Origin of the sequence: Epibacterium ulvae, assembly GCF_900102795.1 — a bacterium.
GTDB classification, from domain to species: Bacteria; Pseudomonadota; Alphaproteobacteria; order Rhodobacterales; family Rhodobacteraceae; genus Epibacterium; species Epibacterium ulvae.
Map to the genome: position 1 here is coordinate 55605 of NZ_FMWG01000001.1, position 56982 is coordinate 112586.

52 protein-coding genes, 1 tRNA gene, 1 other RNA gene and 3 pseudogenes (2 of these 57 running past the window's edge) are annotated in these 56982 nt (G+C 50.9%); 36 read left to right on the top strand and 21 right to left on the bottom strand.

The window, feature by feature from the left end:
* The 7 genes from modA to queF all read left to right on the top strand — a co-directional run.
* Window positions 1-94, top strand: the 3' end of a protein-coding gene (gene modA / locus BLP79_RS00315) for a molybdate ABC transporter substrate-binding protein (RefSeq protein WP_232716351.1). 713 nt of this gene lie to the left of the window's left edge; only the last 94 of its 807 coding nucleotides appear in the window; its start codon lies off the left edge, out of view; the stop codon is at window positions 92-94.
* Window positions 91-783 (top strand): molybdate ABC transporter permease subunit, encoded by a 693-nt coding sequence (modB, locus tag BLP79_RS00320; RefSeq protein WP_170830432.1) that lies wholly within the window; start codon window positions 91-93, stop codon window positions 781-783. Before modA ends, modB begins: the two co-directional genes overlap by 4 nt.
* Window positions 784-786: 3 nt before the next feature.
* Complete coding sequence (modC, locus tag BLP79_RS00325; protein ID WP_090214560.1) at window positions 787-1860, top strand: molybdenum ABC transporter ATP-binding protein; 1074 nt, start codon at window positions 787-789, stop codon at window positions 1858-1860.
* Window positions 1861-1951: 91 nt separating this feature from the next.
* On the top strand, window positions 1952-2662 hold the full coding sequence (gene queC, locus BLP79_RS00330; protein WP_090214562.1) for a 7-cyano-7-deazaguanine synthase QueC: 711 nt from the start codon (window positions 1952-1954) through the stop codon (window positions 2660-2662).
* Window positions 2662-3012 (top strand): 6-carboxytetrahydropterin synthase QueD, encoded by a 351-nt coding sequence (gene queD, locus BLP79_RS00335; RefSeq protein ID WP_090214566.1) that lies wholly within the window; start codon window positions 2662-2664, stop codon window positions 3010-3012. The genes queC and queD overlap by 1 nt, the downstream gene beginning before the upstream one ends.
* Window positions 3009-3716 carry a 7-carboxy-7-deazaguanine synthase QueE gene (gene queE / locus BLP79_RS00340; protein WP_090214569.1) on the top strand — a complete coding sequence of 236 codons (708 nt, stop codon included), beginning with the start codon at window positions 3009-3011 and terminating at the stop codon, window positions 3714-3716. Before queD ends, queE begins: the two co-directional genes overlap by 4 nt.
* Window positions 3717-3742: 26 nt before the next feature.
* Window positions 3743-4207 (top strand): preQ(1) synthase, encoded by a 465-nt coding sequence (queF, locus tag BLP79_RS00345; protein ID WP_090214572.1) that lies wholly within the window; start codon window positions 3743-3745, stop codon window positions 4205-4207.
* Window positions 4208-4243: 36 nt separating this feature from the next.
* Here queF and BLP79_RS00350 read toward each other — a convergent pair whose 3' ends face one another.
* From BLP79_RS00350 to BLP79_RS00360, 3 genes are all read right to left on the bottom strand, one after another.
* Window positions 4244-4636, bottom strand: a complete 393-nt coding sequence (locus BLP79_RS00350) for a response regulator (protein ID WP_139163148.1) — start codon at window positions 4634-4636, stop codon at window positions 4244-4246.
* 172 nt (window positions 4637-4808) lie between these two features.
* Entirely contained in the window at window positions 4809-6110 is a 1302-nt protein-coding gene (locus BLP79_RS00355; RefSeq protein ID WP_090214577.1) for an NAD(P)/FAD-dependent oxidoreductase, read from the bottom strand.
* A gap of 119 nt (window positions 6111-6229) precedes the next feature.
* A complete protein-coding gene (locus BLP79_RS00360; RefSeq protein ID WP_090214580.1) occupies window positions 6230-7360 on the bottom strand; it encodes a zinc ABC transporter substrate-binding protein in 1131 nt (376 codons plus the stop codon).
* Between the two features lie 100 nt (window positions 7361-7460).
* On the opposite strand from BLP79_RS00360, the gene BLP79_RS00365 reads away from it, so the two are divergent.
* Genes BLP79_RS00365 through BLP79_RS00375 form a run of 3 tightly spaced genes read left to right on the top strand, consistent with a single transcriptional unit; the run spans window position 7461 to window position 9495 of the window.
* Window positions 7461-7943 carry a Fur family transcriptional regulator gene (locus BLP79_RS00365; protein WP_090214584.1) on the top strand — a complete coding sequence of 161 codons (483 nt, stop codon included), beginning with the start codon at window positions 7461-7463 and terminating at the stop codon, window positions 7941-7943.
* Window positions 7940-8695, top strand: a complete 756-nt coding sequence (locus BLP79_RS00370) for an ATP-binding cassette domain-containing protein (RefSeq protein ID WP_090214588.1) — start codon at window positions 7940-7942, stop codon at window positions 8693-8695. The genes BLP79_RS00365 and BLP79_RS00370 overlap by 4 nt, the downstream gene beginning before the upstream one ends.
* Window positions 8692-9495, top strand: a complete 804-nt coding sequence (locus tag BLP79_RS00375; protein ID WP_090214591.1) for a metal ABC transporter permease — start codon at window positions 8692-8694, stop codon at window positions 9493-9495. Before BLP79_RS00370 ends, BLP79_RS00375 begins: the two co-directional genes overlap by 4 nt.
* Here BLP79_RS00375 and BLP79_RS00380 read toward each other — a convergent pair whose 3' ends face one another.
* Together BLP79_RS00380 and BLP79_RS00385 are read right to left on the bottom strand one after the other, a co-directional pair.
* Entirely contained in the window at window positions 9496-11775 is a 2280-nt protein-coding gene (locus BLP79_RS00380; RefSeq protein ID WP_090214594.1) for a response regulator, read from the bottom strand.
* A 17-nt stretch (window positions 11776-11792) separates the two neighbouring features.
* Entirely contained in the window at window positions 11793-12665 is an 873-nt protein-coding gene (locus tag BLP79_RS00385; RefSeq protein WP_090214597.1) for a PhnD/SsuA/transferrin family substrate-binding protein, read from the bottom strand.
* Window positions 12666-12871: 206 nt separating this feature from the next.
* Between BLP79_RS00385 and BLP79_RS00390 the strand changes: the two genes are divergently transcribed.
* The gene (locus tag BLP79_RS00390; protein WP_332835861.1) at window positions 12872-16888 is read left to right on the top strand and encodes a PEP/pyruvate-binding domain-containing protein; all 4017 of its coding nucleotides are present in this window, start codon (window positions 12872-12874) and stop codon (window positions 16886-16888) included.
* Window positions 16889-17115: 227 nt separating this feature from the next.
* On the opposite strand, the gene BLP79_RS00395 is transcribed toward BLP79_RS00390, so the two are convergent.
* Window positions 17116-18813: a methyl-accepting chemotaxis protein gene (locus tag BLP79_RS00395; RefSeq protein ID WP_090215612.1), complete on the bottom strand. Its 1698-nt coding sequence runs from the start codon at window positions 18811-18813 to the stop codon at window positions 17116-17118.
* A gap of 365 nt (window positions 18814-19178) precedes the next feature.
* Here BLP79_RS00395 and rplB point away from each other — a divergent pair, with 365 nt between their 5' ends.
* The 5 genes from rplB to rplP are packed head-to-tail and all read left to right on the top strand — an operon-like array spanning window position 19179 to window position 21832.
* On the top strand, window positions 19179-20021 hold the full coding sequence (gene rplB, locus BLP79_RS00400; RefSeq protein ID WP_090214599.1) for a 50S ribosomal protein L2: 843 nt from the start codon (window positions 19179-19181) through the stop codon (window positions 20019-20021).
* Between the two features lie 3 nt (window positions 20022-20024).
* The gene (gene rpsS / locus BLP79_RS00405) at window positions 20025-20303 is read left to right on the top strand and encodes a 30S ribosomal protein S19 (protein ID WP_068348022.1); all 279 of its coding nucleotides are present in this window, start codon (window positions 20025-20027) and stop codon (window positions 20301-20303) included.
* Between the two features lie 3 nt (window positions 20304-20306).
* Window positions 20307-20687 (top strand): 50S ribosomal protein L22, encoded by a 381-nt coding sequence (gene rplV / locus BLP79_RS00410; protein ID WP_090214600.1) that lies wholly within the window; start codon window positions 20307-20309, stop codon window positions 20685-20687.
* Window positions 20687-21406, top strand: coding sequence for a 30S ribosomal protein S3 (gene rpsC / locus BLP79_RS00415; protein WP_090214603.1), 720 nt, complete (start codon window positions 20687-20689; stop codon window positions 21404-21406). Before rplV ends, rpsC begins: the two co-directional genes overlap by 1 nt.
* 12 nt (window positions 21407-21418) lie before the next feature.
* Window positions 21419-21832 (top strand): 50S ribosomal protein L16, encoded by a 414-nt coding sequence (gene rplP / locus BLP79_RS00420; RefSeq protein ID WP_090214605.1) that lies wholly within the window; start codon window positions 21419-21421, stop codon window positions 21830-21832.
* Window positions 21833-21925: 93 nt separating this feature from the next.
* Here the strand turns inward: rplP and BLP79_RS00425 are convergent, their stop codons facing one another.
* Window positions 21926-22702, bottom strand: coding sequence for a DUF2189 domain-containing protein (locus BLP79_RS00425; RefSeq protein WP_090214608.1), 777 nt, complete (start codon window positions 22700-22702; stop codon window positions 21926-21928).
* A 123-nt stretch (window positions 22703-22825) separates the two neighbouring features.
* Here BLP79_RS00425 and BLP79_RS00430 point away from each other — a divergent pair, with 123 nt between their 5' ends.
* Entirely contained in the window at window positions 22826-23446 is a 621-nt protein-coding gene (locus BLP79_RS00430) for a 2OG-Fe(II) oxygenase family protein (RefSeq protein WP_090214610.1), read from the top strand.
* A gap of 562 nt (window positions 23447-24008) precedes the next feature.
* Window positions 24009-25107: pseudogene (locus BLP79_RS19410) on the top strand (IS3 family transposase).
* Window positions 25108-25263: 156 nt separating this feature from the next.
* Here the strand turns inward: BLP79_RS19410 and BLP79_RS00440 are convergent.
* Window positions 25264-28047, bottom strand: coding sequence for a Hint domain-containing protein (locus tag BLP79_RS00440; RefSeq protein ID WP_090214616.1), 2784 nt, complete (start codon window positions 28045-28047; stop codon window positions 25264-25266).
* 200 nt (window positions 28048-28247) lie between these two features.
* Here BLP79_RS00440 and BLP79_RS19890 point away from each other — a divergent pair.
* A pseudogene (locus BLP79_RS19890) lies at window positions 28248-29154 on the top strand (IS3 family transposase); the annotation flags it as partial.
* A 71-nt stretch (window positions 29155-29225) separates the two neighbouring features.
* On the opposite strand, the pseudogene BLP79_RS19895 reads toward BLP79_RS19890, so the two are convergent.
* The 5 genes and pseudogenes from BLP79_RS19895 to BLP79_RS00460 all read right to left on the bottom strand — a co-directional run.
* Window positions 29226-29597, bottom strand: a pseudogene (locus BLP79_RS19895) (hypothetical protein); the annotation flags it as partial.
* Window positions 29598-30095: 498 nt separating this feature from the next.
* Entirely contained in the window at window positions 30096-31139 is a 1044-nt protein-coding gene (locus BLP79_RS00450; protein WP_157843958.1) for a GIY-YIG nuclease family protein, read from the bottom strand.
* Window positions 31132-33294 (bottom strand): DEAD/DEAH box helicase, encoded by a 2163-nt coding sequence (locus BLP79_RS19420; RefSeq protein WP_139163149.1) that lies wholly within the window; start codon window positions 33292-33294, stop codon window positions 31132-31134. The genes BLP79_RS00450 and BLP79_RS19420 overlap by 8 nt, the downstream gene beginning before the upstream one ends.
* Window positions 33291-35978, bottom strand: coding sequence for a class I SAM-dependent DNA methyltransferase (locus BLP79_RS00455; protein WP_090214625.1), 2688 nt, complete (start codon window positions 35976-35978; stop codon window positions 33291-33293). Before BLP79_RS00455 ends, BLP79_RS19420 begins: the two co-directional genes overlap by 4 nt.
* Window positions 35979-35981: 3 nt before the next feature.
* Window positions 35982-36311 (bottom strand): helix-turn-helix domain-containing protein, encoded by a 330-nt coding sequence (locus BLP79_RS00460; protein ID WP_090214627.1) that lies wholly within the window; start codon window positions 36309-36311, stop codon window positions 35982-35984.
* A 551-nt stretch (window positions 36312-36862) separates the two neighbouring features.
* On the opposite strand from BLP79_RS00460, the gene BLP79_RS00465 reads away from it, so the two are divergent.
* The 5 genes from BLP79_RS00465 (at window position 36863) to BLP79_RS00485 (ending at window position 38437) form a co-directional block, all read left to right on the top strand.
* On the top strand, window positions 36863-37066 hold the full coding sequence (locus BLP79_RS00465; RefSeq protein ID WP_090214629.1) for a hypothetical protein: 204 nt from the start codon (window positions 36863-36865) through the stop codon (window positions 37064-37066).
* A 75-nt stretch (window positions 37067-37141) separates the two neighbouring features.
* Window positions 37142-37456, top strand: a complete 315-nt coding sequence (locus BLP79_RS00470) for a hypothetical protein (RefSeq protein WP_090214631.1) — start codon at window positions 37142-37144, stop codon at window positions 37454-37456.
* Window positions 37457-37559: 103 nt separating this feature from the next.
* A complete protein-coding gene (locus BLP79_RS00475) occupies window positions 37560-37778 on the top strand; it encodes a helix-turn-helix transcriptional regulator (RefSeq protein WP_090214634.1) in 219 nt (72 codons plus the stop codon).
* Window positions 37771-38259: a non-homologous end-joining DNA ligase LigD gene (gene ligD / locus BLP79_RS00480; RefSeq protein ID WP_090214638.1), complete on the top strand. Its 489-nt coding sequence runs from the start codon at window positions 37771-37773 to the stop codon at window positions 38257-38259. The genes BLP79_RS00475 and ligD overlap by 8 nt, the downstream gene beginning before the upstream one ends.
* Window positions 38243-38437, top strand: coding sequence for a hypothetical protein (locus tag BLP79_RS00485; protein WP_090214640.1), 195 nt, complete (start codon window positions 38243-38245; stop codon window positions 38435-38437). Before ligD ends, BLP79_RS00485 begins: the two co-directional genes overlap by 17 nt.
* On the opposite strand, the gene BLP79_RS00490 is transcribed toward BLP79_RS00485, so the two are convergent.
* Window positions 38419-39138 carry a hypothetical protein gene (locus tag BLP79_RS00490; protein WP_139163150.1) on the bottom strand — a complete coding sequence of 240 codons (720 nt, stop codon included), beginning with the start codon at window positions 39136-39138 and terminating at the stop codon, window positions 38419-38421. The two genes, BLP79_RS00485 and BLP79_RS00490, sit on opposite strands and share 19 nt — an antisense overlap.
* A 266-nt stretch (window positions 39139-39404) precedes the next feature.
* Between BLP79_RS00490 and BLP79_RS00495 the strand changes: the two genes are divergently transcribed.
* Both BLP79_RS00495 and BLP79_RS00500 read left to right on the top strand, forming a co-directional pair.
* Entirely contained in the window at window positions 39405-39752 is a 348-nt protein-coding gene (locus BLP79_RS00495; RefSeq protein WP_139163151.1) for a hypothetical protein, read from the top strand.
* Window positions 39752-41287 (top strand): recombinase family protein, encoded by a 1536-nt coding sequence (locus tag BLP79_RS00500; RefSeq protein ID WP_090214649.1) that lies wholly within the window; start codon window positions 39752-39754, stop codon window positions 41285-41287. Before BLP79_RS00495 ends, BLP79_RS00500 begins: the two co-directional genes overlap by 1 nt.
* Here BLP79_RS00500 and BLP79_RS00505 read toward each other — a convergent pair.
* Window positions 41266-41340 (bottom strand) — tRNA-Thr (locus tag BLP79_RS00505). The genes BLP79_RS00500 and BLP79_RS00505 overlap by 22 nt on opposite strands.
* A gap of 247 nt (window positions 41341-41587) precedes the next feature.
* Here BLP79_RS00505 and murA point away from each other — a divergent pair.
* Genes murA through BLP79_RS00520 form a run of 3 tightly spaced genes read left to right on the top strand, consistent with a single transcriptional unit; the run spans window position 41588 to window position 43845 of the window.
* On the top strand, window positions 41588-42859 hold the full coding sequence (murA, locus tag BLP79_RS00510) for a UDP-N-acetylglucosamine 1-carboxyvinyltransferase (protein WP_090214652.1): 1272 nt from the start codon (window positions 41588-41590) through the stop codon (window positions 42857-42859).
* Window positions 42859-43344, top strand: coding sequence for a DUF2948 family protein (locus BLP79_RS00515; protein ID WP_090214656.1), 486 nt, complete (start codon window positions 42859-42861; stop codon window positions 43342-43344). The genes murA and BLP79_RS00515 overlap by 1 nt, the downstream gene beginning before the upstream one ends.
* 15 nt (window positions 43345-43359) lie before the next feature.
* Window positions 43360-43845, top strand: coding sequence for a GNAT family N-acetyltransferase (locus BLP79_RS00520; protein ID WP_090214658.1), 486 nt, complete (start codon window positions 43360-43362; stop codon window positions 43843-43845).
* A 14-nt stretch (window positions 43846-43859) separates the two neighbouring features.
* Here BLP79_RS00520 and recR read toward each other — a convergent pair whose 3' ends face one another.
* From recR to ffs, 5 genes are all read right to left on the bottom strand, one after another.
* On the bottom strand, window positions 43860-44459 hold the full coding sequence (gene recR, locus BLP79_RS00525; protein ID WP_090214661.1) for a recombination mediator RecR: 600 nt from the start codon (window positions 44457-44459) through the stop codon (window positions 43860-43862).
* A gap of 117 nt (window positions 44460-44576) precedes the next feature.
* Complete coding sequence (locus BLP79_RS00530; protein ID WP_090214664.1) at window positions 44577-44921, bottom strand: YbaB/EbfC family nucleoid-associated protein; 345 nt, start codon at window positions 44919-44921, stop codon at window positions 44577-44579.
* A 102-nt stretch (window positions 44922-45023) separates the two neighbouring features.
* Window positions 45024-46817 carry a DNA polymerase III subunit gamma/tau gene (locus BLP79_RS00535; protein WP_090214665.1) on the bottom strand — a complete coding sequence of 598 codons (1794 nt, stop codon included), beginning with the start codon at window positions 46815-46817 and terminating at the stop codon, window positions 45024-45026.
* Between the two features lie 98 nt (window positions 46818-46915).
* Complete coding sequence (rsgA, locus tag BLP79_RS00540) at window positions 46916-47944, bottom strand: ribosome small subunit-dependent GTPase A (protein ID WP_090214668.1); 1029 nt, start codon at window positions 47942-47944, stop codon at window positions 46916-46918.
* A gap of 110 nt (window positions 47945-48054) precedes the next feature.
* Window positions 48055-48153, bottom strand: an RNA gene (ffs, locus tag BLP79_RS00545) — signal recognition particle sRNA small type.
* A gap of 257 nt (window positions 48154-48410) precedes the next feature.
* On the opposite strand from ffs, the gene nudC reads away from it, so the two are divergent.
* Both nudC and BLP79_RS00555 read left to right on the top strand, forming a co-directional pair.
* Complete coding sequence (gene nudC, locus BLP79_RS00550) at window positions 48411-49391, top strand: NAD(+) diphosphatase (protein ID WP_090214670.1); 981 nt, start codon at window positions 48411-48413, stop codon at window positions 49389-49391.
* 49 nt (window positions 49392-49440) lie between these two features.
* Window positions 49441-49908, top strand: coding sequence for an SRPBCC family protein (locus BLP79_RS00555; protein ID WP_090214673.1), 468 nt, complete (start codon window positions 49441-49443; stop codon window positions 49906-49908).
* Between the two features lie 42 nt (window positions 49909-49950).
* Here BLP79_RS00555 and BLP79_RS00560 read toward each other — a convergent pair whose 3' ends face one another.
* A complete protein-coding gene (locus tag BLP79_RS00560) occupies window positions 49951-50781 on the bottom strand; it encodes a prephenate dehydratase (protein WP_090214675.1) in 831 nt (276 codons plus the stop codon).
* Window positions 50782-50900: 119 nt separating this feature from the next.
* Here BLP79_RS00560 and BLP79_RS00565 point away from each other — a divergent pair, with 119 nt between their 5' ends.
* The 5 genes from BLP79_RS00565 to BLP79_RS00585 form a co-directional block, all read left to right on the top strand.
* Window positions 50901-51398, top strand: a complete 498-nt coding sequence (locus BLP79_RS00565; protein ID WP_090214677.1) for a c-type cytochrome — start codon at window positions 50901-50903, stop codon at window positions 51396-51398.
* Window positions 51399-51584: 186 nt separating this feature from the next.
* Complete coding sequence (locus BLP79_RS00570; protein WP_232716349.1) at window positions 51585-53501, top strand: extracellular solute-binding protein; 1917 nt, start codon at window positions 51585-51587, stop codon at window positions 53499-53501.
* A 1-nt stretch (window position 53502) separates the two neighbouring features.
* Window positions 53503-54606, top strand: coding sequence for a microcin C ABC transporter permease YejB (locus BLP79_RS00575; protein WP_090214679.1), 1104 nt, complete (start codon window positions 53503-53505; stop codon window positions 54604-54606).
* Window positions 54560-55711 (top strand): ABC transporter permease, encoded by a 1152-nt coding sequence (locus BLP79_RS00580; protein WP_090214682.1) that lies wholly within the window; start codon window positions 54560-54562, stop codon window positions 55709-55711. Before BLP79_RS00575 ends, BLP79_RS00580 begins: the two co-directional genes overlap by 47 nt.
* On the top strand, window positions 55708-56982 hold the 5' portion of the coding sequence (locus BLP79_RS00585; protein WP_090214685.1) for an ABC transporter ATP-binding protein. The gene runs 312 nt beyond the window's last position; the window shows 1275 of its 1587 coding nt (coding positions 1-1275); its start codon is at window positions 55708-55710; the stop codon falls past the right edge of the window. Before BLP79_RS00580 ends, BLP79_RS00585 begins: the two co-directional genes overlap by 4 nt.

Sequence of the window (56982 nt, forward strand, 5' to 3'; positions counted from 1 at the left end):
GCTTGAATTTTTGCACTACCTTCAATCTAAACCTGCCCAATCGATTTTTAAGGCACATGGGTTTGTTGACTTAAAATCGGTCACAAAGCCATGATAGACGTTCTGGGGCCATTGGAATGGCAGGCCGTTTTTTTGTCGCTCAAGGTTGCATGCTGGGCAACAGTGGCAATCTTGCCAGTTGGTCTGTTGACGGCTTTTGCCCTTGCCCGTTGGGAGTTTCGTGGCAAAACGATATTAAATGGGGTCGTACATCTGCCCCTTGTCCTGCCGCCGGTTGTCACTGGTTATCTGCTGCTGTTGATATTTGGTCGTCAGGGTTTTGTCGGTGCAGCTTTGCAGGAATTGGGCATTGTCTTTGTATTCCGCTGGACGGGAGCAGCGCTGGCAGCTGCTGTTATGGCCTTTCCTTTGATGGTGCGCGCCCTTCGTCTAGGGTTTGAGGCAATCGATCCAAAGCTGGAACAGGCCGCCCAGACTTTAGGGGCCTCTCCTATTTGGGTCTTTGCAACGGTGACATTGCCTTTGATGATCCCGGGTATTTTAACAGGTGCTATTCTGGCGTTTGCCAAAGCCTTGGGGGAATTTGGTGCCACAATCACATTCGCCGCCAATATTCCTGGGCAGACGCAGACCATCCCCACTGCGATTTACGCAGCGCTGCAAGTGCCGGGACAAGAAAATAAAGCCACTTGGCTGGTCATGATCTCTATTGTGCTCGCCCTGTCTGCGCTCTTGCTGTCTGAGATACTTGCGCGTCAGGCACGTCGTCGGTTGGGAGCCTGACTCATGTTGGATGTAAGGTTGCGTCATCAGCTTGCGCGCTTGCCTTTAGATGTCGAATTTTCAACGCCCAAGGGTGTGACAGCTCTATTTGGACCCTCAGGGGCGGGGAAAACATCCATTGTGAATGCGGTTGCGGGTTTGATGCGTCCGACTGGTGCTCGTATTTCGGTTTCTGGGCAGGTGCTTTGCGATACCGACCTTAAACTTTGGGTGCCGCCACACCGCAGAGAGATCGGTTATATCTTTCAAGACGCACGTCTTTTCCCGCATCTGACGGTAAAGGCGAATTTATCCTATGGGCGTTGGTTTTCCCGTCACAGAAACCAGCCAAACTTTGACCGTATCGTCGAGATGCTCGGGCTTGGCACCTTGCTCGCACGGCGGGTTGCGGCTCTGTCAGGAGGAGAAAAACAGCGCGTTGCTATTGGTCGGGCACTCTTGGCGGCCCCGAAACTTATTCTTGCAGATGAACCTCTTGCAGCGTTGGATAGTGAACGAAAAGCAGAAATTTTACCTTATTTTGAAAGGCTTCGTGATGAGGTAGATACGCCGATTTTGTATGTTAGCCATTCTCTGGCTGAGATTGCCCGACTTGCGACCACGGTTGTTGTTCTCGCCGAAGGCCGTGTTGTGACCTGTGCCCCGACGAAGGATGTGCTGCAAAACCCGGCACTTTTGCAATACGGCGATAAGCATGCGGGCGCGGTTCTGCAAATGCGGGTGGAAACGCATCATGCGGATGGATTGACTGAGCTTGGAAGTGCGGGTGAAAGCCTCTTGCTTCCGCGTTTGGGTATTGCCGTCGGGAGCCCTGTTTGTGTCAGAATCGCTGCACAGGATGTGATCCTGTCGACTGAGCACCCGACTGGTCTATCGGCGTTGAATATCATTGCCGGGACCATCAAGCAGGTTCACCAAGACATAAATTGTGGCGCGACGGTTGCGGTGCAAACTGCAGCGGGTGTTATTCTTGCACGGCTTACATTGCGCTCTTTACAGGCGTTGAACTTACAAGAAGGTTCTCCGTGTTATGCGATTGTTAAATCTGTGGCATTGGCAGATACGGATCAGCTGTAAGTAACGCAGCTCTTGATTTTTACCCAGAGAGAGCGGTATAGGCCACCGAACCGGTCGCAGCCTACCCGGTCATCAAAACAAGGGTAAAATGATGAAAACAATTGTAATCTGCTCGGGCGGGATGGATTCGGTCTCTCTCGCTTATATGGTCGCTGAACAGCATGAGCTGACGCGGCTGGTCTCTTTCGACTATGGTCAACGACATCGCAAAGAGCTGGATTTTGCTGCTTTGGCTGCAAAACGTTTAGGTGTGCCCCATGACATCATTGACATGCGCGGCATTGGCGCTTCGCTGACGGGGTCAGCTTTGACTGACGATATCGACGTGCCTGATGGGCATTATGCCGAAGAGACGATGAAAGTCACAGTTGTTCCCAATCGGAATGCGATCATGTTGTCTGTGGCGTTTGGGGTTGCTGCTGCAAACGGCGATGATGCTGTTGCAACGGCTGTGCATGGCGGCGATCATTTCATTTACCCCGATTGTCGCCCGGCCTTTACCGAAGCTTTCAATACGATGCAGCAGGCAGCACTTGATGGGTACGCTGAGGTGAAACTTTATACACCTTTCGTGCACCGCTCTAAGGCTGACATCGCTGTTGAGGGCGCAAAAGTGAACACACCGTTTGCGGAGACCTGGTCTTGCTACAAAGGTGGGGAAGATCACTGTGGTCGTTGTGGCACTTGTGTTGAACGCAGAGAGGCCTTTCATCTGGCGGGTTTAACAGACCCAACAATCTACGAAGACCCGGATTTCTGGCGAAATGCAACGGGCGTCACAGCCACTGAGGAGACCATATAATGTATCGGATCACCAAAGAGTTCCAATTCTCGGCCTCCCATCGTTTGACCACGCTACAAGATGGTCACCCTTGTACACGGGTGCATGGGCACAACTATGTTGTTGTTGTTGAATTGGCTTCTGCAACTTTGGATGAGCATGGTTTTGTGCGGGAATATCGTGATTTAGATCTTTTAAAGGCCTATATCGATGAAAATTTCGACCATCGTCATCTGAATGATGTTCTGGAAATGCCTACCTCAGAGGTATTAGCTAAGCATTTTTACGATTGGTGCCGTGAGCGTTGGGAAGAGGTGACATCTGTACGGATTTCTGAAACACCCAAAATCTGGGCTGAATATCGTCCATGACGCTCCGCATTGCCGAGATCTTTGGGCCAACGATTCAAGGCGAAGGTGCTTTGATCGGAGAGCCGACAGTTTTTGTACGCGCGGGCGGGTGTGATTATCGCTGCAGCTGGTGCGACAGTTTGCACGCTGTTGATAGTGCCTTTCGGCACACCTGGACCCCAATGCAGGCCGCAGACGTCTGGCAACAGGTTCTAGATCTGTCCGGTGATCGACCGCTGACTGTTTCAATTAGCGGGGGCAATCCGGCCATTCAGGATTTTGCGCCTGTTATTGCGTTGGGGCAAACGGCTGGATACCGGTTTGCCTGCGAGACCCAAGGATCAATTGCAAAGCCGTGGTTTGCAGAGTTGAACACACTTGTTCTGTCTCCCAAACCTCCCTCAAGCGGTGAAACCGTTGATTGGGATGCATTTGATGCCTGTCTTGCAGCTGCTGGAGAGGCGCCAGAGGTCGTTTTGAAAATCGTCATCTTTGACGAAACTGATTATGATTGGGCAAAAGAGGTTGCAGACCGTTATGCGCAGCTGCCGCTTTACCTTCAGCCGGGTAACCCCGAGGTTGACCCCGAAATACCGGTCGAAACCCAAGACACGCTTGATAGGCTGCTTTGGCTGGTGGATAAAACAACGGCGGAAGGGTGGTTCACGCCGCGTATTTTGCCACAACTTCATGTGCTCCTTTGGGGCAATAAACGGGGTGTTTAACCCCAGTTTCTTTCCGTGAGGACAAGATGACAGACAGTATCTATAGCGACTTGAAGCAATTGGGCGGCGCAACCGTTATGCCGACCTCTCCTGAAGAGGCGGAGCTGGAGCGGGTGCCAAACCCGCAAGCGGATGTAAATTACAACGTGCGCTTTACCGCGCCCGAGTTTACGTCTTTGTGCCCGATGACAAGCCAGCCCGATTTTGCACATCTTGTGATCGATTATGTTCCGGGCGACTGGCTGATTGAAAGCAAAGCGTTGAAGCTTTATTTGGGCTCTTTCCGCAATCACGGCGCGTTTCACGAAGACTGCACCATTTCGATTGCCCGCCGGTTGGTCGGATTTCTGGAACCACGTTGGTTGCGGATTGGCGGCTATTGGTATCCACGTGGCGGCATCCCAATTGATGTTTTCTGGCAAACGGGCGAGATGCCAAAAGACGTTTGGATCCCTGATCAAGGTGTTCCGCCGTACCGTGGTCGGGGTTGAGACCGGACAGGAAAGCGCATAGCTGCGCTTTCCTTGTTATGCAGATTTTCCAACAGCTCCAAGCTGGTATCGATCAACCAGATGTAACATTTGCACGGGCGTGACTGGTTTTTTGATACAATCCTGAAGATCATGATTTCCCCAGAAATGAATGTCGTGAGTGTGGTCTTCTGTGGTTAACGCGATGACCGGTGGGGCTATTTCTGTATTTTGTGTCCTGCGGAAAGCATTGCGGTCTGCGCTGAGCAAAATATCAAGGCTAAGCAATATCATTCCGTAATGACCGGGACGTGCTTGATAGAGGGCATAGCCCTCCGCAAATTCCGTGGCAATGTCGATATCGATATCCAGAGCATCCGCAATTTTGCGCATCATGAATTGCTCCGATATATCCTCTTCTATCAAGAGTACCGATTTATTTTGTTTCATTTGTGCTCCCACTGCGATTGATTGCGGGAATACCACTGCGATTTGTTTGCCCAACTTTAGCGAATACAAACCCAATGCGTCACATGCAAATTCGTGCAGTGATGCATCAACCTTAGATTGTTTTCACCAGAAATCAATCATCTTATTTCGCACGCATTATAAGCGTTTACTTCTAGATTTTGTCTCTAAGGCTATACCAGAGCATTGCTAGAACCATCAAAGGGCTGCGCAGAGCGGTGCCACCTGGAAAGCGCGGGGACGGTAGGTTAGCCATAATGTCAAAGCGTTCCGCCTGACCGGCGATGGTTTCTGCAGCAATTTGTCCAGCCAAAGTTGCTATCGCGAGTCCATGACCTGAAAAGCCAGACAGGCTGAGCACATTACCCGAAAGTCTGGCAAAATGTGGCATTCGATTCATGGTGATCCCCAAGGTGCCCCCCCACGCATAATCGATACGGGTGCCTTTGAGCTGTGGGAAAGTTTCGAGCATAGGTTTTTGCACCGCAGCGGAAATATCAGTTGGGAATTTATAGCCGTAACTCTCGGTTCCACCAAATAGCAGTCGATGGTCGTCAGAAAATCGGAAATAGTTTACAACGAACTTACTGTCCGCGACAGCATAGTTGTTTCGCAAGATATTTTCCTGTTGTTCGGGCGAAAGAGGTTCGGTCGCGATAATGTAATTGTTGAGTGGCATCACATGGTTGGCGACATCGGGTTGTAAATGCCCCAAATATCCATTGCAGCCAAGGACGATATGAGAGGCGATGATGTCTGCCTCAGCTGTACGGGCAATGGCTGGTGTTTTATATTCAAGCTCTGTGACTTGTGACTGTTCGTAAATTCTGACGCCTGCAGCCTTGGCCATGCGTGCGAGCCCAAAAGCGAAAGCGAGGGGGTGAATATGCCCCGCCCCCGTATCCAGTGTGCCGCTACAATAGGCTGGAGAGTTCACCAAATAGCGTAGTTCTTCCTGATCAAGATAGCGGATAAGATCATAGCCATATGAGTCATTCAGCTTTGCAGCATAATCTCGGCTATGTTTGCAGTATCGATGCTTGTGATCTGCGTGAATGATCCCGGGATGTACTTTTGCCTCTACCAGATCTGACCGGGCCAGATCTCGAACCAGATCAACAGCTTGCCGACCAATATCCCAGAGTGCGCGCGCTGTAAGGGCACCTGCGAGTGTTTCTAGCTCATCCTGATCAAGCCTTTGCCCTTGTCCGATTTGGCCACCATTGCGGCCAGACGCACCAAAGCCCACACGTTGCGCGTCCAGCAGCACCACATCGTAACCGCGCTGAGCAAGATGGAGCGCCGTAGACAGGCCCATGTAGCCACCACCTATCACGCAGACATCACATGTAATCCTGCCTTTCGCGGCTGCAAAGGGGGCTAAATGACGTGTTGTTGCCGCATAATAAGAGTTTGGATAAGCTCCCTGCTGGTCGTTCACAGTCAGCAGATCCATAGTATGCCCCTTCTCCACAAGCTGATATAGGCTTGCCAAATTATGTCGGGGCTCGCCATAGAAATTTGGTTAAACCTCTATGGCGCTAGGATTTAAATGTTAGGCGGTTTGTGAACCGCTTATTTTAAACATGCAATCAGCGTTTTGCCCATTTCCTGTAGAAGTTCGGGATAGAAATTAGAACCCAGTTCAAGATTTGTTCCGAGCGGGTCCAAAATTAACGCTCTTGCCTCCGTTCCTTCCAGCACGGTATCAACCAGACCGCTGTTGTACTGCGGTTCTCTGAAGGCGCAGGCAACATTCAGATCACGGACTGTATCGCGCACCTCTGCAATGCGGGCAGGGCTAGGGTCTGATGCATCCCCCAAAGAGATTGCACCTGCTGCGGTGACACCAAAGCTGACTTCAAAATACTGGTAAGCATCGTGAAAGACGACAAAACTCTTGTCTGCAATATTGCTAAGTTGTGGCGCCAAATCCGCTTTTGTCTGTTGGATTTTTGCGATCCCCTCTTGGGCATTCTTCTGGTATTTTGATGCGTTTTCCGGATCCAGTTCGGATAGTTCTTCTGCGATTACGCTAAGCCACGTGATTGCATTTTCGGGCGAGAGCCAGACATGCGGATCGCCAGCGCTATGGTCATGACCGTGATGATCGTCATGCTTTTTATCATGATCTGCGTGTTCATCCTGATGATGCTCATCATGCGCGTGCTCGTCATGTTCGGGATGCGCATCATGACTTTCATGCTCTTCATTATGTTTCGCGTGCTCATCGTGGTTATGTTCATCATGTGCGTGTTCGCTATGCTCGTCATGACCTTCGTGATCTTTATGATCATCGTCATGCCCATGATCATCGTGCGCATCATGTTCGTCATGGTCATGAGCTTCAAACGTTGCGCCTTCGCGGTATGGAAGTATGGTCGTGCTGGGCTGTGCAAGCAACTCTAAGACATGCGCATTTGTGGCAAGTTGTTCGATCGAAGGCTCTAACCAAGGAGCCAGACCTTCGCCAATCCAGACGACAAGATCCGCTTGTGAAAGCGCACGTGCTTCAGAGGGGCGCAGCGCATAAGAATGGGGAGAAGCACCAGGGCGAATAATCAAATCTGGCTCTCCTAGATCTTTCATCACCTGTGAGACAAGCCCGTGTATTGGTGCGATATCTGTAGCAACGCGCGGCACATCGGCCCAACTGATCGTTGCAATCCAAGTGGCGGCAAAGGCTGTTCCCAAAAGCTGTCTCATGTCAGTCCTTCGTTACTTTATAACATTGCCCGACTTGATATGCGGGAAAGTATAACATATCAAGACAGAAACCTTCCTGCTCTTTTCAGAAAGCCCTCTTATGCGTACCGTCAGCTTTGAGCCGCATGATCACAGTCGTTGCATTGCAACGACGCTTGAAACTGTCGCAGTGCTGTGCATCGACAAGGGGTTGCAGTTTACACCTGTGCGACGCAGAGTTTTGGAAATTTTATTGGAAGAACATCGCGCTTGGGGCGCCTATGAGATCTTAGATCGCCTGCGCGAAGACGGCTTGGGATCACAGCCTCCTGTTGCGTATCGTGCTCTGGATTTTTTGGTCAAGCATTCCTTTGCGCATCGGATAGAACGCCTGAATGCCTTTATCGCCTGCTCTCATCCAGGGACAGATCATGCACCCTTATTCATGATCTGCCGAAAGTGTGAGACCGTTGCTGAAGCTTCAGCAGAACTCCATCGGGGGCAGCTGAATGATACAGCACGTGCTGCCGGTTTTCAAATCGAAGGATCGATCATTGAGGCCGAGGGTGTGTGCCCAAAGTGCCAAGGTCCAGTTTCGCAATGAGCTTAATTTCTTTGACGGATCTTAGCGTCAAGTTTGGCGGATCAACAGTCTTGTCGCGGATCAATCTTGTAATCAACAAAGGTGAAATTGTTACGATTGTCGGACCAAATGGCTCTGGTAAATCGACCTTGTTACGCAATGTGATTGGGGCTTTGCAGCCAACTACGGGGTTTGTGGAACGCGCGCCGGGACTTCGTATCGGCTATGTGCCGCAAAAATTGCATATTGACCCGACATTGCCATTGACGGTTCGCCGTTTCCTAAGCCTCCCAAAACGTGTGAGCAATACACGCGCGCTGCATGCATTGGAAAAGGCTGGCGTCAGTGCGTTAGAGCAGCGACAGATGTCAGCATTATCTGGTGGGCAATTCCAAAGAGTATTATTGGCGCGTGCCTTGTTGAATGATCCGCAGCTGTTGATTTTGGATGAGGCTACACAGGGATTGGATCAACCGGGGTCTGCACGGTTTTATCAACATATCGAAGCTGTTCGCCAAGATCTGGGCTGCGCTGTTTTGATGGTGAGCCATGAATTACATGTGGTGATGGCCGCGTCAGATCGCGTGATTTGTTTGAATGGTCATATCTGCTGCGAAGGCGCGCCCGAGCACGTGGCAACCGCGCCTGAATACCGGGCTTTGTTTGGAACCGGAACACAAGGCGCGCTGGCGCTCTATCGCCACGAACACAATCACAGCCATGACGATTCGGTCAGTGATCATAATTGCGCGCCAGATGAGACTGCCACATGAGTTTTCTGGACGATTTTTTAGTACGTGCCGCGCTTGCCGGTCTTGGTTTGGCGTTGGCAGCGGCACCATTGGGATGTTTTGTTGTCTGGCGTCGGATGTCTTATTTTGGTGACGCAACTGCGCATGCCTCGATCTTGGGTGTGGCGCTTGCGTTGGGGTTTGACGTATCGGTGTTTGCGGGCGTCTTAACCACTGCTTTGATCATGGCAACAACCGTATCCACCCTTGCAGGACGCGGTTATGCGATGGACACGTTATTGGGTGTTCTAGCGCATTCCGCCCTTGCGTTGGGGTTGGTCGCTGTTTCCTTTCTGGATGGAATACGTATCGACCTGATGTCATATTTATTTGGCGATATTCTTGCGGTAAGCCGGATAGATCTATTGCTGATCTGGGGCGGCGGCTTATCGGTGCTAGGACTATTGTGCTGGCGTTGGTCGGCTTTGTTGACAACAACGCTTAATCCAGACCTTGCCTATGCCGCCGGGTTAAATCCGAAGCGAGAGCAGCTTGTGCTGACATTGACACTGGCAGTTGTTGTAGCTGTTGCGATCAAGGTCGTTGGTGTATTGTTGATCGCTGCGATGTTGATTGTTCCAGCAGCGACAGCGCGCAATTTCGCAAATACACCGGAGCGTATGGCAATTGCTGCTGCGTTAACGGGATCTTTTGCGGTTTTATCTGGTCTGCATGTTTCGTTTGTGACGGACAGCCCTACAGGCCCAACAATTGTTAGCATTGCGGCCTGTCTGTTTGTTGTAGCAAGTGCTGTCGGTGCCGGTCTGAGAAAGACTCGGTGACTAGGTACCTGTCTGGCGGGTAATCGTATCAGTATGAGGGGCCCATTTTGCACAAGCTCCCAAAAGATCAGCTTTCTTAATAGGTTTTGTAAGAAAATCATCCATCCCAGCGGCGAGACATTTATCCCTATGGGCATCTAACGCATTTGCGGTGAGCGCGATAATTGGAATCGCTTTCAGCTGTTGTGATGTTTCATATTTTCGGATCACTTCTGTTGCTTCCAACCCATCAATATCCGGCATCATCATATCCATCAGGATCAGGTCTGGTTTGTCTTTATGATAACGTGCGATTGCATCTGCGCCATTGCCTGCAACAGTTAGCGTGATGGGGGTATCTTTGAGCATACGAGATACCACCAATTGATTGGTTCGGTTGTCTTCGGCCAAAAGTACCTTCAGCGGATTATCTAAACTGTGCGAGGCTTGCGTTTGTTCTGGCGCCATGTCCTGTGCATCAGGGGCCGAAAGCAGCGTAGTTATGACACGCTGCAGCTGGCTGGAGCGCACCGGTTTAAGCGCAAGTTTGCAAACCCCAATCTCCTGAATATCACTTGCGGTCAAAGGGTTTTCGACAGAAGAGAGAATAATAATAGGTAGATCAGCGCAGCCTTTTGTCTGCCGTATTTGGCTCGCCAGCTCACCGCCATGCATGACGGGCATCTGGAAATCTTGTATCACCAGATCGAAAGGATGCTGCGAAGCGGTTTCGCTGCGTAGAATTTCGAGTGCTTCGATGCCTGAGGTCGCGATTTCACAGTCCATACCCCAGGATTGTAGGCGCTCATTAAGAATGACCCGATTCACCTTGAGATCATCGACAATCAAAACCCTCCGGCCTGTGAATTCAATTGTTGGCTGAGCCGAGGGAGCCATTTCGGAACTTGTACGAAGCGGCAATTGAATGGAAAATTCGCTACCTTGTCCTAAAGTGGACATTACAGAGATGTGCCCGTTCATAAGCTTCAGCAAACGTTCAGAGATTGCGAGCCCTAATCCTGTTCCCTCAAAACTGCGTGAAGCTGCACCATCGACTTGCTCGAATGCACTGAAAATCTTATCAATTTTTTCTTGCGGAATGCCGATGCCAGTGTCACGCACTTTTAAGTTCAGGGTGTACCGCTCACTCTTTTGTTCGCCTGTTACGTCAATGGAGACATAGCCGCGAGGCGTGAATTTTACCGCGTTTCCTGCGATGTTGGTGATGATTTGCCGAATACGGCCGACATCGCCTTCAAAGCATTCAGGTAGATTCGGATCGTATCGCAGAACGATTTCGACCTGTTTCTCAGCAGCTTGTGGCGACAAAAGCGTCACTACGTCCTCAAGCGTTGTCAGAAGATTGAAGGGCGCTTTTTCAAATTCCATCTTGCCTGCTTCGATCTTGGAGAAGTTCAAGATGTCGTTGATAATTGTTAATAGCGCGGATCCAGACGTTGAAATTGTCTCTGCAAACATGCGTTGGTCAGCATCAAGATCAGTTTCTAAGATCAATTCGGCCATGCCAATGACACCATTCATAGGCGTCCTGATCTCGTGTGACATATTGGCCAAAAATTCAGACTTTGCTTGATTGGCAATATCGGCGGTTTCACGTGCTGTTTCGAGCGCATATTCCCGTTCGTCTCGTTCATCAAACGTGTCTTCAAGAACGCCCACGGAATAGTTAAGTGCCCAAAATTCACGTGAAGAATACCACGGCAACGGCTTGTGGTGTCGTTTCAAGCCCGAGATGGCATCAGACATGCGCTGATGCACCATTTTGAGGGGACGCAAAGCCAATAGATGAACAAGTATCCAAATGACCATCGAAAGGATGCTGACGGCCATCGCGGTCCAAAGTAGGGTTTGGTTCACCTGCGCGCGTACCATGCTTTCCGCTTCGCGGGTTGACCATTTGACCGTCATTTCCCCAAAAGACAGGCCATCAACAATGATTGGACTTTCATAGACCACAAAAGGCTCAGAAGCCTTATGCTCAGCGTTGACTTCGGCGATGGGCGTGCTGTCAGAAGATCGGATTTCGATCGAGATGAGCTTGGGGTTGCGCGACAGGGCTTCAGCTAGCCCTGTCTGTAAGACAGGCGTATCTTCGATGATAATGGATTCCATCATCAAACCACTGAGCAGTGAAATCGTCAGATCGGCCTGCTCTGCAAGGTGATTCTTTAGATTCTCTGCTTCAGTTTTTTGCGCAATTCTCCCCACGGCAAAAGCCACAAGAACGGCAGCAATCGACATGGAAATGACAATTTGAGCTAGGATACTTGTGCGTTTCATTACTCTGGCCTCTCGGGCTAGAAGGACTGACTGTCTTCCATTGCATCACGTACCAATTGGTAGTCAGCGTCATCGCCTTCAAGAAAGCCATGTTTGGCTATTTGTTTGACTGCAGAAGCGTTGGCTTCTTCCAGCATGATGTGTCGCATCGCTTCTACAACGTGCGGTGCGAGTGTTGATGACGCGAGCCATGGTTTTGTTACATTATCAAAGGTTGTCAGCTCACGGATTGGGACACCTGATTTGACCAATTTTTTAAAGGTGCTCTCTTTAAGAGCGCCCGCTGTAAAGCGCTCACTGCCGACAGCAGTGCCCACGCGATCATGTCGTCCAAGGAATTCGTACGTTTGAAGGTCGGCGCCTGAAATACCAGCAGAAAGCAACAGCGCCTGTGACAGGTAGCGCCCAATGGTAGAGAGTTCGTCTCCAAAGGCAAAGGAGTGCCCGGCAAGTTCACTCAGGTCGTTGATCTCGCTTTCCTCATGGACAGCGATGACACCTTTGAAGCGCTTTTGTCCCTTCTGGGATTCCATTGCGATAATTTCAACATCAGGGTTCTTCTTGGTTGCTAAAACGTAAGATGCGGGACCGAACCGTGAAAAGTCGACCTCGCCATTGGCCAGCTGGTCGATGCTGTGTTCATATTCCTTCGCAATCACCATCTTGATCGAGACTGCTTCACCGAGTGCTTTGGACAGCTCTATTTCCAGAAAGGAAAGAAAAGGGCGATATTTGCGCACCGTCTCGGTGGGTTTATCGGCCGCATAAGTGCCAAAGGTGAGTGAGATATCTGCTTGCGATGGCAGGGCGAGGTAAGCCCAGCACCCAATGATGGCTAACAGACGGGGAAAACCGAATTTCGGTAGCTTGTACGTTATCAAACGTTCCATAGCAGCTTTGAACCTCACGTGAAATCAGGGCGTTTCGAAAGATGTTCATGAGAGATTAGTGCGTATTCGTTTAGAAACTCACACCGTTTTCGCAAAAGATGTAGCGTATTTTTACAATTAACGTTAACCAATTTGTAACAATTTAATTTCAATTTTGTAAAATTATGAAATTGTTAACTGTTGGACAAAAAGTATTGGAGCACCTTGTGAAAACAATTTTGACCCTTCGTGGAACGTTTTTCTATGGTGTACTGTTCTTTGTTATCCTGCAGGCAAAAGCAGCTTACGCTATTCCATCACCAGAACTAATTATAGGATCAGTTTCTTCTTTGTCACAAGTTGTTGCCGCTGGTGTCGCAATGGTTGCCGCACTTGGTGCGACTGTGGCTGCGAAGCTGGGTCTAAACAAACGTGGGCCGCGTTTGGGTAAATTTCCGACCAAGCTAGTGACTGTTTTAGTTTGCGGATTGATAGCTTTGGTTGGCGCCAATTATTGGCAGTATACTTCTAGCAAGAATAAAGAACTTGCGCGGCTGCAGGCGACCTTGTTGCGACCTGCCCAATTTGATGGGAGTACCATTAAAGATGCGGATTTAAAGGAAACCAGTTTTTCTGCGCAAAGTGGTCACCCTCAGGGTATTTCAACTGCTGATGCCTTTGTAAGGTTGGAAGCAGGCGAGACCCAGTTCTTTGATATTCGTGAAACTGGTGAACATGAGATGGGAACTCTTCCCGGAGCAACTCATATTCGGTTTCCTGACTTTCTTGAAACTATCCCGGTGCAACCAGGCGGTGAAGTTATCTTGTTTTGCCATAATGGCAACCGGAGCTCAGAAACCTGTGCAGAGCTTGCCAAGCTTGGTATCGATTGCCGGTTTATCGTCGGAGGTATCGAAAAGTGGATTACCGAAGGGTATAATTTTAGTGATGAAGAGGTCGAGACCATCGCTGACCTGCGCGCGATCCCAGAGTATCCGAATAGCGCCACTCTGCTTAGCACTGAAACCTTTTCCGATATGCTCGCGACGACAGATCTGCAGATTGTTGACACGCGTTACCCTGGTGATTTCGCAAGTGGGCATTTGCCGGGGGCGATCAATATCCCAATCCGTGCGATGACAACAAATGACCTGCAAGCGCGGATAAGGGAGTTGGAGAACAAGCCGACCATAGCGGCTTGTTATGATCGGCGCAGTTGCTTTATGTCGCAGGTTCTAGGTTTGGAGCTCAGCCGGGCGGGTATTGATTTTCAAGGTCGATACACGTTGCCCTGGGAGTACTTTGTACCTCCGACACCTAAGCCCCATGTGCAGGAATGGCTGACAGCACAAAATAGTGGGCTGTGGGATAAGGCGATTGCAGCAGTAGCTGTGGCACTGAAATGGAGCCACCAACAGACGCATCTATTTTTAGGTCTGCTTGCCCTTTCTGTTCTCACACGGCTTTTGGTTCTGCCTATTGCGCTCAAATCTGAACGGGATCAATTGCGCACTCAAGCTCTGCAACCTGAAATAAAAGCATTAAAAGAGCGTTTGGCAGAGGATCCAGTGCGTAAAGCACGCGCGTTGCAGAGCCTTTATAAAAAACAGGGTATGACTCCGATGCGTAACCTGTTGGCGCTGCTTTTCCTGCCCGTGATGATGCTGGGGGTTTCCGCTGCTGGGCTGGCAAGCAAAGACCTAAATACGTCCTTTCTTTGGTCTGCCGATATTGGTGCGGCTGATCCGTATTTTGTAGTGCCTGTTGTTTTTACCGCTTTGGCGATGGTTTATCTGTTGTGGGCCGTTGCAAAGACACCCCGGCAAAAAGTGTTGTGGAGCATATTGGGTGCGCCAGCTTTGTTTGCTATGGTCGCGACCCTCAGTTTTGCTGCGAATGTCTATCTTTGTTTTAGCCTGAGCCTTCTTTTGGTCCAACGTGCCTATGTCGTTGGTGCATTTTCAAATGGCGTGAAACGCCTGCGTATGCACCTAGGCCGCCTGTTTATAGCCCGCGCACCAAAGGGTGTTGTTGTGTTGGGAGAGACTGAGCGACTTTTAACAGCCGGAAACAAAGCGATGCGCCTGTCCGTGCTTCAGAACGCAGGATTGCCTGTGCCAGGAGGTGTGGTCTTAACGAGTGACGCATTAGAGCGGTTTGGGCGGATGAACGAGGTCGAGCAACAGGAGATGGCCGATAAGGTCTGGATGCTTGCTGGTGAAAAGCTTTGCGCTGTTCGAAGCTCTGCCAGCAATGAGGATGGTGCAGGCCAAAGTTTTGCGGGCGTATTTGACAGTGTGCTGAATGTGACAGAGCAAACGATGCTAACAGCCTTGCGTGACGTGCTTGGCAGCTTTCAATCGGCGCGCAGTGATAGCTATGATACGACAGCTGAGGGGGCTGGGCAGGCCAATATTCTTGTACAGGAAATGGTTGATGCCGAAATGGCCGGGGTTTTGTTTACCCAAGATCCCATGGCTCCAGGTATGGTGTTGTTGGAGTGGGTCAAAGGCACGGGCGATGATCTTGTTTCGGGACGTGTCACGCCGCAGATTGAACGGTTTGGACGCTATACGGGCGCGGCAGTCGGTGACACTGCACCGGGAGGGCCTGATTTTAAAGAGCTTTTGATGTTGGCTCGGGAAATTGAAGCAGTGTTTGATACGCCGCAGGACGTTGAGTGGGCCTATGCAAAAGGGCAGTTCCGTATCCTGCAGACCCGTGACATCACCACGCTTGATCTTGGTACCGATGAGCAGAAAGTTCGCAGTTCTGAGTGGAGCAAGCTTCTGGAACGTTTTGCGCAGGCCGCGCCAGATGAAGTTATCCTGGAACAGGATGAAATGTCTGAGGTTTTGCCGCGTCCGACGCCACTTTCGTTTAGTATGATCAACCGGGTCTGGGCTCCGGGGGGGAGCCTCGATCTTGCGAGCCGCGCTTTAGCGCTTCCTTATCGTCTGGATGAGGAGCCAGGCAGCCATTTGGTCAACCTGTTTGGAAAGACCTACGTGGATCGTGCCTTGAAAGAGGAAATGGCACTGCGTTTGAGCGGTTCAAAATCGAAGCAATTGCGCAAACAAGCCAGGGACATCCAAGCGTCTTTCCCAAATCAAGTTCTGCCAGAATTCCATGCTAAACTGGCTTACTGGAGAGCGCTTGATTACGCAGCCTTGCCACGAGCTGCTTTGTTGGAGACGCTAGATACGCTGGTCGATGAGTTTGTCGGTGGTATTTATGTCGAAGCGGAAAAGATCAATATCCTGGCGGGCTTCACGATGGGCGAAGCTCTGGCACGGGCAGCTGGTGATCTGGCGCTCAAAACCAAATTAACGCAGGGGGAATTGCCCCATGCGCCTTCGACCTTGATCGCTGAGTGCAAGGGAAATCTGAACGAAGCGCTCGCACATATGGGGCACCGCGCGATGTTTGATTATGAATTGAGCAGCCCGCGCTACCATGAAGCGCCGTCTTTGTTAAAATCACTAATGGAGCCGACTGTAGAGATTTTGAAACCTCTTGAAACAGACGGGATTCCTCTGCCTGAAGAGTTAAAAGAGTGCATTGATCTTGCAGTCAGCTATCAGGATCTCAAAGAGCGCGCAAAACACGAAGCACTTAGGCTTTATGCGGAAATACGGCGTGCTTTGCTTGCACTGGGAGCGCAAACTGGGTTGGATACCGCAATTTTCTATCTGACGATTGAGGATGTGCTGAAGGGGGATTGGGCACAAACGGATGCTCTTTTGCAGCGAGCAAAAGAAAATGAAGATTTAGAAGCACTTCGTAAACCGCTCGCACCTTCGCAAGTCTCTCTGACGCTTCACGATATCGAGCTTTTGTCACTGGGTGAACAGATTACAGCTGAAGGGGGGACACTGGCGGGGACATGTGTTGCAGGGCAAGGGCCTGTTAGCGGTCGTGTATTTTGGGTTGATCCTATTTTGGCAGAAGAGAACGGCCCGATCGAAGTGTTGTTTGATGGGTTTGAGCCGGGAGATATCTTAGTGTGTCAGATGCTTCACCCGGCATGGCTGCCTCAGATGCTGCAAGCCGGTGCAGTGCTCAGTGAAATTGGTGGATGGCTCAGCCATATGTCAATTGTTGCGCGAGAGAAGAACAAGCTGATGCTGGTCTCTTGTTCGGGCCTACAAGGGCTGACCTCTGGTCAGCAGGTGACCATCAATGACGATGGCAGTATTGATGTGGCGGAGATCGACACAGGCTTTCTGGCAGTCGGGGAGTAGGCGCGAGGCGATCATAGCACAGAAGAGTGTTTTAAATATTTCGGGGAGCAACTTTGGATCACCCGAATAATTTGATGTACCGCGAGGCGTCAACCGGTCGAAGACTGTTGTGTCTCCAGGCTGTGGAATAACGCGGCAAATGCTACCTTTGCCGTTCCAGCATGAGATTGTAAAAAGGCCAGACAGATATGACCCGTCTGGCCTTTTTATCATAGTTGGAAATGGCGTTAAGCTGCGGCGCTAGACGTTCTGGCTGAATTGGGGCTGGTTTCAGCGCCCACACTGAAATGTGAGACCAGTTGTGCCAGTTCACTCGCATCGCCGTTCAACATGTGGCTTGCAGCGGTTGCTTCTTCCACCATCGCCGCGTTTTGTTGGGTGACACTGTCAAGCTGCATCATGCCAGTGTTGATTTCACTCAACCCAGTTGATTGGGTGCTGGTGGCTTCTGCGATACCGCTGATTAGCTCAGAAATGTGGGCGACGCGATTTACAATGCTTTGCAATGCATCCCCTGCTTTGCCGACAAGATCTACACCACGGTCAACCTGACTAGAGCTGTCCTCAATCAGTGTTTTGATTTCCATAGCAGCCTGAGAAGAGCGTTGGGCTAGAGCTCGAACTTCAGAGGCAACAACCGCAAAGCCACGACCTGCTTCTCCAGCGCGCGCAGCTTCGACACCGGCGTTCAAGGCAAGCAAATTCGTCTGGAAGGCGATATCGTCAATAACACTGATAATCTGTGCAATGTGATTCGAAGATGTTTCGATTTCGGCCATTGCAGATACGGCATCTTGAACGACCACACCGCTTTGCTGGGCTTCGCTTCGTGCTTCGCCAACGATGTTTTCTACGCTGCGGGCGCCATCAGCGGCATTGCGAACGCTTGTCGTCAATTCGTCAAGAGCTGCAGCGGTTTCTTCCAGCGTTGCCGCTTGGCTTTCTGTCCGGCGGGAGAGATCGTCAGACGCTTGACTAATTTCAGTCGAACCACGACGGATGCTATGAGAGGTTCCGACCACTTTGTTCACAAGATCACTGAGATTGTCTACAGCGTCGTTGAAGTGCTGACGCAATTGATCGTAGCCTTTGCCGAATTTTTCTTTGATTTTGTGATCCAGATCGCCACTTGCCAAGGCTTGCATCGCGACACCTAGACGGTCCACAACCTGCTTTTGAATTTCTTGAGCACGGGCTTGCTCTTGCGCAAGTTTCTGGCGTTCTTCCAGTGAATTGCGGAAGGTTACAAGAGTGCGACCCAGTGCACCAATTTCATCGCGCCGATTGGCTTCATCGATTTCAAACCCCATGTCGTTTTTTGCGAGGCGTTCAAATTTGTCGATGATTCCAAGCAGTGGGCCCGTCACTGAGCGCGCAATACCAAAGAGTACTGCCGCGAACAAAGCAAAAGAAATGGCACCGATCGCACCGGCCAGCTTGTTTGCTTCCGCGATAACGCCATCAATTCGGCTGAGATCAAATGTTAAAATGAGCTGACCAATCTCGCTACCATCTTGGATCAACAGCGCTTTCTTGAAGAATATTGGACCCACCTCGGCTTGCTGTGCCTCGGTATCTGCCAATAGGCTGGTTATCGCTTCATCCCATGCAGGGTTCCATTCTCCTTCAAAGGTACTCTCTGCAAATACACTGTTATCAGAATATAGTTTCGCAAAAACAAAACCATCAAACTGTGCAAGAGAAGACAGTGACGTTTCGGCCAAATGGCTGTCAAAGTTCCAACTTGCTTCAATAAGAGGTGGCAGAATAAACGTCTCTGTGAGACCAATTTTTTCATTAAAGCTGGCCCGCAAACTGTCTGCGTAACGAGTCGCCCAAAAATAGGTGATCGAAATGACAAAGAGCGTAAGGCAAACCAATCCGGGTAAGATCAGTTTTTTACTGATCGGTAGATTTTTGAGCATTTTACGATTCCCATCTAGCTTGCGAAAAACAATAACTGTCTGACCTTTTTTCTTTGTTAACACCGGATCGTGGTCTAGAGCGCGAGAGCCGTAGGATAGGTTTAATTTTCAGTAAGTCTGAACCGATGACTGTGCAGATTCTTCCATTGCCAGAAAATCAGAAGCCTGTTAAACGCGCTCTATCCTGTAAGCCTCGGATTCGTTCCGGGGCTGTTGTTTTACGGGATGTTCGAACTTTGGGACCTTCGGGGCCCTTTACATTGGTCACCTGAACCGGTTGCAGGCGCAGCAAGGCAGGGGGCTTTCACATAGCGGTGCCTCGTTTCTTCCTTGGGGTATCGCACGCTAAACGGAAGACAGAAAGCATGGCACTTAAGTCGTATAAACCGACTACGCCGGGCCAGCGTGGGCTGGTTCTGATCGACCGTTCGGAGCTTTGGAAAGGGCGTCCGGTCAAGTCTCTCACTGAGGGTTTGACTAAATCGGGCGGCCGGAACAACACCGGACGGATCACTTCACGCCGCCGCGGCGGTGGCGCAAAGCGTCTCTACCGGATCGTTGACTTCAAACGGAACAAGTTTGATGTTGCCGCAACTGTTGAGCGCATCGAATATGACCCTAACCGTACTGCCTTTATCGCACTGGTAAAGTACGAAGACGGTGAACAAGCTTACATTCTGGCGCCTCAGCGTCTGGCCGTAGGTGATCAGGTCATTGCCTCCAATAAGGCAGACATCAAGCCGGGCAACGCAATGCCGTTTTCAGGCATGCCAATCGGTACAATTGTCCACAACATCGAAATGAAGCCCGGCAAAGGCGGTCAGATTGCCCGCGCAGCTGGTACATACGCTCAGTTCGTTGGTCGTGATGGTGGATACGCTCAGATTCGCTTGTCTTCAGGTGAGCTGCGTCTGGTGCGTCAGGAATGCATGGCAACAGTTGGCGCCGTGTCAAACCCTGACAATTCAAACCAGAACCTGGGTAAAGCCGGTCGTATGCGCCACAAGGGTAAACGCCCTGCAGTGCGTGGTGTTGCGATGAACCCGATCGATCACCCTCATGGTGGTGGTGAAGGTCGTACCTCTGGTGGTCGTACACCTGTGACCCCATGGGGTAAGGACACCAAAGGTAAGCGTACCCGTAACAAAAACAAAGCGTCGCAAAAGCTTATCGTTCGCTCGCGCCACGCCAAGAAGAAGGGGCGTTAATCTATGTCTCGCTCTGTTTGGAAGGGTCCTTTCGTTGACGCTTACGTGCTTAAAAAAGCCGAAGCTGCACGTGAATCGGGCCGCAACGAAGTTATCAAAATCTGGTCACGTCGTTCCACCATTCTGCCCCAATTTGTGGGTCTGACATTTGGTGTGTACAACGGTCAGAAGCACATTCCCGTCAACGTCACTGAAGACATGATCGGTCAGAAGTTTGGTGAATATTCGCCAACTCGTACCTATTATGGTCACGCGGCTGACAAAAAAGCGAAACGGAAGTAAGTCATGGGCAAGGCAAAAAACCCCCGCCGCGTGGCAGATAACGAAGCAATGGCAAAACTGCGCATGCTTCGGACTTCCCCGCAAAAGCTGAACCTGGTTGCAGGCATGATCCGCGGTAAGAAAGTTGGCAAGGCTCTGACCGACCTGACATTCTCCAATAAGCGGGTTGCGCAGGACGTGAAGAAATGCCTTCAGTCTGCAATTGCGAATGCTGAAAACAACCATAATCTGGACGTCGATGAGCTGGTCGTTGCCGAAGCATATGTCGGTAAAAACCTGGTCATGAAGCGCGGTCGTCCTCGTGCACGTGGTCGTTACGGCAAAATCCTGAAGCCGTTCTCGGAGATCACCATCAAGGTGCGTCAAGTTGAGGAGCAAGCCTAATGGGACATAAAGTCAATCCGATCGGCATGCGCCTGCAGGTCAACCGCACCTGGGACAGCCGCTGGTACGCCGACACTAAGGATTACGGTGATCTTCTTCTGGAAGACATCAAGATCCGTGACTTCATCAAAGAAGAGTGCAAGCAGGCCGGTGTGGCGCGTGTTATCATTGAACGCCCCCACAAAAAATGCCGTGTGACCATTCATACAGCACGTCCTGGTGTCATCATCGGTAAAAAAGGTGCAGACATTGAAGTTCTGCGCAAAAAAATTGCCGCAATGACCGAGTCTGAGCTGCACCTGAACATTGTTGAGGTTCGCAAGCCTGAACTGGACGCACAGCTGGTTGGCGAGAGCATCGCCCAGCAGCTGGAACGTCGTGTATCCTTCCGTCGCGCAATGAAGCGTGCGGTTCAGAACGCAATGCGTATGGGCGCCCAGGGTATCCGGGTGAACGTTGCTGGTCGTCTGGGCGGCGCTGAAATCGCGCGTACAGAATGGTACCGTGAAGGTCGTGTGCCTTTGCACACCCTGCGCGCAGACATCGATTACGCACATTCTGAAGCGATGACACCTTATGGTATCATCGGGATCAAGACCTGGATCTTCAAAGGTGAGATCATGGAGCACGATCCTCAGGCGCGTGATCGCAAATCGCAAGAAGTCCAAGACGGACCGGCACCTCGTGGTGCAGGTGGTAACCGTCGCGGCGACCGGTAAGGAGATCGCGATATGCTTCAGCCAAAGCGTACTAAATTCCGCAAGATGCACAAAGGCCGGATCAAAGGTCTGGCTAAAGGCGGCTCCGATCTGAACTTCGGCACCTACGGTCTGAAGGCTCTTGAGCCTGAGCGTGTAACCGCGCGTCAGATCGAAGCTGCACGTCGTGCCATGACACGTCACATGAAACGTCAAGGTCGTGTTTGGATCCGTATCTTCCCTGATACCCCCGTAACCTCTAAACCTGTCGAAGTTCGTATGGGTAAAGGTAAAGGTTCCGTGGACTTCTGGGCGTGCAAGGTTAAGCCTGGCCGTGTGATGTTCGAAATCGACGGCGTTGCAGAAGATATCGCACGTGAGGCTCTGCGCCTTGCAGCGATGAAACTGCCGGTAAAAACCCGCGTTGTTGTTCGCGAAGACTGGTAAGTCTTACCGTCTTTGAAAAAATTTAGACCCCCGTCACGCAGGTGGCGGGGGTTTTGTGTTCTACCTTTTGAAAATTGAAAGGTATTCTTGTCGTTAGGTGTCTTTGTCAATGAGTTGGTCATAGAGGTGCCACGTGGCATGACCCAGCAATGGGAGCGCGATGAATAGCCCAAGGAAACCAGGAATCATTGCGACAAAAGTAATGGATGCGATGAATGCCGCCCAGCTGAACATTAACAATGGGAAGCGCTGAACGTAGGTAAAACTTGTGATCATTGCGGTGATGAAATCCACTTCACGGTCCAATAGAAGGGGTAGTGCCAGTACTGTCAGCATATAGAGTAGCGCTGCAAAACACGCACCGACCGCTGTGCCAAAACTTAGCATCATCAATCCGTTTGAGGTAAAGAACACATCAAGTGAGCTGGAAACATGTGTCATGGTGCTAAGCCCGAGGAATAGGGCAAAGATCATATGAGCAAGAAAGAACCAAAAGAGGAAGATCATCACAATGATCGCGCAGAGCGACGGCAGTTGGCGTTTGGACTGTTGTAAAATCACGCTGAGCGTTGCGCGCCAGTTCATTGTCATGCCCCGAGAGAAACGCCGACTGACATCATAAAAGCCGATGGCGGCAAATGGGGAGAACAGCGGGAATCCAACGGCCGCCAGTACAAGCCAATAAGTTTGGCCGCTGGCATGTGTCACCCATGCCATGAACCAGCCCAAAAGAACGTAGATTGAAGCAATCCCCACCGCAAATATGGGAGCACGTTTCATATCGGCTGCAGAGCGCTGCAGGGCCGTGCGCAAGATTAAGGGTGTTACAGGAACAAATTCTGGTGTTCCCGGTTTTGGTGTGAGGTGCATGCTGTTCCTTTCCTCCCAAGGTCTCAGCGCGCGTTTCCAGATTTTAGCTTATCGTGAAGGATTTAAGCTGTCGATAGATGACAGCGCCTCGCCAAGTGAGCGACGCTTCGCTAAAGGTATGGCATGGCTCAGATTGATTCTCTCTTCGTTACTCGTCTTTATCGTGCAGCTCTGTCCGAACATGGCCCAACTGTTGACCCAGAGGAGTTGCAAAACTCTTGTATTGTCATTGCCGAGGATGATGATGCAGGCCAAGAGTGGTGTGAAAAGAATGGCTATCCGGGCTATACCTCTTATGCATCGCTCACGGATCTGCCTTGGCGTTTTCCAATCTTTACCGATCTTGTGAAATCGCTAGATGCACATGTTTCCGCCTTTGCGAAAGATCTTGAGCTTGATCTGGATGGGCGTAAGCTGGTTTTGGAAGATCTTTGGATCAATATTCTGCCCGAAGGTGGAACACACGCAAGCCATATCCATCCCCATTCGGTTATTTCCGGCACCACTTACGTGCAGATGCCGGAAGGCGCGAGTGCGCTAAAGTTAGAAGACCCCCGCCATGCGATGATGATGGCACATCCTCCGCGCCTAAAGACCTGCAGGGATGAGCTGAAAACCTTTGTGTATCAATCTCCTAAGGTGGGTGATGTTCTCTTGTGGGAGAGCTTTATACGCCATGAGGTGCCATTGAATATGGCTGAAGAAGAACGAATTTCAGTAAGCTTTAATTATCGCTGGGACTGATCTGGTAGCAGTTTAGGAGCTATTATGCACTGGAGTAAGCCCTCGACTTCCACTCGGACCTGTTTCAGCGCAAAGAGCAGAACGCCCGGTTCCGAAAAGGTATTCTTGTTTCCTTGATGGCCTCACAGGGCGCAAAAAGAAAACTGAGGAGCAAAACCGTATCGAGCGTGACGAGTTTCGTATCAACAGATCAAGCAGCAGTAAGGTCAGCAAGAACGAGCGTCTGCGCAGCAAAAGCCATAGTCGATATGATGTTGTAGGTTCTCAGGGATTTCGTCGTATAAGCATTTCTTCGAGGCATTGCTTCGTTGGTTCTCTCATACTGCTGACATGGTAGATTTCGATGCCGTGCTGGTCAGGGCCAAAATGGTGTTCGTATTCGTCCACAGCGATGATCCAGGTATTTTCTGTCACTCCTCTGATGTCTCAGCACAGGCTAAATAATCGCGAAAGTTGGACTTGATTCACTTCCATTCTGGTTTTCTGCGAGCAATGCTCGCCATAAAGGAGACTGGAAATGTCACCCAGATAGAGTAAAGACTTCAAACGCGAGGCGGTTCGGATCGCAACATACAGCAGCCTAGCACGATGCCAATTGGCCTCAGATCTTGGTGTCGGATTTCCTCCCTTGCGCAAGTGATGCAGGACAATTCGCCTGACCCAGCAGCAGCCGAGGACATTGAACTGCGCCGCTAGAATGAGCGCTTGCGCAGGGAAAACCGTATCTGCGGGCGGAGAGGGAAGTGTTAAAAATGCTGCGATCGACTTCGCGAGCCAGTAAATGCACGAACGCTATTGGTCTGAGAGAATGTCTGAACCAATGATATTTTAATTCATTGCGGAGTATCGGGCCCATTTTCACGTGCTCATCGGTGCCGCCTGCTGCAGGTTTCAGATCGTGAGCTATAGGCTTGGCGCTGCCGACCGCCATCACATTGTCAGCATCGCGACATGATCTTTCTGGCACATATCCTCGAACAGCATCGGTTCAGCTTGGGCCACTACGGTTGTCTACGGATGGCGTAGGAATTGAAGGAACTGGGTCTTAACCTAGGTCAGCGCGGCATCATCCGGACCATGCTTGAAAACGGCATCTAAGTTCTACGCAGCCGTAATTTCAAACGCACCGCCTCCAGCGACCACTGCTTCAACACCGCCCCGAACCGTCTGAACCAAGATTTCACGGCAACGGTGCCCAGCCCAAATGGGCCGGTGACATAATCTACATCCAGACCTGTGAAGGTTGCTCGGAACTCTCTGTAATCATTGATCTATATCCGATTCGCGTGATCGGTTGGGCGCTCAGTAATCGCATGAAGCAGGATCTTGCATTGCGTGCTTTGGATATAGTCACCGTCCTGCGCGGCTGCATTCACCAAACCGATCGCAGAGCCCAATACTGTGCACACGCGTACCGGAAGCGTCTTCGCTACAACAAACTGCTGCCTTCGATGGGCGGCAAGGGAAACTGCGATGACAATTCTACTGTCGAGAGTTTCTCTAAGTCGTTCAAGACAGAATTGACCTAGCAATCAGGTCGCGACGTCGAAGTCACGGTGTTCGTATACATCAATGATTTCTGAAATCTATGCGGGCAATAGTCAGCGCCGGATGGAAAATCTCACGTGGCCTTTGAAAAGATCGCCGCCTCACATGAATAACACACCGGAATGGAAACCGTTCAAACCCAATGATCTCGATAACAAACACCAGCTTGAAACAGACATGAGGGCCCGTGTGAATCCCTTGTGTTAATATGACCCAGTTTTTGGGGTGAACCGGCCAAGGAAATCAGAATTGCTACCTTATTACTTCATTTAAGCGATCACTCGGGTCCCTAGTGATTTCAGGAGTTTCGATGGATAATTGGGGCGAACCTGTTCCATGATGCACGCTACTGAAGGTAACTCAAGTCCCGGTTTTGGACGGTTTTCAAATAACTCCGGGAACAGGGATAAAATCTCACATCGCTGTTGCTTCGAAAAACCTGCCAATGCCTGTGTGCCCGGATAGAGGGTTTCTGTGGCGACGCCATCTGCAAAAATAATTTCATGTTGTTGCGTAAGCAAATGAATATAGATCACTTCGCGTTTGCCATGTGCAATGCGTGCTTGCCCCCCCAATACATGCGGCAGGTCTTTGGCTCGTATCAGGAAATCATCACTGATGGAGTTGATGAGAAACCGGTGCTGGGGAGACACCTGCATGGGCTGATCGTTTCCCAAAGCTCCAGTCGCAATATGAATTGGGCGAAAATTCATATTGTTGGTAAGTATTTGATTATCTAGATGCCGGCTCCCAATCCAGAGTATTTCCTGAAATCCGTTGTCAGAGGTCTGAACGTAGTCCCCGAGCTTTATCTGTTCAACAGGTATAGCACCCCGGTGCGTCTTGATTAGAGTGCCGGGTGTAAAACAGGGAACAACGTTTTCGATATTTGCGAAATTCAGTACGCCTTCTAAGACATCATCTGAATCATAATATTCAACGACCCCAGAAGTTGGATCTCCCGCATCATATGTGACGGAAATACTGCCACCTGGACTTGTAGATCCAGTAAGATCGAGCACGTCAAAGCCATCACCGCCATCAATGCTATCCCCGAGGTTGGCGTAGATCGTATCATCGTCGTCTCCGGCAAAGACGGTATCATTGCCATCACCGGTGTAGATTTGATCATCCCCTGCCTCACCGAATATCAGGTCGTGGCCTTCGTCACCCGAAATCAGATCTCCGCCGCCACCGCCATATATGGTATCATCGCCTGCACCGCCGTCGATAGTGTCATCCCCTGTTGAAATCAGGAAAAAATCTTCAATGGCCGTTTGAGGCCCGCCGCTGTTGAAATCAAAATGGAAAGTCTGCACATTTCCACTGGCATAGGTCACTTCAAATTCACTGCTACTCGACGTTGCAGATGTATTTTCGATTTTTACAGGAGCTTCTGGCAACGCGACGGAATCACGGCCGTATTGAAACTCAGCGATATTCAGCACACCACCGTCATCGGTATCGCCGACCGAAATGCGGTTTGTGTCGGTGGTTGCGGGCGCGTATAATGTGATATGTGTTTCCGCGCCGCCATCGGTATCCCAAGTATACTGGCGCCAAGAGGTGTGGGCTATTTCATGTTCACCATCATAGATGGCTTTACCCACCTCACCATGGCGATCACCGTAGATAAGGTCAGCATCTATACCGCCATCAACTTGGTCTCCCCCATCGCCGCCAAGGATCGTGTCGCTTCCACTGCCGCCCAAAATGGTATCATTACCGGTTCCAGCGAAGACTGAGTCATTGCCGGTTCCTGCGTCAATGCTGTCGTTGCCTCTTCCAGCGGTCTCGACCGTATCATCACCAGCGCCAAGATTGATGCTATCGTCACCAGCTGAAGTGTCGATAATATAGTCGTTGCCATCACCTGTATTGATTGTGTCTGTGCCACCACCAGTTTTGATGGTATCATGTCCACCACCTGATGAGACGTCATTGGCACCATGGCGTGCGTTTATTGAATCATTGCCGGCCCCTGATACGATGGTGTCATGTCCATTTCCTGCGATGACTGAGTTATTGCCATCGCCGACGTTCAGGTTGATACTTTGACCTGCTGTGAATTTAGCACCTAGGTCCCATGTTCCAGAAACAAAGTCACCTTGATCCGAAAGCTCTATTTTTTCGATTTCGCTGAATTGAGCCGTATTCGCACCATCAGAGATAGTGCCGCCTTCGGAGGCATCATTATAAGAAATCGAAACACCGCTGGTGAGGCCAGTTAAATCCAGAAGGTCGTTGTCATCTCCGCCTTCGCCGCCAATGATGGTATCGTCGCCAAAATTGTCATGCAGAACGATTGTATCACTATCATCGCCCCCTGAGAGATTTTGATTCCCTATGCCACCGACGAGGGAGTCATTTCCCGTCCCGCCGTCAATTGTGTCATCCCCTTCGCCCCCATAAATCGTATCGTCGCCGCCAGCACCATCAATGATATCATCTCCATCGGTGATCTGGTCACCTTGAGTATCATTGTAGGTATAATCGATAAGGTCTCCATTGTTGGTGCCATCTACGACTCCATCTGATGTATGAAATTCCGTTTCAACCCGATCGACAGCTATGTTTCCCCTAGAGAAAGTATTCACTGAGTTTAGCGTCAAAGCCTGAATTGGCTTTGCTTCCATTGCGTCGCTATCAACGGAATCTCCACCAAAGGTTCCTTCGGGGGCTAGAAAAAGGTTTCCGTCAGTGTCTTGGATTAATGTGGCTGTAATATCGGCCGTTGTTCCATCTGTATAAGTAAGTGTAGCGTTATATAGCGCTCCGGCATCAAAGGTTGTGGTTTGAAGACCGGCACCTTGTCCCAAATCAAATTGGATTTGGTCATTGTGAGAGTCGTTGTTACTCTCAAGTTCACCGAAGCCCGACGAATGATCAAGCGCGCTAACTGATAAAACACTATCTAAAAGTGGATTATCATTTGTTCCATATGTCTGCCCCACGAGTGCGCCAGCATTTTCGGAAATACTGTCGCCTTCAACGACATCCAAGAGCTTACTCGGGTCATTTCCTAAAAAAATGGCTTTCCAAGTGTTAGACATCGTATTCCCTTATTCATTTATCCAATTGAATATGAGGGATAGAGTCTTAATTTTTGTTTTCCATAGGGGTTCTGTTGCATAAATCGGCTGAGGATCGAGCTTCCCCTTTTCCCTGTTTGAGATTAGTGCCTATTGGGTCCCAATAGAGGTATTTGATAAGAGAGAGTTCTTGGCTCATCGTAACCACTGAGGAGTGGAAGATGAGAAAGATAACCAAGAACCCTGACGAGAAGATCATCAAAGACATAAAGCGGGCGACCCGCAAGCCGTATTCTTCAGAAGAGAAGATGCGGCGCGTATTGGATGGCCTGACTGGCTAAGACAGTATTGCTGAGCTTTGCCGTCGTGAGGGCGTTTCCTACAAATGCTCAAAAGACTTCATGGAAGCTGGCAAGCGGCGTTTAGCTGGCGATACCGCCCATGCTGCCACGCCCGACGAGGTTAAAGCCCGCGATCTGAAGGAAGTTGTAGCCGAGCAAACGTTGGAGTTGCGCCTTCTCAAAGAAAGCATGACAGGGGATGGGGGCGACCAAAATGAGGTATGCTGCATCCAAGAAACTGGAGAGCACCCACCTTGTCGAGAGCTGGTCAAGCTGGGTAGCCCCCGTACAACGTTCTACTGCTGGTACGACCGATTTCCCACGCCCAAGCATGTCTGGAACCGCATCCCGGATGAGATGCGTCGTAAGGTAGTTAGATTGGCGCTGAAGGAGACCGAGCTGTCACCACGGGAGTTGGTTGTGATCTTCACCGACCGAGAAAGCCACTTTGTATCAGAAGCTTCCGTCTATCACGTGCTGAAGGCGTATGATCTGATCACAAGCCCTGCCTTCATCGTGATCAAGGCTACCAACGCGTTCAAAGACAAAACGACAGCGATCAACCTACTCTGACAGACTGACGTCACCGATCTCAGCATTTGCCCATTGTGCTTGGACCAATGGCGGAAAAGGCTCATTCCTTGACGTTTCCAGCTACTATATCATCGCGTGTAAGCTTCGCCCCAATATGAGAGCTGAGGATGTCACAGATACCTTGAACTTAGCTTTACCAGTTTTTGGCTGCGGCCAGGTTCAAGTCATTCACAATCCGTGTCTCCTTAGCGAGTGAGCTATTGATGCGCCATTGGTTCGAGCACACTGGCGAACGCTGATGTCGCCCGCCCATTTCTGGTTCTAGGGGTCGGCGCGGAAGTCCCGGTTCAAGAGGTTCGGTGCGATGTTGAAAGCAGGGGTACTGTCGGTCGCCACCTTGTCTTTCTTAGGTCTTTCAATGCGAATGTCATTCTGATGCCGTGACGAGAGTTCCGCATATGATCCCGGGGATCATTTGCCCGAGGAATACGGCTCACCCGACGCTGACCAATGTGCGGGCCCAGCTCTTTCAACTCTTCCGTGATTCTTGGACGGCCATAACTGCGAAAGCTAAGACGGGACTGTTCCTTGATGTGGGCCAGAACCCCCATGTCAGCGCGTTGCTTTTGACTGGCAGGTCAGCTGTGAGAGGGCGTGCAGGCCACGTTCGCTGACATCCAAAACCTTGCCAAGGCGGTTAGTCGATACCCCACGGCTAATGCTCTTCCCCTCTCGTGCATTTTCAATGCATTGCCGGGCAGTGGACAAACCGGATTCTCGAAAACCCTTGTAAAGTATGGCGTTCAGGGAGGTGTGACTTGCAGAAAATAGTGCTGCGTTTGGTGTTTTCGGAGTCAGTTTTGTACTGTCGAGAGAAAAGCTTTTTGAGTACCAATCTCTTATGCCATTTAAGGCTTTGGGAGGTCATATCATAATTAAATTTGGAAATGGTGCTGCTGGAGAGAATTGAACTCTCGACCTCTCCCTTACCAATGTGTTTGCGGTGTCCTTGGATGAGTTTGGAGAAAGCCGGACAGATCAGTTCGGCACCGCATAACCTTCTGCCTTCAAATGCATATTTTCGGAAAGTGAATTGCAGATAGCCACATTTAGCCTTCCAGTCTTTCACTACTCTGCCCTACTAACGCCCTACACACTTCAAAGTCACACGTGGGGCCGGAACGTTCAGAACGGTTAAGCAAGGGCCGCGCGGACAGTTGCTTCAACGAGTTCTGATGACGCTTTGAACCATTCCGTCGCACGAAAAGCCCGGCCATCCGGCCCAGTCACCTTTAAAACGACATGATTGGGCCGCAAGGCACGGTGGATAAGTTGCTCAGCCTCCTTTGCGGAGTGACCAATCAATTCGTAGGTTTCAACCAGTTCGACGGCTGCGAACAAGAAGGTTGATTGTGTCTCAGCCCTAGCGATCCGATCTTCCACCGTCCCAGAAGTGGTTCCGACTTTGAGCAACCCGTGTACCTCAGGTTTTTCAGAAAGGGAGCGTAGGACATACACGAACCCTGTACTTGCGCCTTGGAACAAAGGGCCTGCATCGGTTGTGCCAATACGGCGAGCGTCTTTGTCTTCGTAAAGACGGCGCACCAACGATGACATCAACAAGTTGGACTCCATTCCATTGTCGAATATGAGCCGTAGGCGAGCATCCGGCTTTCCATTGCGTCGATGCTCATCGCGAACATCGGCCACATGGACCAGTTGACCCTTCAAGGTAAAAAATTCCCCCAGATCGACCCGTTCTTGCCGAAACCGTTGGGGTTTGCGACTGCCATTCGCAACACTTTCTCGAACCTGCTCAAACAAGGGTTCAAAACGCTCGAAGTCCGGGCATGGTTGTCGGTCTGCTACAAAATCTGGGCGGGCGATGGGTTTGAGTTCGTCACGGACTTCAAATATTCCGACTGGGTCTGACAAAAGAGGGTCTTCTAACGGATCAAAGTCTGATTGCTCGCCAAATATCAGACTATTGGTGTCATAAATTGCAAGCTCAGAGAGGCCTGCTTTCGACGCTCGCAAACCCGCCAACTCGTTGGCCAACATACGTTCGCGCACGCTTCGCCCTTGCTCGGAAATTGGCACCCTACCGGTCTCAGTTAAGAATGCGTCTATGCGCTCCAAGACTTCTAATGCTCTGTCTATGACAGGTGTTCTTGCCGCCTTTGGCTTTTCATCTGCGGTGATTAGCAGTTCGTCATTAAGGTAGTCGATCTCAGGCATCGCTTGCACCCTGCATATCCGCGCCCGCCATTGCCGCGCGTTTCTCACGGGACAATTTCCGCAGGAAGGCAAGGGCTTCTGCCAAGCGCACTTCCCGCCCATTTGGAGCATTTAAGTTCGGTTCTCTGCTTTCTCGCGCAATGAACTCCTTTACACGGTCGTAAAGCCGTTCGGCCTCTTCCTGTGTCATGTTAACTTTCAGAGCGCGAACTTCGCCGTGCAGGCGCGCAAGCAGTTCTTCGGATAGCTCCTTTGACAACAACTCATAAGCATCGTCGAAGTCGCGCCGACCGCCAAGTAGATCGACCTGCAACTCACGAACATTGATGAACCGCTTTGCCTGCTGAACAAACCGGTCTCCGGCATTTGGCCCATCTGAAGCCTGCGTGTCAGTCCCTTGTTCTGGCATTTCAAACAGGGCTTGCTCACCCTCGGACATCCCCGGTGTCTGAATAATGCTGGGGTCCTTTGCGACCTCTCTGCCAAGTCCGGCGCGCACACCGAACAGTCCGACGGCATCCTCCACCTGTGCGTCAGAAAAACTTGGGTAGCGCTTCTTGATCACATCCGTAACAACTAAATCATACATGACATCTGTATGATGATCATCCGGGTTGATCATAACCGTAAGCGTTCTGGGGTCACTTTGAACGTCAGCAAACAAATCGTTGAAGTCTGTTTCGATTGCCTCCACCGCTTCTTGATTGATTTCCGGCATTCCAACGATTTCGATCTCGCCCGCATTGGTGACAGGCGCATCATCGCCCTGTTCGCCCGGTGTCCCGTCGAATTGATCCGCGCCTTTATGGGTCCGAAACTTAAACACAGGGGCCATCACCTGCTCCATCAGAAGCGATACGGAAATTGCCTTGAGCATGTCATTTACAGCCCGCGTTATCGCTTCATCTTTGGCAAATGGGGCGGACACAAGGTTGGTGAATTGCGCTTCCTCTTTGCCCGGAGCATCCCGTGTTGCGCGGCCAATAATCTGCACCACTTCGGTCAGCGACCCGCGATATCCGACGGTCAGGACATGTTCGCACCAGACCCAATCAAAACCTTCTTTTGCCATGCCGAGCGCAATTATAACGTCAACGTCTTCTCGACCTTGCACTGCACGCAGAGAACTAAGAACCTGATCCCGATCTGCACTATCATCCACAAGGTTTGCTATGCGTAGAGTTTTGCCGCCTGCGGACAGATGGACAAAGCCAGTTGCAGGATCGAGTGTAGTAGTTGCGTTTTCGCCAAGCCGGTCTCCGATAGCATCCACAATGGCATCAACCGCGAACATCTTATTGACGCCACCAGCTTCCGTAGATCCGACATGCGGAATGTGAACAATCGTTTTCAGATTTGGGTCGAGCGCTTCGCCAATCGCGTCAAGGTATTTGCCTTGGTAGAATCGAAAATTGATGCGCAGAGTCTTGAGGTGCTCATAGCCGTTTAGCTGTTCATAATAAGTATAAATGACTTTTTCAAAACGCGCCTCATCTTCGGGATGTAGTACCGCCGTGCCATCGCCACGGAAATAAGAGCCGGTCATCGCCAGAATGTGTGCAGCATCACTGCCGACCTCGCCCGCACGGTCGATCAGGCCACGCAGCAGATTGCCGAGGCGACTGTTTTCGTCAGATGAGGCATGGTGCAGTTCGTCAACACACACCAACGTCCGGTCGAACAGTGAAACGTCGTTCGTTTTGGCATATGCTGAGCGTAGTGTGGAATGGGTGCAAAGGGCTGTATTGCCCCCTTCACCATTAAGGAATGAGATCAACTCATCCACTTTGCGGCCCGTCTCAGAGCCGATAGTGCAAAGATCGACATCAAGCTGCCAATCCGAATGGAAACCGTGCTGCGCAAGCGCGGTATCCCGAAAGGAAGCACCGATAGAGCGTTCGGGTACGGCGATCACAACGCGAGCAGTTGCGGAAGTTCGCAGCTTTTCCAGCCCAACAAACATAGCAGCGCGTGACTTCCCGGATGCAGGCGGTGATTTCACAAGCAGATGCTGGGCGTCGCGCTTATCCCAAACCCGCGCTTGCATTGCGCGCATACCGAGATCATTCGTCGATTTTGACGCCCCTGTCGCTTCATATTGCAATGTGGTCGAACCAAGACTGTTCTGCGCTGTTGTAGCGGTTTCGTCGTTCATGTCTTGGTTTCCTTCTTCTTTTTCTTTGTTTGCTTTTCAGCTTCCTCAGCAATCATGCGTTCGTAAAGCTGCAGCATATGCTCGATCCGATCCGAATCAGAACGGTAACGACGTGACCCAAAGATCGTTTCCATCGTTTCGTCTAACTCTTCATGCGCACGGCGTAGTGCACGGGGCATTTCCTTTGGGGAGTACAGGTTTCCTAAAGTCTTGTTCCAACCCGCTTCTTTGCGCGCCAAATCGATTTCCCACCAATGTTCTTCCAATTCGCTTTTTCTGCGTTCCGAAAGTATCGGCAGTGGAAAAGTATTCCAAACCAAGGTATTGGAGTAACGAGGGTCTTCTTTGAGACGTCCTCCAACTGTTTCCAACCACAGCCGATGAAGACGCGACGACAAAACCGCCGCTTGCCAGACAGCGCCATCGAAAATACCAAAAGCAAGGTTCGACACTATATTATTCTCATCCTTAATATCGACTGGTAACCAAATACGGTCTTCACTTGCAGCTCCTGGGATCAAAATTGTCCAACACTGCGCCGCACCTGGTCGCTGCAAAAAGCGATGGGGTCGATCCGCGAAAGACTTTGATATCTTGCTAGCTTTTTCATTGGAGCGTGTTGTTGCAACTGCATCGAAACGCATAGCCAATTCAGGTATCGCTCTCGCACTTTGGGCTTCTTCGTCTGCCACCCATAGGCACCATCTTTCGATACCTTTCATAAGCTCTTGTGATCCATAAAGTCTCCGAACAAACCGCTCGGCCTGCGGGTTTTCATCAAGCAGCTTTATGCGTTCTTCTCGGTTAAGGATTAGATTTCCACCATCTGTTGGTTGGTTGCCTCGTGTCATTTGTTCGAGCAATGCAATCGGTGTACTTGTCTTTGCAACGACCACAGTTGTATTGGGTGCCAAATAGGGGCCAATAACTTCAACATCACGCACAGTGTCTGAATCGAACAAGCGTTTAGGCGAACTGGATGGCAAACCCATGCTTACAATAACGCATGTAACCCCCGCATTGTGAGCGGCGAGATTTGACCACTTGAAGGACCGATGAGCGAACTTTATTTCCAATTGATTCAAAAGATGGGGCCACAGTTCTGGCACTTGCACCCCTTGGACGATTGAGTTCGTCGAAACAAAAGCAAAAGGAGCGCCTGTCGCTATGCAATAATCACGGGCCTTTGCAAACCATAGCGTCACATAGTCGAGGTTGCCCCAATTCTTCACACGCCCTTTGAAAACCAGTTCCATGTCCGCTTTTTGCTCAGGCGTCCAATATGATGACCCTCGGAACTGTGGGTTGCCAACCAAAAAAGTCTCAGAGTTTTCACTTGTTGGGCAAACGTCAAGCCAATCCACCTCCGCCGAGTTGCCCTTCTTAATCACCCCAGCCTTCTGCAACGGCAGAAAATCGGTTCGCTGTCCAAGGTCCAATTCAAGCTGTTGGTCACATTGGTACTTGGCTATCCACAACCCGAGCCGCGCCGCTTGGCAGGCGAAATCGTCAATCTCAATGCCAAAGAACTGCTCCAGTTGAATGCCAGACAGGCGCACCTCTGCTAGGCGTCTCAGTGCTTCGACCTCAAGCGCTCTCATCTCTTTATAGGCTAGGATCAGAAAGTTACCCGACCCGCAGGCCGGATCAAAAACCCGGATGCGACCCAAACGCTCCAAGAACGCGCGCAGCTTGCCCTTGTTGGCCCCCGCGCGCTCCAATTCCGACTTGAGCGGATCTAGCAGAATTGGCTCCAGAACTTTCATAATGTTGGAGGGCGAGGTGTAGTGCATCCCCAGCTCGCCGCGCTTTTCCACGTCTACGACCGCCTGCAACATAGAGCCAAAAATATCGGGATTGATCAGCTTCCAATTAAGTTGAGCGCAATCGAGCAAAAGCTTACGGCATTTGCTGTCGAGCGTGGGCATGGGCTCTTGCTCTTCAAATAGAGACCCATTCACATATTTCAGCTTTGACCAACCCGCCGTTTCCGACGGTCTGTCTTTGGGCGGGGTGTTCATATGTTGGAATGCACCAGACAGGAACTCTGCCAAATCAGACCCATCAACTTTGGTTGATTGCCGAACGGCCTTTTCGAACACGTCTTTTTCAAAGATTCCAACATCGTCAGAGAACAAGCAAAATAGAATGCGCGCCATGAAAATGTTGAGTGCATGCCTGTCTTTCTCACTTGTCCATGAGGGGTTCATGTCACGGACGGCATCGTGGAAACGCGATATAAACCGCGTGGCGCGCACGTCGGCCAGTTTCTCCTTGGCTGGCACATAGCGTTCGTGCCCGCCCAGCGGGAAGAAGAGGTCACCCTCAAGCGACAACATATCCAAGCCAACGCGTAGGGGCTCATCAGCAATTCGCGTATCGAAAGCTGCAATGCTCTCGCCATCGTAGGCTAGAAGAATACGCGGGCGACGGCTTTTCGGAGATGCCTCTGCCTCTTTCTGCATTTCTTCGAGCGCAGAATGCGTTCCGCCGACGGGCGTGGATTTGAAACGCAGCATGCGCGTCCAAACAAACTCACCATCTTTTGCTTTATCCCTCAGCTTGGTAATTGTCGCACGGGGCGCGCCAACCGCTTCCATCAGCTCTAGGCCGAAAGCTCCACCCTTCGGTGGGGATGCTGCCAAGTCATCCAGATTGCTGTAAATTTCTCCGGGAGTGAGCATTGCCTAAAATGCTCCCAGAGCAAACGAATCTTGAGAGCCCTCAGCTCCCGTCACAACCAATTTCACTTCATTGCCTAAAGCGGAAAGGCACCGCGCAAGTCGCTCTGCCGAGTAGCCACTAAACTTGCCATTCAACACCGCAGATAAATCTGGCTGCTTAAGCCCCATGATTTCAGCAGCTTTGGTTTGGGACAGTCCTCTGCTCTCCATACTTCGAGCTATGTGAGAAACTATCCAAGCTTTGAGTTGGGTGTCACTGTTTTCAGCGTTGTTATTCTGAGCCAAATTACCACTACCGATAGGAACCGCTTTTGTGTCCAGAATTATAGTCATATGACTATAATTCACAAGCTCCCTTTTGGAGGCAGTTGAATACCCAAGGCGGCCTAACGGTATACGGCATGGGAAGAGTACGGGAGAGCTGTTGCCTTTTGATCTCTATCCCTAGGCTATCGCGTTTAGTTCACTTTTTTTGCGCGCTAGGCTGGATTTGATACTCCATCTTGTTGCGAGTGTTGATGCTGTGCCGCTCGAACTGATCTTACATAGATGCCATCGGGCAAAGGTGGAGTTTTTGTTGATCGCTTCGAGAGGAAGGGACTGCCGAACGTCCGCGCCGAACTGTACCGTAAGTGAAAAAAGCGCATCCTAGAACTGAAAGAGCCGCGCGATTGAACCACAGGTGACCCCACCCCATCGACGGCTCTCAGAGCAATGGCAGCGCTGGCCAATCCCGCTTCGACGGAATCCGAGAGCGTCCTTGATCATAGAAAAGACGAAATTCATGTGTTTAACCGGTGATCATCCGGTTGCGCCTTCGCGCGGGCACACGTGAGATTTCAAGGTTTTGTTCAACAGTTCATAGATTGAGTAGGAGTATTACTATGTCCGACGAAAGCACCGAACAGACCGAAGACAATTACGGAGATTTTGCAGTCGGCACTTTGTTTGGGCGTACCTATCTGGAAAAACTGCTTCTATCGATTATCGAGGCCTACCCATTCGGTCACGAAACCCCAGAAACCCGTCTTGGCGTTGCCGTCCGCGCCTTAACTGGCGAAAGCTCAAAAGCGGAGGCAGTGAAGTAGGACGGCGATTTGCGCGCGCTTCGACACATGGCCAGAGAGCATCATCGCGATAAAGGGAACAGATTCCTACTTTATATGAAGCATCGCAAAGATAAGACCCCACCGGAGCTTCCAAAGGTCCGCTCTGATTTGGCCCTCGCCAAGGAGGCAACTGACAAGTTCTTTGATCCTTCCAACGAACAGGCTCGAAAATCAATATACGACCGTCTACGCGAGAAGTTCAGCGGTGTTTATTATCGAAAACAAGGCAAGGGGCACGGTGTCAATTTCCGCGAGTATTTTGTGTACATGGCGGTTGAGCATGATGATGTCGCGGAAACACTTGAGGCTCAGAGCCTTGATATTGTTTGCAAAGAGCTTCGCGAAAACGGTGTGAAAACCACGCGTTAACCGAATCCCCCATGTTGCGAAAAGATACAAGTTTGTTTCGCAACTTGGACCGTTGCGCCCTTGGCAAGGTCCTCGTCATCACAAGATGACAAAGGAGGACACCATGTCTGCTAAATCAGAATACCTTACCACAAAAGAACTGCCGGAAATCACCGGTTTCAGCGCAAGTTTTTTCGAGAAGGGCCGCTTCTTGGGTTACGGACCTCGCTTCATGCGTTTTAAATCCAGTGGCCGCACCGGCAAAGTACTATATCGCCGCGTAGATGTCGAAAGATGGATGAATGACATGATTTGCGATCCGAAAGGAGGCGCAAATGTCTAATGACGGAAGCACATCAAGTCTCGTAGTGGCGCTTGTTCAGCAAATAGCAGAGCTTGGAAATCCATCAGTACACGCAACTTACAAACCAAAAGGAAAAGCGAAATATCAGCCCCGAAAGGCTGCGATCACAAAAGAGGTTGCTTTCGAGCATCTGAACGGGGAGCAGCCAATTGGCTGCTACTTCGTTTTGGGTGAGCACACTCAAGTTGCTGTAATCGACTTCGATGACCATGATAGCTCCATGACTTGGGACGATATGGCAGAAGCCGCAAAACCCCTCGTGGATAGTTTGAAGGGTATAGGTCTGAAACCTTTGTGTTGTCGTTCCGGTGGTGGCGCAGGTCTCCACATCTGGCTGGTTTGGCAATTGCCGCAATCGGCAAAGCTGATGAAAGAGTTTCTTCGCCATCATGTATCTACTTGTGGTTTCAAGCACGGCACTAAGGGCGTTTTGGACCACGCGGTTGGCCAAAGCCGCTGAGGCAAAAAACATCGCTTCCGACTTGGGGGAGGCAGATGTCTTTTTCGCGGACATCGCACGCGCCAAGCTGGGTGATTGGGAGGCTTTGCAGACTGTCGGTGCGCGGGAATGGGCGCGTCTCAAACCGTTGAATGAAAATCTTCTTCCCATGTTGCCGTATTATGCGGATTCAACTTGAACTCTAAGAACATGCCACTCAAGCGTTTCAGACGCTGTTGGTTGCGTGTCAAAATCGGGAAAATCACCCGATTGCGAAGCAAGGACAACAAATTGATGCGGTCCAAGATCATGTTGCTCAACCAGTGGATCAGGTGTGCCGTCCGCAAGCACAGGCACAAGCTTCTGTCGCGCTGTGATTGTTGTCCCCATAGCTTCATTTGCACCTACAGGAATGGGATGCCATTCGCCTTTGTAGATCTGAAACGCTCGCACATACCTGTCATCCTCGCATTCAAGCTGGAAGCAAAATTTCTCGCCGAGCTTGATCGTATCATCTGGCTTTGAGGTCTGGCGTGTTCGCTCAACAAGACCGAGTGAACTGGGTTTGAACTTTACCAATCGCAATTTTCCGCGCGTGGCGTATCGCTCAAGAAACGCGTCCCAAGCACTGCTCTGCGCCTCAGGAAAGAGACCCGCCGCAAACATCCGCCCCAAATCTGCATGGTGCTCTGTGATCCACTTGTGAAGTCGCGCTGCAATGCTAGTGGCATACTGACCTTTGCGCATGTTGCTGAGATAATCAGTACCTCGGCTTAAGAGGTGCCCCATGGCGTCATCTAACACATCCAGCGGCCCCTTGTGCGGATCTTGATCGGCCAAGGCTTTGAGGACAGGGTAGAGTTGCTTGCGGTGTGTAATGTTTTTTGGATCAAATGCCATAATTACATGCATATGTATTCTTCACTCATCTTCCAACCGCGCTGATTACCCGTTATCACCCGCCCATTACCCGCGATAGCCAGCGGCTTCGTTGATAGTTTGTGACGTGTAAGCACATGGATTTACGTCGTTAAATTCTTGCTGCGACGCACAGGATGAGTTATTTTGTTCTTTATATGTTCTCAAATTGCGCCTGCATTTTTTACGCAGGCCAGAGCAATAAGAACGGATTTCTCATCAAACAATTTAACGAAAGGAGCATTGGCATGGCCCCCGCACCAACAAATGTGCCACCAGAATTTAATCCCGAAACCGCGCCTCCGCGCCTGACTATCGACTGGGACGCGTATCTGCCATTCTTCGAAAGCGAAGATATTTCTGAAGAAGAAAAGCGCGAAATGATCGAAGCTCTGTGGACGATCATGGTCAGCTTTGTTGATCTGGGCTTTGGCATTCACCCTGTCCAGCAGGCCATTTCAAAACAAAACGGGGGACAAGATGTTTCTCTTGCACAATTGCCTGCTGCTGATGTGGTAAACTCAGATCAGACCACCAATCAAAGTTCAAAACTAACGCGCATCTTTGACGCTGCGCAACGAGGAGGGAGTCTTTAATGCAGACAAAACAACACGCTATCATCTATTGCCGCGTCTCCTCGCGGGCGCAGGAGGCCGAGGGGCATGGCTTGCAGTCCCAAGAGACCCGTTGCCGTGAGTACGCGGCCAACAAGGGCTATGAGGTTACGGCGGTTTTTCCAGACACGATCACAGGCGGCGGCGACTTTATGAAACGCCCAGGCATGATGGCGTTGCTGTCTTTCCTTGATGCACAACCAGATCAGCGCTTTGTGGTGATTTTTGATGACTTGAAGCGCTTTGCCCGTGACACACGGTTCCACCTCGATCTGCGCGAAGCTTTCCGCAAACGCGGGGCAAGCATCGAATGTCTGAACTTCAAATTCGATGACACGCCTGAGGGTGAGTTCATTGAAACCATCATGGCCGCCCAAGGCGCGTTAGAGCGCAAACAGAACGGGCGGCAGGTGGCGCAAAAGATGAAAGCGCGCATGCAAAATGGCTATTGGGTGCATACTGCGCCTGTTGGCTATCGCTACAAGACCGTCAAAGGCCACGGCAAGCTACTGATCTTGGATGAACCAATGGCCAGTGTTGTGAAAGAGGCCTTTGAAGGTTTTGCGATGGGACGTTTTCGCAGCCGCTCTGAGGTAAGGCGCTTCTTTGAGTCCCACCCAGATTTCCCGCGCAGCAAACATGGTGAGATCCGCCAGCAGCGCGTGGACGATATTTTCAACCAGCCACTTTATTCGGGATATATTTGCAGCGAGACATACGAGCTGGAGTGGCTCAAAGGGCAGCATGAAGCCCTGATTTCATTGGAGACCTTCGACAAGGTACAACAGCGTATCAAAGGAACGGCCCTCGCGCCTGCACGCAAGAATATCGGTGACGATTTCGCGCTGCGTGGGTTTGTGACCTGTGGGGAATGTGGCGTGCCGCTGCGCTCGTCTTGGTCAAAAGGCAAATACAAGCGTTACCCGTATTATCTCTGCCAGAACAAATCATGTTCCTGCTCCGGCAAGTCTATTCCGCGTGACAAGTTGGAAGGGGCATTTGGTGAGGTTGTGAAGAGTTTGCAGCCCAGCCCGTCCATGTTGGCTCTGGCTAAGGCTATGTTCCACAATGCGTGGAGTGCACGGGATGAGCAGATGAAGCAGGCCAGCACATCGGTGAAGCGTCAAATCACTGAGGTTGAGAAACAGATTGAATCACTCTTGGGGCGGATCATGTCGGCAACCAATGACACCGTGATTGGAGCCTATGAAGATAAGATCGCGAGTTTGGAAAAATCCAAGATCAGATTGCAGGACAAGCTCAATTACCAACGCCCACCACAAGGGAGGCTGGAAGAGGTGCTAGAACTCTCCCTAAAGTTCCTATCAAGCCCTTGGAAACTCTGGGAAAGCGGCAATATCACATCGCGTAGATTGTTGTTGAGATTGGCGTTTACATCGCCTTTTGCCTACCACCGAAACGAGGGTGCTAGAACTCCCGAAATATCGTTGCCTTTCAAGGCTTTAGATATGGTTTTACAGGGTAATTTTAAAGATGGTGCTGCTGGAGAGAATTGAACTCTCGACCTCTCCCTTACCAAGGGAGTGCTCTACCTCTGAGCTACAGCAGCGCCGGTGAGGGGGCTTTTAGGCATAAATGTGTAGGGGTGCAAGAGCAATCTGGACGGTTTTTTCACTCTCAGGTACAGAAGTTCCATGGTAGATCAGAAAACACCAAAAAAGCAGGGGACGGCCGCTTCTCGTGAAGATCGATTGAAGGCGGCCTTAAAAGCAAATATGGCGCGGCGTAAGGCGCAAGCGAAAGCGCGCGCGCAACAAGATGAGGAACAGACAGGTAAGTCTGAGAGGGACGACTAGATGGATTCGATTCTGGTAACGGGCAATGGCCCTTTAAATGGGCAGATTGACATTGCAGGTGCCAAGAATGCCTGTTTGACTTTGATGCCTGCAACGCTTTTGACCGAAGAGCCGCTGACGCTAACAAATGCGCCGCGTTTGAGTGATATTCGGACGATGACAACTTTGCTGCAGTCACTGGGAGCTGAAGTTTCTAGCTTGCAGGATGGTAAAGTCATCGCGATGTCGAGCCATGATATTAATAATCATACCGCAGAATATGATATCGTGCGAAAAATGCGGGCTTCTATCCTTGTTCTAGGACCCATGCTGGCACGCGATGGCCATGCGGTTGTTTCACTACCTGGCGGCTGTGCAATTGGCGCACGCCCAGTTGATCTGCACCTCAAAGCACTGGAATCGCTTGGGGCTGAGATGGAGCTGAAAGATGGTTACGTTCATGCAAAAGCGCCACAAGGGCGTTTGCAAGGTGGCGTAGTAGAGTTTCCGATTGTGTCAGTTGGTGCGACTGAAAACGTGTTGATGGCCGCCACATTGGCAAAAGGGACGACCATAATTCGCAATGCCGCGCGTGAGCCAGAAATCGTTGATCTGGCTGATTGTTTGCGTCGAATGGGGGCGCAGATTTCCGGTGATGGTACCTCTGTGATTACTGTTGAAGGGGTTGATCGCCTGAACGGTGCGACTCATCCTGTGGTAACAGATCGTATTGAGCTGGGCACTTATATGCTTGCACCAGCGATTTGCGGTGGCGAAGTAGAGCTGCTTGGCGGACGCATCGATTTGATCGGAGCTTTTGTTGAAAAGCTTGATCAGGCGGGGATCTCTGTTGTGGAGACTGAGGCAGGTTTAAAGGTTTCGCGTCGCGGAGCGCGTGTTGCGGCTGTTGATGTTGTCACCGAGCCTTTCCCGGGTTTCCCAACTGATCTGCAAGCACAGATGATGGCGCTTTTGTGCACGGCGGATGGGGTGTCCGTTCTTGAGGAAAAGATCTTTGAAAACCGTTTCATGCATGCTCCTGAACTGATGCGCATGGGCGCACAGATCGACGTGTCTGGTGGCACCGCGACCGTTACTGGTGTGGAGCGGTTAAAGGGTGCGCCCGTAATGGCAACAGATTTGCGTGCTTCGGTATCTTTAATCCTGGCTGGCCTTGCGGCCGAAGGTGAAACCCGTGTGAGCCGAGTGTATCATTTGGATCGCGGCTATGAACATGTTGTGCGCAAGCTTTCAGGTGTTGGTGCAAAAATCGAACGAATTCGGGAAGAGTGATGACAGACGCGCGTTTTGAAGATGGGCGAGAGGCTCCTTTAAACCTTGGTGCGTTGGAGGCAGAGGATCTAGTTGTCCTTTCGTCTTTGGCGCAGGATGCAATTTTTCCGATCACTGAAATGCGCTGGCAGGTAAAGCAGCACCGGTTTGCGGTGTTGCTGAACCGGTTCCGTTGGGAGGATAAATCTGCTGCGCAAGCACGGGGGCGGGCCTTTGAGCGGGTGCAGTCCATGCTTGTGGTTGACAACGTGCTCTCGGTGTCTTCTCAGGGGATCGATCGCAGTGAAAAAGATACGATCTTGTCTCTCATGTCAGTAACGTTTGAGCCGGGTGATGACGGTGTCGGGCATATTCTGTTGACCCTCGCTGGCGATGGCGCTTTACGACTGTCTGTTGAAGCTTTGGACGTCAGTTTGAAAGATGTAACACGCCCCTACAAAGCGCTTTCTGGTCAGGCACCAGATCATGGCTCTGATGAGGTGTGATACAAGGGAAGCGAGATGAGTGGTTCTATCCGCGGCAACGAGACGTTTCGTAGAGCAGTACTGTCTGATTCTGGCGATATTAGCCGCGTGCTTATCCGTTCAATCAAAGAGCTTTGCTATCTCGATCATCAGGGTGATGCAGCAAAGATTGCGGATTGGTGCGCGAATAAGTCACCTGATCACGTTCTGGCTTGGTTGGAGAGCGGTGCAGACATATGGGTCTGTGAAGACGCATCTACGCTTTTGGGTGTAGGCGGCTTAAGACGTGAAGAGATCACGTTGCTGTATCTGCAACCCACTGCTGTTGGGCGGGGCGTTGGTAAAACTTTACTGTCACACCTTGAAAGCGAAATGCTCCACAGTGGTGTTGAAACGGCTAAATTAAATGCGACGAAAACCGGATTGCCATTTTACCTGTCGCAAGGCTGGGCGCAAACGGGCGGTGAAACATCTTGTGGGCAGCAATCCTGTTTGGAGATGCAAAAGACATTGGCCAGATAGCGGTCTGGCTGACACTAAAACGGTTTACGCGCTTTGAGTGCAGCTCCAATTGTACCATCGTCGAGATAATCTAACTCTCCACCAATCGGGACGCCCTGCGCAAGTGACGTGATGGTGACGTTATCACCGAGTTGGTCAGCAATATAGTGAGCTGTCGTTTGTCCATCGATGGTGGTGTTCAGGGCTAGGATCACCTCCTGAACCTCTTCAGTTGCGACACGATCGATCAACCTTGGAATACGCAGGTCTTCTGGCCCAACCGCGTCTAGGGCAGAGAGTGTGCCGCCAAGTACATGGTAACGCCCTTTGAATTGTCCAGCACGTTCCATCGCCCAGAGATCTGAAACATCTTCGACCACACAAATTTCACCGTTTTTACGGCGCTCGTCGCCGCAGATGGCGCAGATGTCATCGGTACCAACATTCCCACAGTTCAGGCATTCGCGTGCAGAATTGGCAACATCTGTCAAAGCGGCCGCAAGCGGCGTTAAGAGTTGTGCGCGTTTGCGGATCAGATGAAGCACAACACGGCGCGCAGAACGTGGGCCCAGACCGGGAAGCTTTGCCATCAATGCGATCAGATGTTCGATCTGGCTGGTGGAGGACTGGCTCATCATAGGCACCTAATTTCTGGTGTGGTCTTTTATAGGCATCGCGTGCGGACGGTGTATAAACAAAATGCGGGCGATGGGCCCGCATTGTTTACTGTCATTACTTATGTCGCAGAGATATCAGAAAGGCAGCTTCATGTCTGCGGGAAGGCCCATGGATTCTGTCAGGGCTTTCATTTCGGCTTGCGCCTTATTTGCGGCTTTGGCCTGAGCATCTTTGATTGCTGCGAGAATGAGATCTTCGACGACTTCTTTGTCATCGCCATTGAAAATGGACGGATCGATGTCCAGAGCTTTCAAATCCCCTTTGGCGGAAGCAGTTGCTTTGACAAGGCCAGCACCTGCTTCACCAGTCACCATGATATTGTGCAGGTCTTCCTGCATCTGGGTCATTTTGCCCTGCAGTTCCTGCGCTGATTTCATCATCTTGGCCATATCGCCAAGACCACCAAGGCCTTTTAACATGTCTTTTGTCTCCTGAGTGACGTCGTTGCAGGCTAGATACGCAGCATACCGCTACCAGACAAGGGGCATGGCGTACGGCCTTTGTCGAAGGTTTGACCGGTTCTAGTCTTCCTCAAATGGGTCCCATTCATCCTCAACTTCGGGCAGAGCTTCCGCCTCCACCTCTGCAGCCAGATCTTGGGCGGTGCGTATCTGTTTTATACGAGCTTTGGGGAAAGCTTCGAAAATGGCCTGTACTAAGGGGTGCGCCCGTGCTTCAATTTTAAGTGCATTGTCGGCTGCATCTCGAACTTCCGCGATTGTTTCTGCAGAACAGCCGCTGACGATCGAAACCACCCAGCGATTGCCTGTCCAGTTTTGCAAGGCAGTGCCCAGGCGTGCGGCTAAATCACGTGGTGCGTTATCGGTTGGGGTAAATTCGATGCGTCCGGGCTGATAAGATGCAAGCCGAATGCTGCCTTCGACTTCCACCAATAGCTTTACATCCCGGCGGTTGCGGATCAGTTCAACTACATGTTCAAAGCTTGGGTAGCGCGCCAGTGCTTGGTCCACATCCCGCGCCAGCATGGTATTGGCTCCTGCGCCACTTTGCATGCGATGTTGGGGAGCATTGGATCCTTTTGGTCCAGTTTGTGGTGCGCTGACAGGCGGCGTATATGTGTTGTTGCCACTGGAGGCAGGGGGCATTGCCCCGGGCATCTGATGGCCACCGCCTGGATTTGGTGGGGGGGGCGGCATATCTTGGAGCTTGCGGAGCAACTCTTCGGGGCTTGGTAAATCTGCCACATGGGTGAGGCGAATAACGGCCATCTCAGCTGCCATCATTGCATTTGGAGCGGCTGCTACCTCTTCCAAAGCCTTCAGGAGCATCTGCCACATCCGGGTTAGAACACGCATTGGCAGCGCTTCCGCCATTTGCTGGCCACGCGCGCGTTCATCGGGTGAAATGGTCGGATCTTCTGCGGCGTCGGGCGTAATTTTTACGACGGAAACCCAATGGGTGATCTCAGCCAGATCGCGCAGGACAGCTAACGGGTCTGCCCCTTCTGCATATTGGCTGCTCAACTCCGTCAAAGCCGCCGCTGCGTCGCCGCGTAAAATCATGTCGATCAGATCCAGAACCCGACCCCGATCTGCAAGACCCAACATGGCGCGAACTTGATCGGCTGTCGTTTCACCGGCGCCATGGGAAATCGCCTGATCCAGCAAAGAGGTTGCGTCTCGTGCTGACCCTTCTGCGGCACGTGTGATCAGGGCGAGTGCATCTTCTGCAATAGCGGCCCGTTCTTCAGTTGCTATTTTCTGCAACAGTCCAATCATCACTTCAGGTTCGATGCGGCGCAGATCAAAACGTTGGCAGCGTGATAGAACCGTGACAGGAACTTTGCGGATTTCGGTGGTCGCAAAGATAAATTTCACATGCGCGGGAGGTTCTTCCAGTGTCTTGAGGAGCGCATTAAATGCGCTGGTCGACAGCATGTGAACTTCGTCGATGATATAAATTTTATATCTCGCTGAAGCTGCACGATATTGGACCGAATCGATGATTTCGCGGATATCATTCACACCTGTGCGTGATGCAGCATCCATTTCAAGCACATCGACATGGCGTCCTTCCATGATTGCGGTGCAATGTTCGCATTTGCCGCAGGGTTCTGTGGTTGGACCGCCTGTACCGTCTTCCCCGATGCAATTCATACCTTTGGCAATGATACGGGCAGTGGTGGTTTTACCGGTGCCGCGGATGCCAGTCATGATAAAGGCCTGCGCAATCCGATCGGCTGCAAAAGCGTTTTTCAGCGTCCGTACCATCGCGTCCTGCCCAACCAGATCTGCAAAGGTTTCAGGACGGTATTTACGTGCAAGAACTTGATAGGCAGAGGTCGTGTCAGTCATGAAAAGCTACCGGATCTTTAGGAGCGTTGGTGCGGCGTAGACCACATATGCTAACCTATGGGAGCAAGCATGGCGCGTCCACTGCTGTTGCACCCATGTTAGCGGCGTTTGCGCTTTTTTCCCCGTGTGGCGGGGCGTGCCATTTTGTTGAAATGTTTGTCTTTACGACGGGCTTCGCCTGCGCTGAGGGAGTTGTATTCATCCTCACGTAAGAGCTTTTTCCAGCGTAAAAACCGCTTTTCATCCAAATCGCCTGCGTCAACCGCGGCTTGTACTGCGCATCCCGGTTCTCCCTCATGTTTGCAGTCCGAAAATTTACAATGCTGTGCGAGGGCGTGAAATTCAGAATAGACCACTTCGATTGCGTCACTTGCACCTTTTAAAGGCAAAGCGCGCATTCCGGGTGTATCAATCAGCCAGCCGCCGTTCGTCATTTGGCGTAAATGGCGGGCTGTTGTGGTGTGGCGACCACGAGCATCGCTTTCGCGAATCGCAGCTGTTGCGTCACTGCGTTGGGTCAGCCCGTTTGCCAGTGTTGTTTTGCCAACCCCCGAAGAGCCAACCAGAGCAGTGGTCTTGCCTTTGGGGCAAAGGGCCAAAAGCGCAGCAATATCTTTGGGATCATGGGCATTGATTGCGAGCACTTGCAGATCTAGCAACAGCGCGTCGGCCTGATCGCGATAGGCGGATGCATCACTGCAGGTATCAGCCTTGGTCAGCAAAATAACAGGTTCGCAGCCAGCTTGGTGGGCAAGGGCCAGATAGCGTTCAAGCCGCGCAATATTGAAATCGTCATTACAGGAGGTTGTGATCATCAATGTGTCCACATTGGTGGCGATCAACTGCCGTCCCATTGCACTCGCTGCGGAATTTCGTCGCAGGGTGCTTTGTCGATCTAATAGCTTAACAATCTGGAGATCGTCATCTGTGAGAACCCAATCCCCGACTGCAAAGCCGCTGGTGATTTGTTCAGGGGGCAGTGTCAGCCGTGCGGTGCCCTTCGGTGACAGGCCTGTGACGGTGCTGCGATGGACAGCTGAGACACGGTACGCAACCAATGCGTTTTCTGCATCTTGTTGGTTTTGGAAAAAAGGCGTCCAGCCAAGATCTGAGTAGGTAAGCGACATAGCACTGCCTATACTGGATAAATAGCAGGAGGCTCCACTGAAATTATATCAGTTTGCAGAACACACAGTGCATTTGGGCTAGATCGTAGCGTTTTACATGTACTGTTGAAAAGTGAGAGGCTGGACATCGACCCAAGCGGGGCTCGTTGTGGCTGCTTCCTTCCGGACCTGACCAGGTTGGCGAGGCGCCTGCCCGCGCCAACCTCTCAAGCACTCGTATAGCTAAGCGCGCAAACATTGACAAGAGCAGGTGCACTAATGATCGCGCGCTTAGCTGTGTGGATGGTGAAATTCCGGTAAGTGTTTCGTAAAATTTTCCGGTTTCAGAGTGCGCCTTTGGTAGCTGGGACACGCTTGTCATAAATTCAGAGGCTTGGATCAGAAATGAAAAGCTGCGATTGGGCGCTTGTGCTACACAGTGCAATGACGCTGAGGTGTCGCAACTAGGAATGCCAGAGGTGGGCTGATGCTGCACGCAGAGACAGTAACATTTGGAGGCGGCGGACTGATGCGTGCCGCGCACCTACGCAGCGATGAATCTGCTTTAAAGGCGCTTTGGGAGCAAGGCGGACAGGTGCTTTTGGTATGGCATGGTAAGCCTCTGATGCAGCGCAGTCATGCAGAGGCTCCATCCGATCAGCTTATGTGGCTTGAGAGTTCTCATGAACTTGTTGCTGGACAGTTCAATCAGAGTGTTTTTTTAGGTCTTGCCGAGGGTGGAGCAGGACTGTTTGCGGTGGAATTAAAGGATTGGACACCCGCTGAATTTGACCAAAGCAGCCTCGGCAGCTTTGTGGATAGGACCGAACAACAGCACCCGGATCTTCCAGATATAGCTTGTTTTGCGGAGTTGCGTCAGGTGATGGTCGCACTTTCGCCTTTTGAAGCCGAAGTCGCCAGCACCGCGAAGGCCGTGTTGGCATGGCACAGCAGTCATGGGTTTTGTGCAAAATGCGGGACAGCCAGCGATTTAATTGAGGCGGGTTGGCAGCGTAAATGTTCGAACTGCGGCGCAAGCCACTTCCCACGCACGGATCCCGTGGTCATTATGTTGATCACACAGGGAGATCGTGTTTTGGTTGGCCGGTCGCCTGATTGGCCAGAAGGGATGTATTCGCTGTTGGCGGGATTCGTAGAGCCCGGGGAAACCATTGAGGCTGCGGTCCGCCGTGAGGTATGGGAAGAGGCCGGAGTTAAAGTTGGTGCGGTTTCTTATCTTGCCAGCCAGCCTTGGGCTTTCCCGATGTCGTTGATGTTTGGATGTGCTGGTAAGGCGCTGAGTGAAGAAATCACCATTGATCCGAACGAAATCGAAGATGCGCTTTGGGTGTCAAAATCGGACATGATGCAGGCTTTTGCCGGTGATCATCCAAAAATCAAACCAGCACGCAAGGGTGCGATTGCACGTTTTCTAATTGATAACTGGCTTTCGGATACCTTGGATTGATTATTGAATTCAGGTAACCCTAGGTCAAATCAGAGAGTGGAAGGATAGAATGGATCTTTCAACACAGGAAGACGTGGAAGCTCCGATTGCGCAAGTCTTTGGCGCGCTGTCAGACTTTGAGGTGGTCGAGCGGACCGCGACGCGTCGTGGCGTAGATGTTGTGCGACGTGGTGGCGCTGGTGGTGCCGAACTTGGCATGGGGTGGGACATTTCGTTCCAACTGCGTGGCAAAGACCGCAATGCAACCATGGAGTTGGTCGGGTATGAACCAAGTACTTTGATAGCGATCGAAGGAGATGGTGGTGGTATCACTGGTCGCTTTGATATCGAGCTGATTGAGCTGTCGCCATCGCGCACACGTATCGTGGTGCGCACAACACTTGGCGCGAAGACATTGCCTGGACGTTTGCTATTGCAGTCGATGAAATTGGCGCGCGGCCGAATAGCGCAAAAATATGCGCAACGGATCAGTGAATATGTTGAACTGATTGAAAGCAAATTAGTCAACATGGCTTAGCACTTAAATACACCCACCTTGTCACTAAGGTGGGTGTTTTCTTTAGCGTGCTTGTGCTGCTGGATAGACGCCTAGGATTTCAATATCCGTGGTGAAATACGATAACTCATCCATTGCAAGTTGTACGTTTTTATCATCTGGATGCCCTTCAATATCCGCATAAAAGCGCGTCGCTGTAAAAGAGCCGTCGACCATATAGCTTTCCAATTTCGTCATGTTGATTCCATTGGTGGCGAATCCCCCGAGCGCTTTGTACAGCGCAGCTGGAATGTTACGGACCTGAAACACGAAAGTGGTAATCATTTTTCCCGCACTTCGCCTGCTGTGATCCGGCGTTGGCGACATGGTGAGAAAGCGCGTGGTATTATTACCTTCATCTTCGATGTGTCTGGCAAGAACTTGCAGCCCGTAGATCTCCCCCGCGAGCTCGCTGGCGAGAGCGGCCACAGCCGAATCACCACGCTCTGCCACATCTCGTGCAGCACGGGCATTATCTGAACTGACGCGCCCGATGATTTTATGTTCACTTAAAAAGCTTGCACATTGCGGCAGAAGGACAAGATGTGAGTAAGCTTCTTTAATGTCTTCCAATGTGGCTCCGGGCAGGGCCAGAACGTTGATATGGACCCGAACAAAGGCTTCATCGATGATGTGAAGCCCAGAATGTGGGAGTAAGCGGTGGATGTCGGCGACCCGACCATAGGTAGAGTTTTCGACCGGCAGCATAGCTAGACTGGCTTTGCCGGTGTTTACAGCGGATATCGCATCTTCAAAGGTGCGACACGGCAAAACTTCCATTTCGGGTCGCGCCATTCGACAAGCTTCGTGGCTATACGATCCCAATTCCCCCTGAATCGCGATTTTTTGGGTCATAGGCGTGTCTTCCATGCAAAACTTAGGTATTCGGACAATTCGTCACGCTGTCTATACCTTGCCACTTGGCAGGGGAACCCTTAGACAACCATGCAGACAGTTTAGATGGACTCGCGATCATGTTTGACACGATGACCCTTACCAAAGCGACCGCAGGCGTTTGCGGCGCGTTCCTTGTTCTCCTGCTCGGCAAATGGGCCGCAAAGGAGATCTATCACATGGATAGCCACGGTCAGGCTTCATATGTGATCGAAGTGGAAGAGGCAGGTGGAGCAGAAGCAGCGCCAGAAGTGAGCTTGGAAGAGCTCCTTGCAGCCGCTGACCTTGGTAAAGGGGCCAAGGTTTTCAAAAAATGCTCCGCATGCCACAAGCTGGAAGACGGCGCCCATGCAACAGGCCCTTCGCTTTATGGCGTTGTTGGGCGTGATATCGCGGCGGCAGCTGGTTTCGGTTTCTCTGGTGCACTGCCTGCGGGTAACTGGACAGCCGAAGAACTGGACGCATTCCTGAAAAAGCCTTCTTCATATGCACCAGGCACTTCTATGAGCTTTGCCGGTCTTAAGAAAGACACAGACCGCGCAAACCTGATTGCGTATCTCGACAGCTTGGATAATTGATCCCAGCATTCGAGCGAAGAATTGAGCAAGCCGTTGCCTCACTCCGAGGCAGCGGCTTTTTCATGTCAATGCGACTACTTCTTCACACTTGGTTCATAATCTCTAAATTTCTAATTGTTCTTATTGGAGAATGTCAGTGAGATGTTATCTTGCTAGAAAGAAACTATGATATCGGAGGAAGAGCACATGATGCCATTTCGTAGCACTGCTTTGACGAACAAGAGCCTGTTGCGACATGGTATATTACAAAGCTTGTTCTTCGCATTTGCGGTCACCCTGTTTGCGAATGATTTTGCTCAGGCCGAGGAAAATATTGTTAAAACCCACGGGTATTCCTATTTCGGGAATTTAGACTATGCAGCCGATTTTGCACATTTTGATTATGTGAACCCTGATGCTCCTAAAGGTGGTGAGCTGTCATTGAATACAACAGGGACTTTTGACTCCCTGAACCCTTATTCACGCAAAGGTCGTGCGGGTGTTTTGACAACCATCCAATACGACAGCTTATTAGAGTCCACCAACGACGCTGTTGGACAATATTATGGGCTGTTGGCCAAGAGTTTAGAATACGATGAAGGCCGGAACTATGTCGTCTTTCATTTGCGCCCCGAAGCAAAATTCTGGGATGGTACACAGGTGACAGCCCATGACGTTGTGTACAGTCATAAGCTCTTTGTGACGCAAGGGCTGCCTTCCTATGCGCAGGCGGTTAGTCGTATGGTACCTGAGGCGGAAGCGTTGGATAACCTGACGGTTAAATTTACGTTTAACCCTGAGGTGTCACGAAGAAGCTTGATCGAAACCGTCGGCAACACCCCAGTTTTTTCAAAAGCATGGTTCGAAGCAGATGCGGAGCGTCGCTTGGATGAACCGCGGCTTGAAGTTGCCTTAGGGTCTGGGCCATACCAGCTGGATAATTATGATATCAATCGTCGTATCACCTATAAACGGAATGCAGACTATTGGGCAAAAGACCTACCTATCAATCTTGGTCGGCATAATTATGATCGGATTAGGGTTGAGTATTTTGCAGATCAAACAGCTGCCTTTGAAGGCTTTAAGGCTGGAGAATATACCTTTCGTGTAGAGGGAGACCCAAAGGTTTGGGCCTCGGGGTATGATTTTCCAAATCTTGCGGAAGGCCATGTGATTAAGAAAGAGCTGCCAAACGGCAACCCGCCTACGCCTTCGGGATTTGTGTTTAACCTTGGGAAAACTCAATTTGCGGATAAGTCTGTGCGCGAAGCTCTGGCATTGGCCTTTAATTTTGAGTGGGTCAATGAATCGCTGATGTTCGGTTTGAACACGCAACGCAGCTCATTTGTTGAAGGGACACCAATAGAGGCGACGGGCTTACCAGAAGGGGAGGAACTTACGTTTCTCGAGACGCTTGGTGATGTTGTCCCTGCAGAATTCCTGAACGAACCAGTGCGCACCAGCCATGTGTCCAAACCAGAACGTTTGCGAGATCGTCGCAATCTCCGGAAAGCGGCTAAGATGCTTGATGCCGCTGGATGGAGTGTTGGAGAGGACAAGCTACGTCGGAACGCGAGCGGTGCGACGCTTGAGGTAAATATTCCCTACCCATCGAATCAGTCAAATTCAGTCGCAACCATGATCGAGACTTACGTTCAAAATCTGCAGGCGCTTGGCGTGGACGCAACGGCTGAAAAGGTAGATCCATCGCAATTTACCTCACGCCGCCGCGATCGTGACTATGATATGATCCATTCAAGCAGCTATGGTTCATTCTTGTCGACAGGGGAAGGTTTGAGCCAGATGTATGGGTCAGAAGAAGCTTCCTTTAGCCTCTTTAACCCTGCAGGCTTGGCGAGCCCTCTTGTTGACGCAATCATCAATGCGTCGTTTGATACGGCCAATCAGGTTGATCAGGATATGGCACTAAAAGCGTTGGATCGGGCGTTGCGATTTGAATTCTTTGTTGTGCCTGATGGGTATGTGCCAAACTATTGGGTATCTTACTTTGACATCTATGAGCATCCTGAAACTCTTCCACCTTATGCCTTAGGGCGGTTTGATCTGTGGTGGGTTAATCCCGATAAAGCCGCCGATTTGAAAGCAAAAGGCGTATTGCGCTAAGATGGCCGCCTATATCTTTCGACGCTTATTACTGGTGATCCCAACATTGCTGGGAATCATGGTTGTCAACTTTACCTTAGTGCAGTTTGTTCCAGGTGGGCCGATTGAACAGATTATTGCCCAGGTCGAAGGGCAAGGTGATGTTTTCGCGGGCTTTGCTGGAGGCGAAACTGGCGCTCCAGATCTTGGAAATGATCTTGGCGGCATAGGTGCCGGGGATGAAAAATACGCTGGTTCACGTGGTCTCCCTCCCGAATTCATTGCTGAATTAGAGAAAGAGTTCGGGTTTGATAAGCCACCACTAGAGCGCTTTCTCTTGATGCTGGGTAACTATATCAGGCTCGACTTTGGCGAAAGCTACTTTCGCAAAATTGGCGTGGTAGATCTGGTGCTTGAGAAAATGCCGGTCTCTATTACGCTTGGACTCTGGTCGACGCTGATTGCTTATATGGTCTCTATTCCCTTAGGGATTCGCAAAGCACTGCGTGATGGATCGCGGTTCGATACATGGACGTCGGGCGCGATCATTGCGGCCTATTCGATCCCAGGGTTTCTTTTTGCGATTCTCTTACTTGTGCTATTTGCGGGTGGATCCTATTGGCAAGTGTTCCCCTTGCGTGGACTGACGTCAGATAATTTTGATCAGTTAAGTCTATGGGGGAAAGTCGTAGATTACGCATGGCACATTACCTTGCCGGTTCTGGCATCAACCGTTGCAAGCTTCGCAACATTGACGCTTTTGACGAAGAACTCGTTTCTGGATGAGATCAAAAAACACTATGTTATGACCGCCCGCGCCAAAGGGTTGAGCGAAAATCGTGTGCTTTATGGCCATGTGTTCCGCAATGCGATGTTGATTGTGATTGCGGGGTTTCCTGCAGTGTTTATCAGCGTCTTTTTCGGTGGCAGTTTGATCATTGAGACGATTTTTTCACTGGATGGCCTGGGACGCTTGGGCTTTGAGGCGGCTGTGGCCCGTGATTACCCAGTTGTCTTTGGGACTTTGTTTATCTTTGGCTTGATGGGGTTGGTCGTCGGAATTATCTCAGATCTGATGTATGTGCTGGTTGATCCGCGCATCGATTTTGAAAAGCGGGAGGGGTAAATCCATGTCACCGCTGAATCAGCGCCGCTGGCGTAATTTTTGTAACAACCGTCGTGCTTATTGGTCGCTTTGGATCTTTGGCGTGCTTTTTGGCCTGACGCTCTTTGCCGATGTGTTGGCCAATGACAAACCGTTTTTGGTGAATTACCGAGGTGAATTTTATGTGCCGGTCCTAACGTCATACCCTGAAACCACCTTTGGCGGGGATTTCGAGACGGAAGCGCAATATGACGACCCCGAAGTGCAATGTCTGATCGCATCCGGGGGGATCGAAGACTGTTTTGACGACCCCGAAGGTATTCTTGCAGCGATTGATGCAGATGAATATAGCGCGGTGGGTTTTGAAAAAGGCTGGGCTCTGTGGCCTTTAATTCCTTATTCGTTTGATACGGCTGTCGATCGTCCAGGTGCTGCGCCTCTTCCCCCCAATGGCCAGAACTGGCTCGGCACGGATGACCGCAAACGTGATGTTTTAGCGCGTGTTATCCATGGGTTCCGCCTATCAATTGTCTTTACACTGATGGTGACGCTGGCCGCGACGGTCATCGGCATTCTTGCAGGCGCAGTTCAAGGTTATTTTGGCGGTTGGCTGGATCTGATTTTTCAACGGATTATCGAAATTTGGTCCTCTACGCCGTCCCTGTATGTCATCATCATTCTTTTTGCGATCTTGGGGCGAAGTTTCTGGCTGCTGGTGGTTTTGACCATTCTCTTTGGCTGGACCGCCCTGGTTGGCGTTGTACGGGCCGAATTTCTGCGTGCGCGCAATTTAGAATATGTCCGCGCTGCCAAAGCCTTGGGAGTAGGGAATATGACAATTATGTTCCGCCATATGCTGCCAAACGCGATGGTGGCGACAGTGACGATGCTACCTTTTATCGTGACCGGAACCATTGGCACGTTAGCGAGCTTGGACTTCCTTGGTTTTGGTCTTCCGTCGTCGGCACCTTCTTTGGGTGAGTTGACGTTGCAGGCCAAACAAAACCTACAAGCACCGTGGCTGGCCTTTACGGCCTTCTTTACCTTTGCCATCATGTTGTCGCTTCTGGTCTTCATTTTTGAAGGCGTGCGTGACGCCTTTGACCCCAGAAAGACTTTCTCATGAGCGCGATGTTGCAGGTGAACAATCTCCGAGTGGCATTCCGTCAGGATGGCCAATTGGTGGAGGCTGTGAAAGGCGTGTCTTTTGCGGTCGATCGTGGAGAAACGGTGGCGCTGGTTGGCGAAAGCGGGTCTGGCAAGTCTGTTTCCGCGCTTTCAACTGTCTCTCTCTTGGGGGAAAACGCGCAAGTTAGTGGATCAGTAACATACGACGGCACCGAAATGGTTGGCGCAGATGAACGCCATCTGCGTCAGGTACGTGGAAATGATATTTCATTTATCTTTCAAGAGCCGATGACATCGTTGAACCCGTTGCATACGCTGGAAAAGCAGCTGGCAGAGTCGCTTGCTTTGCATCAGGGGCTTGCTGGGGGAAAGGCACGCGCACGCATTCTGGAGCTGCTTGAGAAGGTTGGAATTCGGGATGCAGAGAGCCGGTTGAACGCCTATCCGCATCAGTTGTCAGGGGGGCAGCGTCAACGTGTCATGATTGCGATGGCCTTGGCGAATAAGCCTGATATTCTGATTGCAGATGAGCCGACAACAGCGCTGGACGTTACCATTCAGGCACAGATCTTGGATCTTCTGGCCGAGCTGAAAGAGAGCGAAGGCATGGGGGTGTTGTTTATCACGCACGACCTCAACATCGTTCGCCGTATTGCGGATCGTGTTTGTGTGATGAAAAATGGTGAAATTGTTGAGGCTGGTCCAACCACTGAAATTTTCGCCAACCCACAGCACCCTTACACGCAAAAGCTTTTGGCAGCTGAACCATCAGGTCTTCCAGAACCTGTGTCTGGTAGCGCGGAAGAGATCATTTCAACCGAAGATCTGAAAGTGTGGTTCCCGATTCAAAAAGGTCTGCTGCGTCGTACCGTTGGGCATATCAAAGCCGTAAATCCCTGTTCGTTGAGCTTGCGCGCTGGAGAGACTTTGGGGATCGTAGGTGAATCGGGATCTGGCAAAACGACGATGGCGCTTGCGATTATGCGTTTAATAGCGTCTGAAGGCGCGGTCCGGTTCCATGGGCAAGATTTACGGCAGTGGTCCACTAAAGACCTACGAGGTCTGCGCAAAGATATGCAAATTGTCTTTCAAGACCCCTTTGGTGCGCTTAGCCCCCGGATGACTTGCGCGCAGATCATTGCAGAAGGCCTGTCTATTCACGAGGTTGGCGAGGGACGTGATAGCCGTGGTCTCGTTGCAGAAGTGTTGGAAGAGGTCGGACTCGATCCCGCTGCAATGGATAGATATCCTCATGAATTTTCGGGGGGC

What these genes read in the sequence shown, in the direction of transcription:
- modB (WP_170830432.1), top strand. Translation starts at nt 91, where the DNA reads ATGATAGACGTTCTGGGGCCATTGGAATGGCAGGCCGTTTTTTTGTCG.
- modC (WP_090214560.1), top strand. Translation starts at nt 787, where the DNA reads ATGTTGGATGTAAGGTTGCGTCATCAGCTTGCGCGCTTGCCTTTAGAT.
- queC (WP_090214562.1), top strand. Translation starts at nt 1,952, where the DNA reads ATGAAAACAATTGTAATCTGCTCGGGCGGGATGGATTCGGTCTCTCTC.
- queD (WP_090214566.1), top strand. Translation starts at nt 2,662, where the DNA reads ATGTATCGGATCACCAAAGAGTTCCAATTCTCGGCCTCCCATCGTTTG.
- queE (WP_090214569.1), top strand. Translation starts at nt 3,009, where the DNA reads ATGACGCTCCGCATTGCCGAGATCTTTGGGCCAACGATTCAAGGCGAA.
- queF (WP_090214572.1), top strand. Translation starts at nt 3,743, where the DNA reads ATGACAGACAGTATCTATAGCGACTTGAAGCAATTGGGCGGCGCAACC.
- BLP79_RS00350 (WP_139163148.1), bottom strand. Translation starts at nt 4,636, where the DNA reads ATGAAACAAAATAAATCGGTACTCTTGATAGAAGAGGATATATCGGAG.
- BLP79_RS00355 (WP_090214577.1), bottom strand. Translation starts at nt 6,110, where the DNA reads ATGGATCTGCTGACTGTGAACGACCAGCAGGGAGCTTATCCAAACTCT.
- BLP79_RS00360 (WP_090214580.1), bottom strand. Translation starts at nt 7,360, where the DNA reads ATGAGACAGCTTTTGGGAACAGCCTTTGCCGCCACTTGGATTGCAACG.
- BLP79_RS00365 (WP_090214584.1), top strand. Translation starts at nt 7,461, where the DNA reads ATGCGTACCGTCAGCTTTGAGCCGCATGATCACAGTCGTTGCATTGCA.
- BLP79_RS00370 (WP_090214588.1), top strand. Translation starts at nt 7,940, where the DNA reads ATGAGCTTAATTTCTTTGACGGATCTTAGCGTCAAGTTTGGCGGATCA.
- BLP79_RS00375 (WP_090214591.1), top strand. Translation starts at nt 8,692, where the DNA reads ATGAGTTTTCTGGACGATTTTTTAGTACGTGCCGCGCTTGCCGGTCTT.
- BLP79_RS00380 (WP_090214594.1), bottom strand. Translation starts at nt 11,775, where the DNA reads ATGAAACGCACAAGTATCCTAGCTCAAATTGTCATTTCCATGTCGATT.
- BLP79_RS00385 (WP_090214597.1), bottom strand. Translation starts at nt 12,665, where the DNA reads ATGGAACGTTTGATAACGTACAAGCTACCGAAATTCGGTTTTCCCCGT.
- BLP79_RS00395 (WP_090215612.1), bottom strand. Translation starts at nt 18,813, where the DNA reads ATGCTCAAAAATCTACCGATCAGTAAAAAACTGATCTTACCCGGATTG.
- rplB (WP_090214599.1), top strand. Translation starts at nt 19,179, where the DNA reads ATGGCACTTAAGTCGTATAAACCGACTACGCCGGGCCAGCGTGGGCTG.
- rpsS (WP_068348022.1), top strand. Translation starts at nt 20,025, where the DNA reads ATGTCTCGCTCTGTTTGGAAGGGTCCTTTCGTTGACGCTTACGTGCTT.
- rplV (WP_090214600.1), top strand. Translation starts at nt 20,307, where the DNA reads ATGGGCAAGGCAAAAAACCCCCGCCGCGTGGCAGATAACGAAGCAATG.
- rpsC (WP_090214603.1), top strand. Translation starts at nt 20,687, where the DNA reads ATGGGACATAAAGTCAATCCGATCGGCATGCGCCTGCAGGTCAACCGC.
- rplP (WP_090214605.1), top strand. Translation starts at nt 21,419, where the DNA reads ATGCTTCAGCCAAAGCGTACTAAATTCCGCAAGATGCACAAAGGCCGG.
- BLP79_RS00425 (WP_090214608.1), bottom strand. Translation starts at nt 22,702, where the DNA reads ATGCACCTCACACCAAAACCGGGAACACCAGAATTTGTTCCTGTAACA.
- BLP79_RS00430 (WP_090214610.1), top strand. Translation starts at nt 22,826, where the DNA reads ATGGCTCAGATTGATTCTCTCTTCGTTACTCGTCTTTATCGTGCAGCT.
- BLP79_RS00440 (WP_090214616.1), bottom strand. Translation starts at nt 28,047, where the DNA reads ATGTCTAACACTTGGAAAGCCATTTTTTTAGGAAATGACCCGAGTAAG.
- BLP79_RS00450 (WP_157843958.1), bottom strand. Translation starts at nt 31,139, where the DNA reads ATGCCTGAGATCGACTACCTTAATGACGAACTGCTAATCACCGCAGAT.
- BLP79_RS19420 (WP_139163149.1), bottom strand. Translation starts at nt 33,294, where the DNA reads ATGAACGACGAAACCGCTACAACAGCGCAGAACAGTCTTGGTTCGACC.
- BLP79_RS00455 (WP_090214625.1), bottom strand. Translation starts at nt 35,978, where the DNA reads ATGCTCACTCCCGGAGAAATTTACAGCAATCTGGATGACTTGGCAGCA.
- BLP79_RS00460 (WP_090214627.1), bottom strand. Translation starts at nt 36,311, where the DNA reads ATGACTATAATTCTGGACACAAAAGCGGTTCCTATCGGTAGTGGTAAT.
- BLP79_RS00465 (WP_090214629.1), top strand. Translation starts at nt 36,863, where the DNA reads ATGTCCGACGAAAGCACCGAACAGACCGAAGACAATTACGGAGATTTT.
- BLP79_RS00470 (WP_090214631.1), top strand. Translation starts at nt 37,142, where the DNA reads ATGAAGCATCGCAAAGATAAGACCCCACCGGAGCTTCCAAAGGTCCGC.
- BLP79_RS00475 (WP_090214634.1), top strand. Translation starts at nt 37,560, where the DNA reads ATGTCTGCTAAATCAGAATACCTTACCACAAAAGAACTGCCGGAAATC.
- ligD (WP_090214638.1), top strand. Translation starts at nt 37,771, where the DNA reads ATGTCTAATGACGGAAGCACATCAAGTCTCGTAGTGGCGCTTGTTCAG.
- BLP79_RS00490 (WP_139163150.1), bottom strand. Translation starts at nt 39,138, where the DNA reads ATGGCATTTGATCCAAAAAACATTACACACCGCAAGCAACTCTACCCT.
- BLP79_RS00495 (WP_139163151.1), top strand. Translation starts at nt 39,405, where the DNA reads ATGGCCCCCGCACCAACAAATGTGCCACCAGAATTTAATCCCGAAACC.
- BLP79_RS00500 (WP_090214649.1), top strand. Translation starts at nt 39,752, where the DNA reads ATGCAGACAAAACAACACGCTATCATCTATTGCCGCGTCTCCTCGCGG.
- murA (WP_090214652.1), top strand. Translation starts at nt 41,588, where the DNA reads ATGGATTCGATTCTGGTAACGGGCAATGGCCCTTTAAATGGGCAGATT.
- BLP79_RS00515 (WP_090214656.1), top strand. Translation starts at nt 42,859, where the DNA reads ATGACAGACGCGCGTTTTGAAGATGGGCGAGAGGCTCCTTTAAACCTT.
- BLP79_RS00520 (WP_090214658.1), top strand. Translation starts at nt 43,360, where the DNA reads ATGAGTGGTTCTATCCGCGGCAACGAGACGTTTCGTAGAGCAGTACTG.
- recR (WP_090214661.1), bottom strand. Translation starts at nt 44,459, where the DNA reads ATGAGCCAGTCCTCCACCAGCCAGATCGAACATCTGATCGCATTGATG.
- BLP79_RS00530 (WP_090214664.1), bottom strand. Translation starts at nt 44,921, where the DNA reads ATGTTAAAAGGCCTTGGTGGTCTTGGCGATATGGCCAAGATGATGAAA.
- BLP79_RS00535 (WP_090214665.1), bottom strand. Translation starts at nt 46,817, where the DNA reads ATGACTGACACGACCTCTGCCTATCAAGTTCTTGCACGTAAATACCGT.
- rsgA (WP_090214668.1), bottom strand. Translation starts at nt 47,944, where the DNA reads ATGTCGCTTACCTACTCAGATCTTGGCTGGACGCCTTTTTTCCAAAAC.
- nudC (WP_090214670.1), top strand. Translation starts at nt 48,411, where the DNA reads ATGCTGCACGCAGAGACAGTAACATTTGGAGGCGGCGGACTGATGCGT.
- BLP79_RS00555 (WP_090214673.1), top strand. Translation starts at nt 49,441, where the DNA reads ATGGATCTTTCAACACAGGAAGACGTGGAAGCTCCGATTGCGCAAGTC.
- BLP79_RS00560 (WP_090214675.1), bottom strand. Translation starts at nt 50,781, where the DNA reads ATGACCCAAAAAATCGCGATTCAGGGGGAATTGGGATCGTATAGCCAC.
- BLP79_RS00565 (WP_090214677.1), top strand. Translation starts at nt 50,901, where the DNA reads ATGTTTGACACGATGACCCTTACCAAAGCGACCGCAGGCGTTTGCGGC.
- BLP79_RS00570 (WP_232716349.1), top strand. Translation starts at nt 51,585, where the DNA reads ATGATGCCATTTCGTAGCACTGCTTTGACGAACAAGAGCCTGTTGCGA.
- BLP79_RS00575 (WP_090214679.1), top strand. Translation starts at nt 53,503, where the DNA reads ATGGCCGCCTATATCTTTCGACGCTTATTACTGGTGATCCCAACATTG.
- BLP79_RS00580 (WP_090214682.1), top strand. Translation starts at nt 54,560, where the DNA reads ATGTGCTGGTTGATCCGCGCATCGATTTTGAAAAGCGGGAGGGGTAAA.